Consider the following 41,934-nt stretch of genomic DNA (forward strand, 5'->3'; position numbering starts at 1 on the left):
GATCACGATCGCGCCCTGCGGCGCGGCGCTGTGCGGCACGATCGCAAGGGCGCTGATCATCAAGCCCGGCCATCCCCGAACCGACGTGCACAATCCGGATCCGCATCTTCGCAGCCGAAAGCTGATCGGCATGACGATCCTCAGCGGCTTCTCTCCGGGACGGGATCGGTGGGAGAAAGGACGGATCTACGACCCGGAAAGCGGCAAGACCTATCGTTCGTTGCTGAAGCTCAATCCCGACCATTCGCTGAAGGTGAGCGGCTGCATCGCCTTCTTCTGCCAGTCGCAGCGCTGGATGCGGCGGTAGGGCGCGGGCAGGTTGGTGCCCGCGCCCTCCCAGTCCGAAGCGGTTTAGCTCGCGGCTTCGAAACTGCGGTGCACCGCTTCCCAGCGCTCGCGGCCAGACCGAATGGAATCATAATTGCGGGTGATCACGCTGCGCGTCTCGGGTGACAGCTGATCGTCGCGAAGCGCGGCCTGCCACTTTTCGTCGAGATAGGTTTCGCCGCGGTCGACCTCCGCCAGAACGGCCTTGTCGTCCGAACCGGTGACCCTGTCGCGGATCGTCAGAAACGCGCGGTGCGCCGCCGCAAGCACGCTGCCGTCATCCTCCGGGGTCCCGCCATGGCGGCGGACTTCCTGCTGGAGCTCCTCGACCACGCGCCGGCGCTCCTCGGCGCGAGCCAGGAACTCGGAGGCAAAGCGGCCGCTGGTCGCCTCCTCCGCCGAGCGGCGATAGCCGTCGATGCTGTCGAGCGTCGTTTCGATGAGGCTGTTGAGCACGGCAATGTCATGGCTCTTTTCAAACATAATCACTCCTGTGGATGGGGGGGGTGCGCAGACAACGCACGGCGTCGGGGAAGGGTGCTCGGCTTGCGACGGGACGGCGCGATCGTTGGCCGCTCTGCTCGACAGAGTGCGGCGGGAACGGTGGGAGCACGGCGGACGTTCTCCTTTCGAACAAGGAGCAAGGCATGATCAGCGAAGATGGCCCGGCCGCAGGCGACGACGCAGAGCGCGGCAAGCGAGGATCGTTCGATCCGCAGAGCGGGGAGGTGCACGGGTCCGGGTCCGGCGCGGGCGGCGGCGGAAATCCGGACGAGGATTATGATCAGGATGCGGCGGCCGGTGCGGGCGCCGAGCCGGCCGGCGGTCCACGGCCGTTCGACCAGGCGGTCGACCGGCCGATCGATCGCGACGAGGGCCGCTAGGATGGACGGCAAGCATCGCCATCCGCTTCCCGAAAGCGACGAGGCTCGTCACGGCGAGATACCGGAGACGATCGAGCGCGAGAAAGGCGAAGGCGAGGACGGCAAGGAGGTCGTCCAGCCCGCGCCGACCGCCGTCAATCCCGACGGGGAGCCTTATCCTTACGACGATATCGGGCGCGCTGAACGCCCTTCTCCAGATCGGTGATCAAGGAGCAGAACAATGGCCAATCAATATGAACCCAACGGGGGCCGGCAGGTCGGCGGCGGACCCGAGCGCAGCGATCAGCAGGCCGGCGGCGGCAGCAGCGGCACCGGCGGCTACGGCAAGATCCAGGACCGGATGCAGGGCCGCGAGGAGCAGGGCGACGAGGCGAACGTACGCCGCGACCCGCAGCTCGACCGCGGCGAAGCATTCGACGAAGAGCAGGGCGGCGGCCGCGACGATCAAAGCCTGAGCAGCCCCGGCTGGACCGAGCCGCAGGGCGCAGGCGGCGGGCTCGAATCGCAGATGCACCAGCGCGAGCGCGGCGGCCTCTCCAGCGACGAGACCGAGCACGACGCCGAATCCTGAAAATTTTGCGCAGCGCTCCTGCGTCTGACTGAAACGCAAAACGGAACTGTTCGGCGTGCCGCACGTCTGTTACGGATCAGTTATGAAGGCGTAGGAGACTGCAATGGCAAAATCCGATGATCGGCCGACCGGCAAGCGCGGTTCCAAGATGTCGATGGCTGCGGCAACCGACAAGCTGACGGAGCTCGCGAACAATCCGATGGCGCGAAGCATGCTCGCGGCCGGGCTGGTCGCCGCGGCCGCGGCGCTCACCACCAACCAGAAGGTTCGGCAGAGCGCGAAGAAAGCCGGCCAGGATGCGCTCGACGGCGCGGGAGCCGCGGCCGACAATGCCAGCAAGATCGGCGCCGCCATCGTCACCGCCGCGACCGATGCGGTGCGCCGGCTGCTGGCAAGCGATGACGAGCCGGCGGCAACGCGCAAAGGTTCGACCGCCGGGCGCAAGAGCGCTGCCTCCGCTAAAGGCAAGACGGCCAGCGCCAGGACCGCCAAGATCGGTGGGCGCGGCCAAGCGAAGAGCGCCGGCGCAGGCAAGGCTGCAGCCGCAAGCAGCGCAGCCAAGCCTGCCGGAAAATCGGCTGCGAAGCGCACAAAGACTGCGAGTGCGGCGAGCGGCCGTGGCGCGAACGGCGCGGGCGCGAAGGGCTCCGCTGCGAAAGCCGGTGGCAAGAAGTCGGCGGGCGGCGCAAAGCGCGGGCGGAAAAGCGCGGCAAAGCCGGCCGACGGCGCGAGCGGCACCAGCTAGCATTATTCCTGCCGCAGCGTTCGTCGTGCCTTTCGCGCGAGCGTAAGCGTCAGAGCGGGTTACCGGCGGCGCAGCGCTCGAACTCGACCGGATCATGCGCGCAGACCAGCTGCACGCCCGCCGCAGCGTCGACCGAGAGCCGGCGCAGGCGCTCCTGGTTCGACAGGCGCAGCGCGCGATCGACCTCCATCATCGTCTGGTAGGCGCGCAGGCCCGGCGTGCACCGCCGCTTCGCTTCACGCATCTCGCTGCGGTAGAAATAAGCGTCTCCGGCATGGAGCAGCCAGCCCTGCGGCCCCTCGATCGCCACTCCCGCATGACCCCAGGTGTGCCCCGGCAGCGGGACCATCAATATTTCCGGCGGCAACCCTTCCAGGTCACGGACTGCGTCGAAGCCGAACCACCGCTCGCCGTGTGCGCCATAGCGCCGCCAGTCGCGGACTTCGTCGAACTGGCTGGGCCGGTAGCGGTTGCGCGGCACGAAACCGCGGCGCGGACCAGTGGCGGAATCATATTCCTTGGCCATCACATGAACCGTCGCACCGGGAAAATCCTCCAGCCCGCCGGCATGATCGAAATCGAGATGGGTCAGCACGATGTGCCGGACGTCGCCTGGATTGTGGCCGAGCGCCTCGATCTGGCGGATCGCGGTTTCGGATTCGCGCAGCTTGATGTTGAGCAGAGTGCGCATCGTCCGGGTGACGCGGGGATGCGGCGGACGGTGGTGGTCGACATCGTTGAGGCCGTAGCCGGCGTCGATCAGGACCAGCCCGTTGCGATCGGTCTCGATCAGCAGGCAATGGCAAACGAGGAGGCCGGTCAGGCCCTTGCTCCGCCCGTCGAACAACGCGCCGCCGAACGGACAGTCGGTGCCGCAATTGAGATGGTGGATTCGCATCGTGCCTCCGTTCGTGACCGGCCCTTGCCCAAAGGATTGGGCAGGCGATGCGTCGCTGTCGGAAACACAAAAACGGACGGCGGGGTGCCTTGTTCAGCACCCCGCCGCAAAAATCATTTAGTGGTCAGAGCTTAGCGGCATTTATAGCGGCTGCCGCTGCTGCGTTCGATCTCGCGGCCGAGCAATGCGCCCGCTGCTGCGCCGAGCACGGTGCCGGTGGTGCGCGAGCCGTTGCTGTCGATCGCACGGCCAACGAGCGCGCCGCCTGCGGCACCGACGATCAGGCCGGTCGTGCCGTTCTTCTTCTTGCAGCGGAGGCGGCCGCGCGAATCGCGCCACGTCCTGCCGGTATAATAGCCATCGCTCTGGTAGGCGAAGGCCGGCGCCGACATCACGAAGGTCGGCACAGTCGGAACCGCCATGGTCGCAGCGGCGACGGCAAGAGACAATTTACGCATGATCATACTCCTCAATGAACCTGTAAGCGGAACAACGCGCCCATCGTTGCATCAGTTTCATTAACCCGAAACAACGATCTGTTCATCGGGGGGCTTCCCGCGGGGATGCCGCGGCAGGAACCGAGACATTTTCCGTTCTTCTTTCGCTGCCGCCCAGCCTCCCCTATGACCGTTCAACACCGCATTGCTTCTTGCGAAAAGCCGGTACCCACCTTTTCGCTCCATGCTCAGCGCTTCTCGAGAACCGGCTTTTCGGCGGAATCATGAACTCGCACCATCTTTCCCTGCGCGATTTCCTGCTGGCGCTCGCGGTTGTCGCCGTGTGGGGCACCAACTTCGTCGTGATCCGGCTCGCGCTCGACGAATTGCCGGCGCTACTGCTGGCGGCGCTGCGCTTCGCCTTCGCCTTCCTGCCGGTCGCCTTTTTCCTGCCGCGCCCGCGCGTGCGCTGGGCCTATCTCGCGACCTATGGGCTGCTGATCGGCGTCGGCCAGTTCGGCATCTTGTTCATAGCGATGGAGCAGGACATCACGCCCGGCCTCGCCTCGGTGATCGTCCAGATGCAGGTCTTTTTCACGATCGCTTTGTTCGGCTGGCGTTCGGGCGAGCGGCTGCGCGGGCTCCAGTGGATCGCCCTGCTGCTTGGCGTCGGCGGGATCGGCGTGATCATCGCCAATGCGGGCGGGGCGACCACGCCGCTGGGCGTCGCGCTGACCCTGGCCGCGGCGCTCGCCTGGACCGGCGGCAACCTCGCCGCCAAGGAAGCCGATCCTGCCAACATGCTCGCCTTCGTGGTCTGGTCGAGCCTGTTCGCCGTGCCCCCGCTGTTCCTGCTTTCGCTGGTGTTCGACGGCCCGCAGGCGATCGCCGCCGGCCTCAGCCAAGCCAGCGCCGGAGCCTGGGCCGCCGTGTTGTGGCAGTCGATCGGCAACAGCCTGTTCGGCTATGCGGCCTGGGGCTGGCTGCTCCAGCGCCACCAGGCAGCGACCGTCACGCCGATGGCATTGCTCGTCCCCGTCTTCGGCATGGGGGCCTCGATCATGCTGCTCGGCGAGGATTTTCCGTCGTGGAAGGCGCTCGCCGCCGCGCTGATCATCGGAGGCCTCGCCATCATCGTCCTCACGCCGCGGTGGATCGCAAGAAAGGCCGCCGGGTGACGGCGCCACGCCGGGATCAGCTCCGGCTTTCCGCGATCCTGCCTCTATCCTGCCACGGTCCGCAGCGATAAAGCGCGCGGCAGTGGCGGACGTCCCGCCGAGTATTCGAGGAATAGAGTTGCTCTCTCGCCCGCTGGAAGTCGTGCTTGTCGGGGAAAATCCCACGCGCCTCTGGGGCATCAGCGTCGACGAGCGCGTCGCCCGCATCGCCGCGGCGCACAAGCTCGCGATCGGTGAGCAGCCGATCGGCGAAGGTGCGGCACTGCTCGTCGACCGCTCGTTCGTGTTCGATCCGGCCTGGCTGCGCGAGATCGCGGCGCATCCCGGGGACGCGCTGACGCAGGGCGGCAGGATCGCGCTGGCGCATTGCCGCAACGAGCAGGAGCGACGTGAGGCTGCGTCGGCGATGGCGGCTGGTGCGGCACCGAGCGCAGCGACGACTTTGAAGTTGCGCCGGCACGAGCAGGGCGGGACCCAACTCAACGCCGAGCTGCGCAAGCGCGAGCAGCCCTTCCTGATGATTCTCGAGCCGGCTTCGGTTCGGACCGCCGAGCGCGCGAGCTATTTCGGCGCCTATAAGGGCGTCACCGACCTACTGACGAAATATCTGTGGCCCGAATGGGCGCTGGTGCTCACGCGGCTCGCCGCGCGTCTCGGCATCAGCCCCAACGCGGTGACGGCGATCGGCGCGTTGCTGTGCGTCGTCACGACCATCCTGTTCTGGCGCGGCGATTATTGGATCGGGATGGCGACCGCGCTCGGCTTCATGGTGCTCGACACCGTCGACGGCAAGCTTGCCCGCTGCACGATCACCTCATCGAAATGGGGCAATATCTTCGATCACGGCATCGACCTGATTCATCCGCCCTTCTGGTGGTACGCGTGGGGAGTCGGGCTCTTTGCCTATGGCCGGCCGCTCGACACGCAGACGTTCGCGACGGTCATCGCGGTGATCGTCCTCGGCTATGTCGTGCAGCGGGTGATCGAGGGTGCGTTCATGCGGCTCTACGGGATGCACATCCATGTCTGGCAAAAGGTCGATTCCGATTTCCGGCTGATCACCGCGCGGCGCAATCCGAACATGGTCATCCTGCTCGTCAGCCTGTTGCTCGGGCGGCCCGATCTCGGCCTGATCGCCATCGCCATCTGGACGATTGTGTCGTGCTTGTTCCATCTGGTGCGTCTTGTTCAAGCATTGCGGGTGCGCGCGGGCGGCGGCGAAATAAGGTCATGGCTCGGCTGAACGGCGGCATCGACGCAGCCATGATCGGCGCGGGCACGATCGCCACGGGCACGATCGGCGCAGCGGCGCACGCGGTGCTGACCGCGGCCGAGCCGAGAGACAAGGTTCGCGCGGCGCGCGCCGCAGCGCGGGCATGGCGGCAGGGCAGGCTCGCGCATCGCTTCGAGACCATCATGCCAGCGCGTCCTGCTCGGCCCGACCGGCCGGAGCTGCTTTCCGCCGCGCGCATGCCGAAGCGGGGAAGGGGCGGCTCCGAGCGCGGGCGGATCGCGATGCTGCACGCGCTGGCGCACATCGAGTTCGGTGCGATCGACCTCGCCTTCGACATGATCGGGCGCTTCGGCGGGTCGTTTCCGCCCGCCTTCGTCGACGAATGGGTGTCGGTCGGCGCGGACGAGGCGATGCATTTCGCTTTGCTCGATCGACGCCTGCGTGCGCTCGGATCGGGCTATGGCGCGCTGCCCGCGCACGACGGCCTCTGGGAAGCGGCGGAGCAGACGGTGGGCGACGTCCTCGCGCGGCTAGCGGTCGTCCCGATGGTCCTCGAGGCGCGAGGGTTGGATGTGACGCCGGCCACCGCCGCACGCTTCGAACGTGCCGGCGACACCCGTTCGGCTTCCGTCTTGTGGCGGATCTATCGCGACGAGATCCGGCACGTTGGAATCGGCACGCGGTGGTTCAAAATTGCTGCGCTGGAACATGGATTTGAGCCGATTTCCCACTGGAGATGGTTAATAAAAAATAACTTTTCCGGCGCCTTGAAGGCTCCGTTCAACGACTCGGCCCGCGACGAAGCCGGTTTGTCCCGCGATTTCTATATTGGGCTTGCGGCTCAAGACGATGTTCAACATCCTCAGGCTATCAAGTCAGTGGGTGGGCAACTTCCTGACATTTAGACGGGCCTCGAGCCCTTGTGTGAATCCATGGTCGCGTTTTGTGACCGTGCCGGCCAGTGGGGCCGACCGGGGATTTGAATGACGAATAAGAGTGACGTTCAAGCGCTTGCAGCGACCGGGGGGTATCGTTCGTTCCCGACACGCACTCCGCTCAATGCCGCCGCGGCTCTGGCCGCGCTGGTCTTCCTCTTCTCGTCGACCTTCGCCGCGGCCCAGCCTGCCGGCGTGGCGCCGACCGAACAGCAGGTCACAGGCTTCCAAGGCCAGGGCGGACCGTTCGAAGTGGTCGCGCCGCTCAAGGCCGGCGATCCCAAGTTCAAGCAAATGTTCATGAGCTGGAAGAAGCTCGACCGGGTCGAGCAGGGCTCGATCGCCATTCCCTCGTCGATGCCCGTCAGCGGGACCAACTTCACCAGCGGCTACGGTGTCCGTTCGGACCCGTTCCGCGGCCGCGCCGCCATGCACACCGGGATCGACCTTGCCGGCCCGATCGGCACCCAGATCCGCGCCACCGCCGATGGCTATGTCCAGCGCTCCGAATGGGTGAGCGGCTACGGCAACCTCGTCGAGCTCAGCCACGGCCGCGGCATCCAGACCCGCTACGGCCATCTCTCGAAGTCGTTGGTCAGGCCCGGACAGCGCGTCAAGCGCGGCGACCTGATCGCGCTGATGGGATCGACCGGACGCTCGACCGGCAGCCACCTCCATTACGAGGTCCGCATCGACGGCAAAGCGGTCAATCCGACCCCGTTCATGCAGACCAACGATTATCTGCTCGCGCTCCAGCGCCGCGTCGCCGCCGGCTCCTCGCAAGTCGCGATGGGCGGCCCGGCCGGGGGCAGCAAGTAAGAGCAGCCTCTCAGCTTTCGCTAGACCATAAAAAAGCCCGCCGATCCGGCGGGCTTTTTTATGTGCTGGTACTCGCGGGGCGCCGCGGTTGAGCGCTGCTACTTGCCGCGCTTCTTGCGGTGATGCTCCATGTCGAGGACCATATTGGCTTCGCCTTCGGGTAGCAGCCCGAGCCGCCGTGCGACGTCCTGATAGGCCTCCGCCTCGCCGCCGAGGTCGCGGCGGAAGCGATCCTTGTCGAGCTTCTCGTTGGTCGTTGCGTCCCACAGCCGGCAGCCGTCGGGGCTGATCTCGTCGGCGAGGATGATCCGGCTGTACTCATTCTCCCAGATCCGGCCGAATTCCAGCTTGAAGTCGATCAGGCGGATGCCGATCCCGGCGAAAAGGCCGCACATGAAGTCGTTGATGCGCACCGCCATGTCGGCGATGTCGTTCATCTCCTCCTGGCTCGCCCAGCCGAAGCAGGCGATATGCTCGTCGGCCACCATCGGGTCGCCGAGCGCATCGTCCTTGTAATAATATTCGATGATCGTGCGCGGGAGCTGCGTCCCTTCCTCGATGCCGAGCCGCTTCGAGATCGACCCAGCGGCGACGTTGCGCACGACCACCTCGAGCGGGATGATCTCGACCTGCCGGATCAATTGCTCGCGCATGTTGAGGCGGCGGATGAAATGGGTCGGGATGCCGATATGGCCGAGCAGGGTGAAGATATGCTCGGAGATACGGTTGTTGAGCACGCCCTTGCCGGAGATCGTCCCCTTCTTCTGCGCGTTGAAGGCGGTCGCGTCATCCTTGAAATATTGGATGAGCGTGCCCGGCTCGGGACCCTCGTAGAGAATCTTGGCCTTGCCTTCGTAGATTTGGCGGCGGCGGGACATCGGCGTGGATCCCAAAAATTATGCGGAAAACCGCGGATAGAAAGACAAAGGCCCCGGGTGACGCGTGGGAGATACGCGCGCCGAGGCTCTGCTGCGGGCTATAGGGGAGAAGCAGCAGCGGTGCAATCGATTGGCCCTGCAAACCGGCGCGCCGGAGGTGGGCCGTGGCAATGATGAGGCGTGGGAGGATGCGCCGCCATCCTCCCGTCGCCGATCGTCGGCCGCCGGCCAGACGGCAGTGGCAGCTCAACCCTGCTTGCGTTCCGCGTCGTGCAGCCACGGCGCTTCATATTGAATTTCGTGGAGGCGCTTCAGCGACAGTTTGAGCTGATCGAGAAAGCTCGCCACAACATCGCCGAAAGCAGCGCCGTGATCGACCCACAGACGGCCGTCGAGTTCGTCGCGCATCGTTCCGCTCCTCGTCTAATCGCGGCCTCAGCGCCGCATCCGGACAATGGCGAAAGGCGAGGGCCGGCGCCAATCAAACGCTCGACTCGCCGTATAAGCCTAGCTTATGATGAACCTTATGCGCCGCATTCCGCCTTTGAGCGCAGTCAGAGTGTTCGAGGCAGCCGCGCGCCACGAGAATTTCACCAAGGCTGCTGCCGAGCTGGGCATGACCCAAGCCGCGGTCAGCTATCAGATACGCTTGTTGGAAGAACGGCTCGGGCTGCCGTTGTTCGCCCGCGACAAGGGCCGGGTCAGGCTGAGCGGCCAGGGACGCAAGGTCGCGCCTCTCGTCACCGGCGCGTTCGACACGCTCGGCGAGGCCTTCGCCGGCCTGACGCTCGACCATGACATGCTATTGAGCATCAGCACGACGCAGACGTTCGCGTCAAACTGGATCGCGCCGCGCCTCGGCAGCTTCCAGATCGAGCGGCCCGAGCTTGCCGTCCGGCTCAAGACCGACAACCGCCTGACCGACTTCACCGATGAGACCGACGTCGGGATCCGCTCCGGAAAGGAGGGCTGGCGAGGACTGCGCGCGCATTTCCTGTTCCAGTTCCACTCGACACCGATGTGCAGCCCGGCCTTTCTCGAGCGCTATCCCCTCCGCGATGTCGCGGACGTACTGCACGTGCCGCGGATCGGGGCTGGCGATCCCGAAGGCGATGCATGGTGGCGGCGCTGGCTCGACCACGCTGGTGTTTCCGCGCCGGAGGGCACGAGGAGCGGTGGGATCTGGCTCGATTCGCAGGTGATGGAAGGAAATGCGGCGATCGCCGGACATGGCGTCGCGATGCTCTCGCCGATGTTCTGGCGGGACGAACTCGCCGCCGGTCGGCTGGTCCAGCCGTTTCCGATCATCAGCCTCGACGGCTTTTCCTATTGGCTGGTTTATCCCGAGCACAAGCGCAACCAGCCGAAGGTCCGGGCTTTCCGTGACTGGCTGCTCTCGCAAGTCGCACTCGACGCCCGGAACGGTCCAGCGGAGGCCTATTCGCCCCCTATCGGCTCTGGCTGACTCGCTGGTTCCGCCCGGCGATCATTGTCGCGGCGGCGGAGCCAGAGCGACGAGCGCTGCAGCAGCCACCATCCCGCGAGCGCCAGCAGCAGCCAGGGGAGCAAGGTTGCCACGATCACGAACATCCATGCGATCGCGCCGATAAAGTTATTGCCGGCCTGTTCGATCGAATTGCGGATCGGAGAGCGCGTGTCGAAGCCAGGGATCAGATCCCCGGACCCATATTCGAATACCATTGGCGTGGTCGCGAGCGATTCCTGGCTTTCCTCGCGCCTGTCGCGGTTCGCGCGGATTGAGTCGCGGAGCCGCTGCGCCTGGTAAAGGAGGCCGGACCGCTCTTCTGCGGACAATCCCCGCTTGGTTAGCTGGGCTTCGATCCTGGCGAGATCGTCGTTGAGCTGGGCAACCGCGCGGGTGCTTGCCTGGATCGCGGCGCCGGCGTCCACGCCGGAAATTTCGCTATCGACCATCATGCCTTCGGCGCGGGCGACCGCAGCGACACCCGCCTTGCCGAACTCGCGTGCGATTGCAGGATCGAGCTTGAAGGCGAGCATCCCCTCGATGTCCGCCTCGTTCACGAGCCGGTAGCGCATGCCCGTGATTCTGCAGCGGTTGATCCCAAGCTTTTCGCAAGCCTGGGCATGTTGTTCCTGCACATTCGAAATCTGCTGTGCGGGAAGACGGAAAGCGTAACGGTAATTGAAGGCGACACCGGGCGCGGCCGTGGGAGCGATGCCAGGACCGGAAGATGGCGCTTGGTCCGTCGTCGCCTGTTCAGCCACGTCGTAGGAAGCGGATCCCGGGGAGGGTGAGGAATCACCCCGTTCGCTGGTTTCCTGCCCCCCGCAGGAAGCCAGAAGAACCATGGCAGCCAAAGGGACAGAGCAGCGCATCGGCATCCTCCTTTTTTGTTATACTATCACAATGGTAGACAAACACAAGCGGCTCGCTTCGCCCCTGGCGGCTTGCTATCCCCCGGCCATGTCCGACCCTGAAATCTACGATCAAATCGCCGACTCCCCGTTCGACGACGCGCTGTCGCAACGCTATCTGGTCTACGCGCTGTCGACGATCACCGCGCGCTCGCTTCCCGACGTTCGTGATGGCCTGAAGCCGGTCCACCGCCGCCTGTTGTGGGCGATGCGGCTGCTGCGGCTCGATCCCGGTTCGGCCTACAAGAAATGTGCGCGCGTGGTCGGCGACACGATCGGCAAATATCATCCCCACGGCGACCAGTCGGTCTACGACGCGATGGTCCGCCTCGCGCAGAGCTTCTCGCTGCGCTACCCTTTGGTCGACGGCCAGGGCAATTTCGGCAACATCGACGGCGATAACGCCGCGGCCTACCGCTACACCGAAGCGCGCATGACGCCGGCCGCGATCGATCTGATGGCCGGTCTCGACGAAGGCAGCGTCGCCTATCGTCCGACCTACAATGGCGAGGAGGAAGAGCCCGAGGTGTTCCCGGGCCTGTTCCCCAATCTGCTGGCCAATGGCGCGAGCGGGATCGCGGTCGGGATGGCGACGTCGATCCCGTCGCACAATGTTGCCGAGATCATCGATGCCGCGACGCATCTGATCGACAATCCCAAGGCCGAGCCGTCGGCGCTGATGGACTTCGTCGGCGGACCCGATTTTCCGACCGGTGGCGTGATCGTCGACAGCGCGGATGCGATCGCCGCTGCTTATGCCAGCGGGCGCGGTGCATTCCGGGTGCGCGCGAAATGGGAGGTCGAGGATCAGGGCCGCGGCACCTGGAATGCGATCATCACCGAAATCCCTTTCCAGGTCCCCAAGTCGAAGCTGATCGAGCAGATCGCGGCGCTGATCGCCGACAAGAAGCTGCCGATCCTCGCCGACATCCGCGATGAATCGGACGAGGCGATCAGGATCGTGATCGAGCCGCGCAGCCGCACGGTCGATCCGCAGATGCTGATGGATAGCCTGTTCCGGCTGACCGATCTCGAGACGCGGGTGTCGCTCAACCTCAACGTGCTTGACGCCACCCGCACGCCACGCGTGATGAGCCTCAAGGAGGCGATCAGCGCGTGGCTCGAATTCCAGATCGAGGTGCTGGTCAAGCGTACGCAGCACCGCGTCGCCAAGATCGACGACCGGCTCGAGCTTCTCGAAGGCTATCTGATCGCCTTCCTCAACCTCGACCGCGTCATCCAGATCATCCGCGAGGAGGACGAGCCCAAGCCGGTGATGATCGCCGAGTTCAGCCTGACCGACCGCCAGGCCGAGGCGATCCTCAACATGCGTCTGCGCTCGCTGCGCAAGCTCGAGGAGATGCAGCTCCGCACCGAACGTGGCAAGCTCGAGAAGGAGCGCGCCGAGCTCGCCAAGCTGATCGAATCGCCCGCCCGCCAGCGCAATCGCCTGAAGAAGGACCTCGCCGAGCTTCGCGAGCGCTACGGCCCCGACACGCCGCTCGGGCGCCGCCGCACCTTGCTCGAGGAGACCGGGCCGGCGCGCGAGATCCCGCTCGAGGCGATGATCGAGCGCGAGCCGATCACCGTGATCATGTCCAAGCGCGGCTGGATCCGGGCGCTGCGCGGCCATGTCGACCTCGCCCAGCCCGAGACGATGAAGTTCAAGGAAGGCGACGGGCCGGCCTTCGCGTTCCACGCCCAGACCACCGACAAGCTGCTGCTCGCCGCGCCCAACGGCCGCTTCTACACGCTCGCCGCCGATCGCCTGCCGGGCGGCCGCGGCTTCGGCGAGCCGGTGCGGCTGATGGTCGACATCGAAGGCGAAGGGAATATCGTCGCGCTGATGCCGGCGGTGTCGGGCGCGAAGCTGCTGCTCGCATCGTCCGACGGGCGGGGCTTTGTCACCTCGGCCACGGCGGCGATCGCCGAGACCCGCAAGGGCAAGCAGGTCGTCAACCTGCGCGCCGGCGCGACGCTCGCGCTGGTCCGCCAGATCAAGGACGGCGACGATTATGTCGCGGCGATCGGCGACAACCGCAAGATGGTCGTCTTCCCGCTGAGCGAGCTTCCCGAGCTCGGACGCGGCCAGGGCGTTGCGCTGCAGCGCTATCGCGACGGCGGCCTCGCCGACGCCAAGACCTTTCGCTTCAGCGACGGGCTGAGCTGGGAGATGGGCGGGGCAGGCGGCCGCACGCGAACCGAAAGCGACCTCAATCCATGGCGCGCGGCGCGCGGAGCCGCCGGACGGATGCCGCCGGTGGGCTTTCCGCGCGACAATAAATTCTAGGGGCGGGTAACAGGCTCGACGACCATGTGCCGCCGCGGCTTGCGCCTGCTTATAGGCCGCCGCGCAACAGCTGATCGACGTAACGGCGCGCGAGCCGCGTCACGCTCTCCCGGTCGGCGGGAAAGCCGCTGCGCACCCATTCGTGCTCGATCGCGCGCAGCGCCCGCGACACCAAGGGACCGGGTTTCAACCCCATCGCGATCAATTCGCCCCCGCCGAGCGGCAGGCGCGGCTTCTCCCAGCCGGAAAGCGGGGCGAGGCGCTCGCCGAGCCCGTCTTCATCGCCGCGCAGAAGCAGCCGGTCGATCGCTTCGGTGGTTCCGATCTCGTAGGCGAGCACCTGCGGATCACTCTCGGGGAGCTCGGCGTCCGCAGCGGCCGCCAGCCTTTTGCCGTCCTTCTTCGACAGCTTGAGGCGATTGGCGATCGCGGCAGCCACGGCCGGATCGGGAGGCAGGAGTGCCGCGAGGCGGCGGATCGGATCGCCGGGGAGGCCATGAAGCGCCTCGCGTGCGGTCAGCGCGGCAAGCCGCGTGACGCCATCGCTGTCGATCTCGGGCAGCACGGGACGCAATATGCCATTGTCGACCATCAGCCCCAAGGTCGGCGCCGGCTGCGGCAGCGCGAGCAGCTTGAGCAGCTCGTCGGCGATGCGCTCGCGCGAAAGCGCCATCAGGTCGTTGGCGCGGAAGCTGCAGGCGGCGAGCGCGGCGGCGTCCGGAGCGCCTTTTCCGAAGCGGGCGTGGAAGCGAAAGAAGCGCAGGATGCGCAGATGATCCTCGGCGATGCGCTGCAGCGGTTCGCCGATGAAGCGCACTCGTCCAGAGTCGAGATCGTCCAGGCCGCCGAAATAGTCGAACACCGCGCCGCTCGCCGGATCGGCGGAGAGGGCGTTGATCGTGAAGTCGCGCCTGGCGGCGTCCTCGCGCCATTCCTCGGTGAAGGCGACGGTCGCGTGGCGGCCGTCGGTCGCGACGTCGCGGCGCAAGGTCGTGACCTCGACCAGCGCATCGCGCAGCACCGCCGTCACCGTGCCATGAGCGATGCCAGTCGGTATCGCCTTGGTCTTCGCCCGGCGAAGCCGATCGATCACTTCGTCGGGTTGGAGACGGGTGGCGAGATCGACATCGCTGGCGCTCATCCCGAGCAAGGTGTCGCGCACGCACCCGCCGACGTAGCGGGTCTCTCCCTGTTCCGCTCCCAGCGCGGAGAGCAGCCGTTGCAGTCCCTCCTTGTGCCGCCAGGGCGCGTCGGGCAGCGTGACCGGCGGGGCCGTCATGGCAGGAACGCGAGGCGGCGGCTGAGGTTGACGATCATCCCGGCGGTGGCGCCCCAGATGCGGCGATCCTCCCACTCGATCTCATAATAGAAATGCTCCTGGCCGTTGCGCTCCATCGTGCGCATCACCTGGTGCTCCGGCGCGATCAGATGACGCAGCGGCACCTCGAAGATGGCGGCCACCTCGTCGGGCTGCGGGGTGAGCGGCAGATCGGGCGGGACGATGCCGATCACCGGCGTCACCTCATAGCCGGTGATGGTGCGATAAAGGTCGGCGATGCCGACGATCTCGACCTGGTCGCGGGGCAGGCCGATCTCCTCCTCGGCTTCGCGCAGCGCGGCGGCGATTACGTCCTCGTCCTCGGGATCGACCCGTCCACCAGGAAACGCGACCTGGCCGGGATGGCGCCGGATGGTGTCGGTCCGCATTGTCAGGATCACGGTGGGGTCGGGGCGGTCGACGATCGCCACCAGCACCGCTGCGGGGGTCGTCGGGCCGCGCTCGAGCAGCGCGCGGGAATCGGCCTCGATCAGCATCAGCGAGTCGGCCAGGCCTTGATCGAGCGCGCGGCGGAGCCGTTCGGCCAGTGTCATGATTGGGGTGTCATGATGGGGGCGTCATCATATCTGGGTCACGCTGCCGGCTCGAGCGCGAAGAAGATGCCCTCGCTCCACAGGCCGGGCGGGTCGGCCGCCTCGGCGAGCGCCAGCGCCGCCAGCTCGTAATAGACGGAGCGCGTGATCAACGCTTCGAGCCCGTTCCTGACCTCGATCGACGGGCGCGGACCATGCTCGCCCTCGCCGACGCGGATTGGCTGATCGGCGCCCGCGACGACGAGATCGCCGGTGTTGAGCCGAAAGGCGACGCTCCTCGCGCGTCCTTCGCCCTCGCTCTTCATCTCGACAGCGAGAAACGGCGCGTCCTCGACATCGATGTCGAGCTTTTCGGCCGGAGTCACCAGCACGTAGCGGCCATCAGCCTCCCGGCGCAGGATGGTCGAAAAAAGCCGCACCAGCGCCGGACGCCGGATCGGGCTGCCTTCGTGGAACCAGGTTCCGTCGCGGGCGATGCGCATCGCGCTGTGGCCGCAATGCTCGGGATTCCAGGTCTCGACGGGCGGCAGCTTGTTCTCCTCCGCGAGGCGCGCGATCTCCGCCAGGCTGAGACCGGAAAGATCGGCAGGAGGCGCGGTTGCGGGCATGAGATCGAATTAGGCGATTGCGTCGCCTGCGCAAGGCCAAGCTGCGATCTCGCCACGCCGGCGGAGCCTGGCGAGGGCCGCCGATCGGGGGAACTTGCCGCTTGTGCGCGCGGGACCTAGACCGTGATCGTTTCAGGCTGAGCCTGAAACGGAAGCGCGAAGCGCCTCCACCTCAAACGATCAAATTCTGGGTGTCGGCCGATGGCGAATGGAAATGAGGGGCCGCGCACCGCGATCGTCACTGGCGGCGCAAGGAGGATCGGCGCCGCGCTGTGCCGTGCGCTTGCCGCCGACGGCTGGCATCTGCTGATCCACTGCAGCGCCTCGGAGCGCGAAGCGGCGGCGCTCGCCGCCGAGCTGGGGAACAGCAAAATGGTGTCGGCCGACCTCGCCGATCCCGGTGCCGCCGCGACGATCATCGCCGCGCTGGACGGGCTCCCGCCGCCGCGGCTGCTGGTCAACAATGCGGCGCGCTTCGCCTATGACGCCGCAGACAATTTCACGGCCGCCCAGTGGGATGAGCATCAGGCGGTCAACGTCCGCGCGCCCGCCTTGCTGTCTCAGGCGTTTGCAAAGGCGGTCGGCCTCGCCACCGCCGGCGCCGAGCCCGCAGCAGGGCACGGCCTGATCGTCAACCTGCTCGATGCCAAGCTGCTCCAGCCCAATGCCGACTTCTTCAGCTACACCGTCTCGAAGATGGCGCTTGCCGGCTTGACCGAGCTTCTTGCGCGCGCCTACGGGCCGCGAGGGATGCGCGTGTGCGGCATCGCACCCGCGGTGACGTTGCGCTCGGGTGCGCAGACCGCCGCCAATTTCGAGGCGGTGCACACGCTCAATCCGATCGGACGCGGCGTTATGACGGAGGATATCGTCGAGGCGCTCCGGTTCATCGTCCGGTCGCCGACCCTGACCGGACAGATCATCACGCTCGATGGGGGCCAGCGTTTCCTCGGCCTCGCTCGCGACGTGCAGTTCCTGGAGCAACAATGATGAGCTTTGTCGCCAAGCTGGACGGGCTGGTTCCCGAGAGTCTCGCTCCAAAGACGCGCAAGATCGTGCTGGAAGATTATTGCATCAACGTCGACATCGGCTTCCACGAATTCGAGGTCGGGCAGCCGCAGCGCCTGTTCGTCACGGTCGAGGTCTGGATCGACGAGGCTTCGTTCGCCGCTGAGGACGACCCCTCGGCCGCCTGGAACTATGACTTCCTGCGGCGCGAGATCGCGGAGTTGACGGCAAACCGCCGCTTCAACCTGCAGGAGATACTGGTGCGCGAGATTTACGAGCTGGTCGCAGCGCGGCGCGGCGTCACCGCGCTCCGCATTTCGACCCGCAAGCCCGACGTCTATCCCGACTGCGCCGGGGTCGGAGTCGATCTGGCGTCTTTCTAGGCCCCAGCTCCGAACCCAGTTTCCGCCCAACTCTCTCGAATCACGGCGCGCGTGTGCGGACGCACGGCCCAAGCCGGTCGAGCACCAGCCGGTAGTCGACCCGAATCGCCTCGACATTGCCGGCGTCCGCATCGGCGAAGCTCGCCGGGGGCAGGGCGTGCGGCAGGCCGCACGCCAGGCGATACCACAGGAGCGTGTCCGGAGCCGGGGGCGCCGCCGCTTCGTCGACGATCTCGCCGAGCGCCACCGCCCAACGTGGCTGCTCGCCCGGACGGCGCAGCACGCTGAGCGATATCGGACGCCCACCGGCGGCGAGCAGGAACAGCTGCGTCTCGCTTTCGCCGGGCAGCGAGCCCGGCACATGGAAGGCCTTGCCGACCCCGATGATTCGCGGCGGCGCATCGGCTGCGCTGGCTTCGCGGAGAATCGTACGAATACGGTCTGCGAGCGCGGGCGACCAGGCGAGCTGAGCGTCGGGGGCGACAAGCTGGAGCTCGCCCGGCCGTCCGGGGACCGGTGCGGCGAGGATCAGGAACTCGCTTTTCTTGCGCAGCTTCGGGCTCTTTCCCGCCGAATCGCGTGGCATGTCGGCGAGATAGCGAATCGATGCCGGCAAGCCCTGGCCGCGGATCAGCGACACGATGTTCGCCTCGACGTAGAAGCGGCTCTTTCCGGGCGGCACGGCGGCGGCTCTTTCCTCTTTCAATCCAATAGCTTGAGAGATTTTGATATGGGCCGCGACCGGAGCCTCCACGGCAAGATCGGCAAGATCCGCATAGGTGGGCGCGGAACGCGCCGGCACCGCGGGTGATTCGGCGGATGACGCCATCGGCAGCAGCAGCGCGAGCAGCGCGATCCCGAGTTTGGACAAATTCATCGATGCTGCCCCATTGAGCTGGATCCCCTTAACGCTTCATTTCTCTTGAGCTTAGCGGCATTAACCACGTATGTCCGTTCCGCGGTGAGGCCGAACGGATTCCGGTCGGTAAGGATTGCGTCCCCAATTTTGTCGCGATAGAGACGTCTCCCGATCAATGATATATAGAGACATGGTCGACCCGTAAGGACCACTGCGAGGTCGATTCCGCAGATTGCCTTAGCAAGAAGAGAGGAAGTCGCTGATCAATGGCATATGCTGATCAAAGGATGAGCTCGAACAGAATAATGGCGATCGTGATCGTCGCCATTCTGCATGCCATTCTCGGCTACGCATTCGTTTCCGGTTTGGCGTTCAACGTGATCAAGAAGGCGGCCGAGGATCTCAAGACCTTCGACGTCAGCGAGGAGCCGCCGCCCCCGGAGGAGAAGCCGCCGCCCCCGAAGCAGGTCGAGACTCCGCCCCCGGTCGTGTCGCCACCGCCGATGGTCCGGGTTTCGGCTCCGCCGCCGCCGGTGATGGTCGCGCCGCCGCCGCCGGTGGTCATCACGCCTGCGGCTCCGCCGGCACCGCCGCCGCCGCCGCCTCCGAAAATCGAGCCTGCGAAGGCGAGAGCCAATCTCGCGTCCTACGTCTCGGACGACGACTATCCATCGTCGGCGATCCGCGCGGAGGAGCAGGGCACAACCGGCTTCACCCTCGACGTCGGACCCAATGGCCGCGTGGTCAATTGCACCGTCACCCAATCGAGCGGCTCGACCGCCCTCGACACGGCGACCTGCAGGATCATGAAGAGCCGCGCCCGTTTCACGCCCGCCACCGACAGCAGTGGCAAGCCGACCAATGACAGGGCGAGTGGCCGGATCAGGTGGGTCCTTCCGGCGGACTGAAGTTTAGTCTCGAAACAGGCATTCATTTTTTCGGATATGAGAGGAAAGTTTACATCATGACGACCCCCGCAGCAGCCCATGCAGAAAATCCCTATGGCCTTATGGCAGCCCTCGAGCAGGGCGGCGTATTGGCCTGGGCCGTGTTCATCATCCTCGTGGTGATGTCCGCCGCCTCTTGGTACATCCTCTTCACCAAGCTGTTCGAACAGCAGAAGATCTTCAACCAGGGGCGACGAGCGCGAACAACCTTCTGGCAGTCGGCCAACCTGCGCGAAGGCGCGAGCAAGCTCGACAAGAACAGCGCTTATCGCCAGCTCGTCGATGACGGCATCCTTGCCCAGGAGCAGCACACCAAGCTGACCGATCCGATCGACCAGCATGACTGGATGCTCGGCTCGCTGGCCCGCAGCCAGGGCGCGATCGCCTCGCGTCTCAGCAGCGGCCTCGCGCTGCTCGCCACCGTCGGCTCGACCTCGCCGTTCGTCGGCCTGTTCGGCACCGTCGTCGGCATCATCCGCGCGCTGGTGAAGATCGGCGCCTCCGGCCAGGCCTCGATCGACGTCGTCGCCGGTCCGGTCGGCGAAGCGCTGATCATGACCGCGCTCGGTCTCGCCGTCGCGGTTCCGGCGGTCATGGGCTACAACTGGCTGATGCGCCGCAACAAGGCGGTGCTCGAAGAGCTCGCCCGCTTCTCCAACGACCTGCACGGCTACATGATGTCGGGCGGGACGGTGAAGCCGGTCACTGCCGGCGCAGCTGCGGCCGCGGCCGCTCGTCCCGGTGCTGCGAGCCCCGGCGGCACCACCGCCAGCGGCACCGCCACCGGCATGACCAACCCCGGCCCGAAGAAGATCTAAGTCGGCAAAAGGGGAGCCGCACGTCGCGGCTCCCCCCGCTGCCCAGCCAGCGCGACCGATAACGAATTAGATAGGAATAATTTTATGTCCATGAGTGTCGGACCGGGCGACGGCGACGAAGAGACACCGATGTCGGAGATCAACACGACGCCTCTCGTGGACGTCATGCTGGTTCTCCTGATCATCTTCCTGATCACCATTCCTGTCGTGATCCAGGCCGTGGAGGTCACGCTGCCCAAGGTGCAGTTCGAGCCAACGCAGACCAAGCCCGAGAACGTCCTGCTCTCCGTTCGCGGGAACAGCAGGGGCGAATGCGAAATCTATTGGCAGCTGAAAAGGGTCAATTCCGCGCAGCTGCTCGACCTTGCGGTCAAGAAGCTCGAGGATGAGATCAAGCGCCAAGGCGGCGCGCAGAACGTCACCCAGGAGACGATGCCGGAGGCGCATATCCGCGGCGACGTCGACACGCCCTACCGCTGCATCGGCGGCGCGATCTTCACCATGCAGCGCGCCGGCTTCGCACGGGTCGGCTTCATTTCCGAGCCACCCCCGGGCAGCGTCGCGGTACAGCGTCTTTGAACGTAATCCAGGAGTAGATTTCAATGGCAATGACCTCTGGCGGACTGGCTGAAGGCGAGCCGATGCTGGACATCAACACGACGCCGCTCATCGACGTCATGCTGGTGCTCCTCATCATGCTCATCATCACCATTCCCATTCAGACCCACGCGGTGAAGCTCGACCTTCCCGTCGATCAGCAGGACCAGCCGAAGCCGCCGGTCGATCCGGTCAAGAACAAGGTGATCATCAGCAAATCGGGCCACGTCTATTGGAACGCCGAGCCGGTGAACCTGGTGAGGCTGCGTCAGTATCTGAACATCACCACGACGATGAACCCGGTTCCGGAACTCCATCTCCAGCCGGAGCCGGACGCCCGCTACGAACTGGTCGATGAAGTGCTCGCGGTGACCAAGCGCGCCAACATCACCAAGATGGGCTTCGTCGGCAACGAGGCTTATTCGGAATTCTGACCGGCCTTTAAGCTGACAGACAAAGAAAAGGGCGGTCCTCGGGCCGCCCTTTTTTTGTGGCATCTGCCCGCACATCGGGCCTTTGCGCTCCGGCGCGCTGACGGCTCCGTGGCATCGTGCGAGGTGTGCGCGCCGTTCCGCTCCAGCCCCGAGTGCCTCCCATGGACGCAGTGTTTCCGCTCAAGCCGCGGGGATCATTCCGGCCGCCGGAGCACGGCATGGGTCCTGATCTCCGCACTTCGGCGGCGGCCCGTCGGCCGCTGTCAATCCGCTCGTGCCGATCGCGCGGGCTTCAGGCGGCGAGCCCTTCGAACTGGAGGCGTGCCAGCCGTGCGTAGAGACCGCCGCTGGCGTTGAGGCTGTCGTGCGTGCCTTCCTCGACGATCCTGCCGTGGTCGAGGACGATGATCCTGTCGGCCGACCTGACCGTCGCCAGGCGATGTGCGATGACGATCGTCGTCCGGCCGCGCATCAAGGTCTCGAGCGAGCTTTGCACCAGCCGCTCCGATTCCGCGTCGAGCGCCGATGTCGCCTCGTCGAGCAGCAGCAACGGCGAGTCGCGCAGCAATGCGCGCGCGATGGCGATGCGCTGGCGCTGGCCGCCGGACAGCCGCGCTCCGCCTTCGCCAAGGAAAGTGTCGAGGCCCTCAGGCAGGCGGCGGAGGAATTCGGCCGCGTTGGCCGCTTCGGCGGCTTGCCACAGCGCCTCGTCGTCCGCCTCCCAGCGGCCGTAGCGCAGATTGTCGCGCGCGCTGGCGGCAAAGATGATCGTCTCCTGCGGCACCATCGCGATGCGCGCGCGGACGTCCCTGGGATCGGCCGTTCTAAGGTCGACGCCGTCGATCTCGATCGTGCCTTCGTCCGGATCGTAGAAACGCTGCGCCAATTGGAACAATGTCGTCTTGCCGGCGCCGGATGGCCCGACCAAGGCGAGCCGCTCCCCCCGGCCGACAGCGAGGCTGAAATCGTCGAGCGCCTTGACCTCCTTGCGGGTCGGATAATGGAAGGTGACGTGGTCGAAGCGGATCGTTCCCTGCGGCGGCGTGGGCAAAGCGACCGGATGCGGCGGCGCCTTGATCCGCGGCACCTGCGCGAGCAGCTCGGCGAGCCTGCCGGCGGCACCGGCGCCGCGCAGCAGCTCGCCATAGACTTCGGTCAGGGCGCCAAATGCACCCGCGACGAGCGCCCCGGTCACGACGAAAGCGGCAACCGTCCCTCCGCTGAGCTTGCCCGAGGCGACGTCCAGCGCCGCCTGCCACATCACCAGGGTGATCGAGCCGAACATCAGCCCGATCACCGAGGCGGTCATGATCGCCCGCAGGAAGACGCGCTTACGGGCGGTCGCGAAAGCGGTCTCGGCAGCTTGCCGGAAGCGGGCGGCTTCGCGCCGCTCCTGGCCGAATGCCTGGACGATCTTCATCGCGCCCAAGGTCTCGGCCACCATCGCGCCGATGTCGGCGATGCGATCCTGGCTGGCACGCGACGCCGCGTGCACTTTGCGCCCCATCAGGACGATCGGGAGGATGATCACCGGAATGCCGACCAGCAAGGCCGCGGTGAGAAGCGGCGCGAGCGTGAACAGATAGACGATGCCGCCAATACCCATCACCAGGTTGCGCAGCGCGACCGAGACTGTGGAGCCGACAACGATCTCCACGACCGATGTGTCGGACGTCATTCGCGATGCGATCTCCGATGGTCGGTTTTCCTCGAAGAAAGCGGGCTCGAGCCGCACCAGATTGTCCTGCACCGCGTTGCGGAGGTCCGCGACCACCCGTTCGCCAAGCCAGGATACGAAATAATAGCGGACCGCGCTTGCGAGCGCGAGGATGACGACGATCCCGAGCAGAAAATAGAAATGAGCGCTGATGTCGCTGCCCTGCGCGACGAAGCCTTTGTCGATGACCTGCCGCAGCCCCATGGGGATGGCGAGCGTGGCACCCGCGGCGGTGAGGAGCGCGGCGGCCGCGGCCGCGATGCGGAACGGATAGCGGACCGCGTGCCGCCACACCATCGACAGGTTGCCGAGCCTTTTGCTGGGCGGCAGTTCGGCGCTCACGTCACTCATGGCTGCGCCCTAGATGCTTTTCGAGCCGCAGGGAATCTCGTGCAGCGCGCAATCGTTGATCATCGTGGAGCGCTTTCCCGTCGCAAAGGAGCGGACATGTCCCCCACATGTCGTGCGTCCAGCGCTCCTGCCCGACCGCCGAGAAAAGCTCTAGCAGCGAGTGGTAACGGGCTCAATGGGGCGCCACCCGTCGTTCGATTGACTGTCCGATCAGGAAACACTGGCGCATCGAGCAAGGTTGACCCTATTGCAGTGCAGCACCATCTGGAGGTCCGATGCTCTACGACGCGTATGAAATGCAGCGCTCGATGCTTGCCGGGGCGAGCGCGCTCGCCAATATCGGTGCCGGCTGGATGCAGAACCCGGCCAATCCCTTCGCCTATAGCGGCATGGGGCCGATCGTCGCGTCGGCACTCGATGTTTTCGCCCATGCCTCGGCGGCGCGCGGCAAGCCCGAATTCGGCATCGCGACGACGATCGTCGATGGCCGCGAGGTCGAGGTCCGCGAGGAAGTGGTGCTGAGCAAGCCGTTCGGCGACCTCAAGCATTTCGCGCGCGAGGGCGTCGAAGGCTCGCCACGCCTTCTGATCGTTGCACCGATGTCCGGCCATTATGCGACATTGCTGCGCGGCACGGTCGAACGGATGCTGCCCAAGCACGATGTCTTCATCACCGACTGGGCCGACGCCAAGCTGGTGCCGGTCTCGGAGGGGAGCTTCGACCTCGACGACTATATCGACTATCTGATCGCATTCCTCGACCACATCGGCCCCGGAGCGCACATGCTCGCGGTCTGCCAGCCGTCGGTGCCGAGCTATGCCGCCGCGGCGATCATGTCGGAGGACGATCATCCGGCACGGCCGCGCACGCTGACGATGATGGGAGGGCCGATCGACACGCGCGAGGCGCCGACCGCCGTCAACGATGTCGCGATCGACCGGCCGCATGCCTGGTTCCAGCGCAACGTCATCGCCACGATCCCCTACGGCTATCTCGGCGCGGGCCGTGCGGTCTACCCAGGGTTCCTCCAGCTCGCCGGCTTCATGACGATGAACCTGGGCAGCCACCTCACCAGCCACTGGGAGATGTTCAAGCATCTCGTCGCCGGGGACGGGGAGAGCGCCGATTCGACCAAGCGCTTCTATGACGAATATCGCTCGGTCTGCGACATGACCGCCGAATTCTACCTGCAGACGATAGACGTCGTCTTCCAGCGCCACCTTCTCCCGAAGGGCGAGCTGATGCATCGCGGCCGTCGGGTGGATCCGGCCGCGATCAAGGATATCGCGCTGCTCGCGATCGAAGGCGAGCGCGACGATATCTCAGGCATGGGACAGACCAAGGCGGCACTGGCGATCTCGACCGGCCTCGACGACCGTCTCAAACATTATCATCTCGCGCGAGGCGTCGGCCATTACGGCATCTTCAACGGCAGCAAATGGCGCGACACGATCGCGCCGGTGGTCGAGCAGTGGATCGCCGCGCACGAGTCTCATATTTCTTTGTTTTCCGTGATTTCCGAGCCGTCAGGCGATTCCCCTGACTTGAAATCACTCGAGGCGTGAAGGTCGTGCGACCGGTGGCCGGCGGCGCCGACGGTCAATTATAGGCGGATGCCAGGAGCCGGTAGAGCAACGCTGCGGCGACCAGCCACAGGCAGACGATGATCAGCGCGCCCACCCACGACCGCGGCTCCTGCGAGACGCGCTCGGCCTCGGCGCGGCATTCGTCGAACAGGCCGGGTGGCAGCATCCTGGTGAACAGCCACAGGCCGAGCGGGATCAGCAGCGCATCGTCGAGCAGCCCGAGCACCGGGATGAAATCGGGAATGAGGTCGAGCGGCGAAAGCGCATAAGCGGTGATGAACAGCCCGAAGGCACGCGCGTACCAGGGCGTCCTGCGGTCGCGCGCCGCGAGCCACGCGGCATGGACGTCGATGCGCAGTCTGTGGAGCAGCGACGTATCTCTGTTTCCCACCGGCACATCGCGTCTCCTCGCCGGCGGACACACATCGCACGTCCCGCCGCCAGCGCAAAGGCTCAATCCGGTCCGGCGGCGGAGCCGCTCGAGAGCATAGCCGATGTTGCAAGGTGTGCAGGAGAATCGAGCCTAGCCGCGTGCCGTCGGCGCCTTTTCTCCGGTCTCGTTATCGGCTTCATCGAGATCGTCGGTCGCGAGCAATTTCACGTCTGGATAGGGCATGATCAACGTTCCGTCGGGCGCGGCGGTGAAGCTTGTCTGCGACGGATAGGCGAGCTGGATGTCGGCTTCGTTGAACGTCTTGAGGATCGCGATGCAGATCGCGCTGCGGGTGTCGAAGACGACATCATAATCGGTGCTGTGGACGTCGAACACCAGTTCGAAGTCGAGCGTCGAGGCGCCGAAGCCGACCATTCCGGCGCGCACCATCGAGGTGTTGTCGTGCGCCTCGACGATGCGGCGCAGGATGTCCGGCAGGCGCGCGCACACCTCGGGCGGAGTCTGGCAGATCAGCCCCAGCATGAGGGTCATCCGGCGGCGCTCGAGATTGGCGAAATTGTGGAGCTGCTTGTTGAGCAGATTGGTGTTCGAGACGATGATCTGCTCGCCGGTCAATGCCCGGACGCGCGTCGTCTTGAGGCCGATGCGCTCGACGTTGCCGTTGATATTCTCGAACCGGATGTTGTCGCCTTTGCGGAACGGCTTGTCGAAAATGATCGCCAGCGCGGCGAACAGATCCGAGAATATTCCCTGCGCCGCCAGGCCGATCGCGATGCCGCCGATGCCGAGGCCGGCGACGAGGCCGGTGACGTTGACGCCGAGATTGTCGAGGATGAGGATGATCGCGATCGCGAACAAGGCGACGCTCACCAGCAAGCGGATGATCCCGGTCGCCGAGCCCAAGGTGGTGCGATCCGCCTCCGGGCCGACGCGGTGCTCGACGAAGCCGAGGATCAGCTCGCGCGCCCATATCGCCGCCTGCAGCGACGCGGCGATCACGAACAGGAACTGGATGAGCTGCCGCAACGCGGTCGGCGTATTGGCATGTTCGGCGACCAGCTGCGCCGAACAGAGGATGATGAACAGGAGGTGCGTCTTCGCCAGCGCTCGGGCGAAGATCAGGCGCCAATGAAGGTTGTCCGCGCCCTGCCGGATGATCCGGCAGCCGATCCCACGCAGGCCAAGCAGAACCAGCGCGATGAACGTCCCGATCGCGGCAGCGATCAGGATTCCGATCGCGTTGCCCGCGATCCAGACCGATATTTCATGGACAAGCCCGACAACACGCTGCGAGATATCCTGCGCGGCAGCGCCAGGCCGGGGAACAGTAGTTTGATTGATCATCAGGCGGCTTTCGCTTCCGTCTCTGTTTCTGCCGCGCCGGCTTCAAGGAAGAGGATGAGCCCGCGTTCGGCGCTGCTCAGATACTTCGTCGGACGTGGACACTGCAACTGCCCGAGCGGGTCGCGAGAATTGGTCTTGACCGCTTCGATCAGCGCGGGGTGGACATAGGACTTGCGGCTGATGGCAGGCGTGTTGCCGAGCGCGGCGGCAACCGGCTCGAGCATCTGCTTCATCGTAATGCCGCGATCCCCCGCTGCGCAGAGCTGCTCGAACGCAATCACGCTCGCGCCCCAGGTGCGGAAATGCTTCGCGGTGAACTCCTCGCCCATCGCCTCCTTGATATAGGCGTTGACGTCCGAAGAAGTGACCGGCTGCGCCACGCCGGCATCGTCGACATATTGGAAGAGGTGTTGGCCGGGGAGATCGTGGCAACGGCGGACGAGGCGAGTGAGGTTGCGATCGGTGATGGTGAGCTCGCGCACGATACCGTGCTTGCCGGTGAAACGCATCTTGACGCTCCGGCCGAGCACCTTCGCGTGGCGCGCGCGCAATGTGGTGGCGCCGAAGCTCTTATTCTCCTGCGCGTAAGCCTCGTTGCCGACCCGCAAATACTCGGTATCGAGCAGGCGGACGATAGCGGCGGCCACCGCGTCGCGGCTGAGGCTGCGCTTCGCGAGATCCTGGTCGACCCGTTCGCGCAGCTTTGGAAGCGCTCGCCCGAAGCTTGCGCAGCGATCGTATTTCGCCGCGTCCTGCTGGGCGCGGAACTCCTCGTGATAGCGATATTGCTTCCGGCCCTTGGCGTCATAGCCGACCGCCTGGATGTGGCCGTGCGGCGAGGGGCAGAGCCACGCATCGCGATAGGCCGGCGGCAGGCCGATGCGGTTCAGCCGGTCGATCTCTTCACGGTCGCTGATGCGATTGCCCTCGGAATCGAAATACATCCAATATCGGCCGCGACGCTTGCGTGTGATCCCGGGCATTGCGTCATCGACAAAACACAGCATCCAGTTTCCTTTCCTGACAGCCCGATAAAGCGTCACGCCGCCGCTTCGTTCCGGAACCTCGCCGATGCGGCGGAGGTTGTTGAACTTGGTCCGTTTTTCGCAATTCCGGCGCGGTGCAGCGCAGCTGAGGCGATCGGAATGGCGCGATAGCCTGCGGTTTGTCGCGGATCGCCGGATGCGAGGCGCCGCGAAACTGTCTAAGGATCAACCAGGAGGAGTCACATGCCCAACATCGCCGACGCCAAGATCCTGATCATCGCCACCGACGGCTTCGAGGAATCGGAGCTGTTCGAACCGCGCCAGACTTTGCTCGATCGCGGCGCCTCCGTGACCCTCGCGTCGCTCGAGACCAAGGAGATCCAGGGGGAGAAGGGCGACCAGCCCGGCAGGAAGATCAAGCCCGACCTGCTGATGGAGGAGGTCGACAGCCAGGATTATGACGCCCTGCTGCTGCCCGGCGGCACGCGCAATCCGGACCGGCTGAGGATGGAGGAGCTGGTCGTCTACACCGTCAAGAAGTTCGCCGATGCCGGCAAGCCGGTCGGCGCGATCTGCCATGGCCCGTGGCTGCTGGTCGAGGCCGACGTCGTGCGCGGCCGGACGGTGACGAGCTGGCCCTCGATCCGCACCGACCTGCGCAACGCGGGCGGCAACGTCGTCGACAAGGAGGCGGTGGTCGACGGCAATATCGTCACCAGCCGCAACCCCGGCGACATCCCCGCCTTCACCGAGGCGTTCATCAAGCTGGTCGAAAGCGTCGAAGCGCCGCTCGAAGCGGTTTAGACCCAACCCCGGTTTGATTGAACCGGGGCTGAGTCTAATTCTCTTTGTTTGCCGTGATTTCCGAGTCGTCAGGTGATCCCACCCGACTTGAAATCATTCTAAGCCGCGCGGCGTCCGATGAGGTCAAGCCTCGGCGGGCGCCCGCGTGGCGCGCGCTGGCGCGAAAGGATTTGGGCGCCGGGCGCGATCGCGCCGCGTGACATAGGCATCGAAGCCGATCTGCACCGCGAGCAGCATGTAGACGAACGGCTGGAAAGCGATGCCGACGAACACCGACCCGACGAGATAGATGATCTGCGCGTGCTGCAGCGCCGAGGCGAGCGGCGCGATCCACGCATCACTCTCGTCGGCGGACCGGTATCGCCGGCGGAGCACCTCCATCCGCACCAGCCCGGTGATGTGGATGATCAGGAAGAGCAGCAGCCCGGGATAACCCTGTTCGCCGAGCATCTCGAAATAGCTCGAATGATAGGCGCGGCCCTTGTCCTCGGTGAGCTGCTGGTCGATCACCTGGGTCGCCGATCCTGCTCCGCTCACCATCTTCACGCGCAATGTGTTCTGGCGGTAGGCGTCGAAGCCGCCGCCGAACGGATGATCGGCCACATAGTCGAGGGTCCAGCCCCAGACGGCGAGGCGCGTGCTTGCCGATTGATCGGCCTGGTAGCTCTGGATCGTCTCCATCCGGCCGGTGAAGCTTTGCGGAAGCAGGGGCAGCGCCGCCAAGCCGACAAAGCCGATCACCCCCACATAGACGAGGCGCCGCTTCACATCGCGCAAGGTGAGCAGCACGAGCATCGCGATGCAGACCAGTCCGGTACGCGCTTCGGTGCCGACCGGGATCAAGAGGCACGCGAAGACCAGGCAGTAGGCGAAGGTCCGCACCCGCCAGTCGCGCGGATAGATGGTGCCGAACCGCGCCAGCCAGAGGATGATCGGGACAAGCGCGATCGCCACGGTCGAGATCGTGCTGCCCTCGTAGAGGCCACTGTTGTTGTCGACCATCAGGTTGAGCGCGCCGTAGCCGCCGCCCGACGCGACCGTCTTGAGCCCGCCGACGATGATGATCGCCCCGGCCGAAAGCGTCATGAACAAAAGATAGGCTTCGATCCTCAGCTTGGTGCGCAAGGTGAACGGAAGGAAGATGGCGAATGCCATCGCCTTCCACACCCAATCCCACTTCGTCAGCGCGTCCACCGGGAAATCGGCATAGATCGTCGTCACGCCGGCATAGATTAGCAGCAGGATCATCAGCCACTGGCGCGGCATGACCCGGAAATCGCGCTTGTCGTCGGCGACCAGCCAGCCGCCGATCGCCAGCGCCGCGACGATCAGCGAGATCGGGATGCTGTTGAGAAGATAATAGGACAGGCGCTGCGGCGCGACGATGTCGACGTAAGCGTAAGCGAGGACGAACAGGAACGGACGCTTGAGGCCGAGCGCCAGCAGTGCGGCCAGGAAGCCGACGAAGAAAAGATCACGCACCGGCGCGGTCTCCCCGCGTGGCTTTCGGCTTACGGAACGGCGTCTTCAGCAACGGGCGCCACCCGCCGGGATCTGCGGCCTGCGCGCCATCATCGTCGAGATCGGGACGCGACAGTAGCCGCCACGCGGCCAGGATCAGCAATCCGTGGCTCAGCGCGAGCGCGAAATTGTCGATCATCGAAGGAACCCCGACCGCGTCATGGGCCGTCCTTAAGGGCACTCGGTTGACGGGCCGTTAAGGTTGTCGTGCGAGAGCAAGCGCATGCGCATTTTGCACATTCTCGATCATAGTCTGCCGCTGCACAGCGGCTATTCGTTCCGCACGCGCGCCATCGTCAAGGCGCAGATGGCACGGGGCTGGGAGGTCGCGTGCCTCACCGGGCCGCGGCATTTCAAGCCGGGACCCGACCCAGAGACGTGCGAAGGCATCACCTTTCATCGCACTCCGGCCATCACGGGCGGAAAGTCGCCGCTGCGCGAATGGCGCGAGATACAAGCGCTGGCGGCGCGGCTCGAGCGCTTCATCGGCGAGTGGCGGCCCGATCAGCTCCACGTCCATTCGCCGGTGCTCAATGCGCTTGCCGCGCTGCGGATCGCGAAGAGGAGCGGGCTGCCCTTGCTCTACGAGATTCGCGCTTTCTGGGAGGATGCGGCGGTCGGCAACGGCACCGGCAAGGAAAATTCGCTCCGCTACCGCGCCACGCGGATGCTCGAGACCCATGCCGCGCGCCACGCCGATGCGGTGGCCGTGATCTGCGAGGGGCTGCGCAGGGATCTCGTCAGCCGCGGGATCGTGCCGGAGAAAATCATCGTCGCGCCAAACGGCGTCGACATGAGCATGTTCGGAAATCCGCTTGCGCCCGATCCGGCCTTTGCGCACCGCCACGGGCTCACCGGCGCCGACGTCGTCGGCTTCATCGGCTCTTTCTACGATTATGAGGGATTGGACGACCTGATCGCGGCCATGCCGCTGCTGCTCGCCAAGCGCCCGCAGGCCCATCTCCTGCTCGTCGGCGGCGGCCCGATGGAAGAAAAGCTCAAAGCGCAGGCATTGGCATCGCCCGCCGCGGCGCGAATTCACTTCATCGGCCGCGTGCCGCACGAGCAGGTCGAGCTCTACTACAGCCTGATCGACGTGCTCGCTTACCCACGCAAGGCGATGCGCCTCACCGAACTGGTGACACCGCTCAAGCCGCTCGAGGCCATGGCCCAACGCAAGCTGGTCGCCGCCTCCGACGTCGGCGGCCACCGCGAGCTGATCGAGGACGGCGTGACCGGGACCTTGTTTCCGGCCGGCGATCCCGCCGCGCTTGCCGCCGCGCTCGACACTTTGTTCGCCAACCGCTCGGGCTGGGAGCAGCGCCGCGAAGACGCGCACGCCTTTGTCGAACGCGATCGTAACTGGTCGTCAAATATTTCGCGTTATATTCCTGCTTACCAAAGATTGACCGGCAAGGCGCTGTGATCGTGATGAAAAGAATTCCAAGAGGCGGTGCAAGTGCATTGAACGCCGCAATTGCCGCTTTCGCGGCCTGTTCTGTGGCTTTCGCGGTTTTTGCGATGCCGACCGATCTTTTTGCCTCGCTGATAGACGGTGCGGGCCTTCCGCTGATCCTGTCGGCCGCGCAGCCGCCGCTCGGCAGCACCGCGCGCCTGGCGGTCATGGCGGTCGGGGCAGCGGTCAGCTTCATCTCGGTCTGGCTGCTGCTCAATGGGCTCGACGGGGTAGGAAGACGCCGGACGGAAATCGTGCCGGAGCCGGAGTGGCTGGCGCCGCGCGTGCGTCGTGCCGATGCCCATCCCGATGCTCCGCTGCGCCGGCCGATCTTCGCCGGCTCCGATCTTGGCGAGCCTGGCGAAGACAATCTCGTCCCCGATTCGAGCTGGCTCGATATGGCAGCCACGGTGCCCGGGCATCGAGCAGAAGACATCGGGATGCCGACGCCCTGGTCATCGGCTCAAGCGAATGCCGCAGCGGACGAGCCCATCGCGATCGACGCGGCGGATGAGATCGAGCGAAGCGAAGCGCCCGCACCGGCGCACGACGAGGAAGCTGACGACCAAGCTGACGGGGCGATGCTCGAACTGCGCGACGACCAGATGGCGGACGAAGAAGATCAGGACATCAGCACCGAAGCGCTGATGGCCCGGCTGCCGTTGCCCGACGGGCGCGGTGAAAGCGTCTCGAACCTGATCGAGCGGCTGGATGCCGGGCTTGCGGCTTGCGAATGGCCACTTGCCGCCGCGGCGCCGGGAACTCCGGCGGAACCTGCCGACAACCGGCTTCAGGCGGCGCTCGACGAGCTGCAGCGGATGGCCGGCCGCCGCTGACGGCACGCGGCGAAGTCTCTCACTCCGAAGTCGATCGAGGCGCGGCATCCCGCGCTTCCCAAGTTGCGAGAAAGGCGGTGAGGCGCTCCGCCGTCCGCGCCCTCAGCTCGCGCCCATTGCGCAAGTCACGCATCAGGTTGGGATCGCCGACCGCATCGCGGCCGAACCTCGCCGGCGCGGTGCCGCTCTGCTTCAGATAAAGCTCGATACGCCGCAGCAGGCTCATCTTCTCTCAGCGAGTCGTTGTTTCCTTTCTGTTCCTTGATCATGCATTTCCTACTTGTCTAGGGAAATTCCTACCGATATGGAAGGATCATGGCGGATCCACGCGCAGCATTGCAGCGCCTGATCGACGAGCGCGGGGAGGACTATGCCAGCCTGTCGCGGCTGATCGGGCGCAACGCCGCTTACGTGCAGCAATATATCAAACGCGGGGTGCCGAAGCGGTTGGCGGAGGAGGACCGGCGGCTGCTGGCGCGCTATTTCAGCGTGCCGGATGAGCTGCTAGGCGGGCCGCCCGCCGACGCCGCGCGGACCGAAGCAGATCTGATCGTCGTTCCGCGGCTCGACATCGAAGCGGCCGCCGGGGCCGGCGCGATCGGCGGCGACGAGCGCCCACGGGCGCACTTCGCTTTCGACCAGAAATGGCTGCGCGGCCTCGTCCAGGGCGATACGCAGCGGCTGTCGATCATCCGTGTCGAAGGCGATTCGATGGTTCCGACCCTTGCGGACGGCGACGAGATCCTGGTCGACTGCGCGGGCATCGGGGAACGACTGCGCGACGGCATCTACGTGCTGCGGATCGACGAGGCGTTGATCGTCAAACGACTGGCGCTCAACCCGTCGAGCCGCCGCGTCTCGATCAAAAGCGACAATGCGGCCTATCCGACCTGGCCGGAGTGCGAGCTGGATTCAATCGACGTGATCGGAAGGGTGGTGTGGGCGGGGCGTCGGATCACCTGATCGCCCGCCGGAAGGGATAGGCGCTGGACGCGGAACCCAGTTTAGCGCCGGTCGCTGAGCCACATGAGCCCGAGCAGCAGCAAGCCGAGCCCGGCTCCGGCAAGGAAGCCGAGGCTCGTCTGGCGGACGACCGCGCCGACCAGCGTGCCGAGAACGATCGCGATCGCGAGGAGAGCTCCGCCTGCACGCGGCCGCTTGCTGCCTGTCCCTTTCATGATCCGCGCCATGGCAGTTCGTTGGCATGATCGCCAGAGCCTGATTCAATGTGTTGAGACTTTGCTTCACGTTTCAGGCTGCTTCAGCCGGAAACGATCAAAGTCTTGGGCAAAGTCTCGGGCCGGCTTTGGTAAATTGCGCGTTCACGACGCTGGCGCGCCACTTTTTTAGGGAAACACAGGTTAGAGCGACGATCCAGACAGACAAGCCAGGGTCGGAAATTGCACAACCAAGTCCATCCCATCGATCGCGCCGCACTCACCGACGCGAATGAGCTGATCGCGCGCTTTGGCGAGCATGCGCGGATCGAAGCGGCGTCGCGCGCGGACAAGAGCCGGATCGTGGGAAACGTCATCCATTTCTGCCGCTGGCGGCAGGTCGAGCGCACGATCGAAATGCTCGGCGTCAAGGACCCGCCGGGAACGATCCACTAGCCGATCTTAACGGCCGTCGGCGCCGCTGGGACAGGACGAGCAAGGGCGGCCCTGCTCCTCATTCGCCAAAGCGGCGCGATCTCCATTCAGCGCCGGCATTCTGCGCTGGCGGAGGATGGTTGCCGCCGCTAGATTCCCCCGATGTTGCAAGTCGCTATGCGGCGGTGTGTGACGGCCGCATTGGCCGCTGCTGCGCTTTTCTCGGCCCTCGATCGGGCGGCTGCGCAAGGCGTGGAAGGGGGAGGCGATCTCAACGCGCCGCTCGATCCTTCCGCGCCGCTCGATCCGATGCCGGGGCTCGGCGTCGACTGGCCGACGCTGGGCGACGAGCCGGCCAGGGACCAGCCGGGCCAGGACCAGCCTCGCGGGGATCAGCCGGCCGGGGAAAAGCCGGACGCGACGATCTCCCAAACACCGGACACGTCGATCGCCGAGGAAGCGCTGGTGCGCTCGTACCGCTTTCGGCTCGAGGGGCTGGAGGAAATCGATCGCGAAGCGCTGACCGATCAGTTCAACCAATTGTCGACGCTCGAGGCGAACCGCGACGATCCCGCCAATGCCGCGCAGATCGATCGCCGCGCGCGCGAGGATGCCGAGCTGCTCGCCGAGCTGCTGCGTGCCCGCGGCTATTATGACGCCGGCGTCGACACCAAGGTCGAAGCCGAGGAGAGGGGGGAGCGGGTGCTCGTGACGCTCACCGCCAATCCCGGCCCGCTCTATCATTTCTCCGAGGTCCGTCTGCCAGGGCTCGACCAGGCCGGCGAGGATGCGGCCGCGCTGCGCGAGGCGTTCGCGATCAAGCCCAAGGATGCCGTCGAAGCGGGGCGTGTGATCACCGGCGAGGCAGCGCTCAACCTCGCGCTCGGCGAACGCGGCTATCCATTTGCGGAGGTCGGCCCGCGCGACATCGTCGTCGACCATGAGAGCCGCACCGCCGTGCTCGAGCTCCCGGTCCGCCCCAACGGCCGGCGGCAGTTCGGCCGGATCGTCGTCGAGGGAAAGAGGCTGTTCGGCGCCCGCCACGTCCAGACGATCGCGCGCTTCCGCCCGGGCGACCGCTACGAGGCCTCCCGCGTCGATGATCTGCGGCGCGCGCTGATCGCCACTGGGCTGGTCTCGTCGGCGACGATACGGCCGGTGGCGCGGGCGGGGAGCGACGTCGTCGACATTGCGGTGACGCTCGAGCGGGCGCCGCCGCGCACGGTCGCCGGCGAGGTCGGTTACGGGACCGGCGAGGGTCTGCGCGTCGAAGCAAGCTGGCAGCACCGCAATCTGATCAAGCCCGAAGGCGCGGTGACGATCCGCGGCATCGCCGGCACGCGCGAGCAGCTGGTCGGTGCGACGCTTCGCCAGAACAACTTCCGGAGGCGCGACCAGGTGCTGACCGCGCAGGCGGCGGTGAGCAACGTCGACCAGGATGCCTATGAGGCGCACACCGTGCAGATCGGCGCCGGCATCGAACGCCAGACCAACATCGTCTGGCAGAAGAAATGGACCTGGTCGCTCGGCACCGAGCTGATCGCCAGCGACGAGAAGGACGTCGACGTCGACACTGCGACGACGCGCCGCCGCACCTTCCTGATCGCCGCCTTGCCGGCGACGCTCAGCTATGACGGATCGAACGATCTGCTCGATCCCACCGCGGGCTTCCGGCTGTCGGGCCGGCTTTCGCCCGAGCTGTCGCTGCAAGATGGCGCATTCGGCTATGCCCGCGCGCAGATCGACGGCAGCTTCTATCAGCCGGTCTCGACCCGGGTCGTCATCGCCGCACGCGCGCGCCTGGGCACGATCGTCGGATCGAGCCGTGATCGGATTGCGCCCTCCCGCCGTTTCTACGCGGGCGGCGGCGGCTCGGTGCGCGGTTTTGGCTATCAGGACCTCGGGCCGCGCGATCCCGTGTTCAACGATCCGATCGGCGGCCGCAGCCTTGCCGAATTTGCGCTCGAGGCAAGAATCCGCTTCGGCAATTTCGGCATCGTCCCGTTCGTCGATGCCGGCAACATCTACACCTCGCCGTTGCCGCATCTCGACAATCTTCGCTTCGGCACGGGCCTGGGCGTGCGCTACCACAGCAATTTCGGGCCGATCCGCCTCGATGTCGGAACGCCGATCGCACGTCGATCCGGCGAGCCGCGCATCGCCGTCTACGTCTCGCTGGGCCAGGCCTTCTGATGGAAGAGGAGCAGGGCCCGATCCGCGCTTCCCGCCGCTGGCGCAGGCGCATCACTCGGATCGCGCTCGGATTGCTCGCCGGCCTCGTCCTCGCCGTCGGTGCCCTGGTCGCCTTCCTCGACACCGCGCCCGGTCATCGCTTCCTGGTCGATCGCATCGCCGAGATCAGCCCCGTGTCGGGGCTCAAGATCCGCATCGGCCGTATCGAAGGCTCGATCTGGGGTTCGACCCGACTCCGCGACGTGCGAGTCTATGATCCGCGCGGCTTGTTTGCCGAAGCATCTTTGATCGAAGTGGATTGGCACCCGACGGCCTGGGTGGCGAACCGGCTGGCGATCGACGAGCTGACCTCCGAGCTGGTGATCATCCACCGCCTGCCCAAGCTCCGGCCGAGCAAGACGCCGGGCCCGATCCTGCCGGGCTTCGACATCAGGATCGGGCGGCTCGAGATCGAACAGCTACGGTTCGAGAAGAGCATTACTGGCGAGCGCAGGGTCGCGCGGCTGGTCGGCGACGCCGACATCCGTTCAGGCCGCGCAATCATCCATCTCGCAGCCTCGGTGCGCGGCGGCGAGCGGCTCGCGGTCGCGCTCGACGCCGAACCCGATCGCAAGAAGTTTGACCTCGACGTGCGCCTCGACGCGCCGGCGAGCAGCGTTACCGGCGCGATCGTCGGCACCAAGCGGCCGATCCGGCTGGTGGTGCAGGGCGACGGCGATTGGGCCGCCTGGGCCGGCCGCGCGGCGCTCGATCTCTCCGGACGGCCGACGGCACGGCTCGCGCTGCGGGCGCGCCAAGGACGCTACAGCCTCGCGGGGCAGCTCGCGCCCGGCCAGTTCCTCACCGGCAAGGGTGCCCGCCTGACCAGCCCGCGCATCGATCTTGCGGCCGACGCGACGCTCGAGGATCGGCGGCTCGACACCCGCCTGTCGCTGCGTTCGCAGGCGTTGAAGATCGCGGGCGCAGGCGTGATCGATCTCGCCACGAGCAGCTTCGATGGCGTTCGCATCGGCGTCGACTTGCTTCGCCCGCCGGCCTTGTTCACCAACATGACCGGCCGTGGCGTACGGCTGACATTGCTGCTCAACGGGCCGTTCGGCCAGGCGAATTTCGCCTATCGGCTGACCGCACCGCGCGTCGCCTTCGATGCGACCGGGTTCGACGATCTGCGCGCCGAAGGCCGCGGGCGCCTGTCGCGCGCTCCACTGAGGGTACCGATCCGGCTCAGCGCACGCCGCGTCACCGGGGTCGGGGCGGTGGCCGGCGGGATCCTTGCCAATCTCGGCATGCGCGGCGTGCTGCAGGTCACGGCCCAGAGGCTGACCGGCGAAGGGCTCGCGCTGACCTCGGACAAGCTCAAGGGCAAGGTCAGCCTGCTCGTCGACCTGCGGACCGGTCGCTATGATATCGTGCTGTCGGGCGGCCTGACCCGCTATCTGATCCCCGGCCTCGGCATCGTCGACGTGACCACCGAGCTCAAGGTGGTGCCTGCCCCGGGGCGCGGGACTTTGATCACCGGCCGGGGACGCGCCTGGGTGCGCCGCTTCGACAACAAGTTTCTGGCCGGGCTCGCCGGCGGCTTGCCGCAGATCGAGACCGACCTCGTGCGCGGCGCCGATGGCGTCATCCATTTCCGTAACCTGAGGCTGACCGGGCCGGCGATCAGGATCGCCGGCAACGGCTATCGGCGGCGTGACGGCACCTTCCATTTCGAGGGAGCGGGCACGCAACGGCAATATGGTCCGCTGGCGCTGACGCTCGACGGGCGGATCGACCGGCCCAAGCTGATGATCCGGCTCAAGCGGCCGATGGACAGCCTCGGCCTTGCCGACGTGTTGCTCAGCCTCGATCCGAATGCGCAGGGTTTCGCCTACCGGGCGTCGGGCCGGTCCACCTTGGGACCGTTCACCTCGCGCGGCGCGATCCTGCTCCCGGCGGGCCGTGCCGCAACGATCCAGATCGCGGCGCTGAACGTCTCCGGCACCACTGCGAGCGGGAGCCTTCGTTCGGACCCCGGCGGCTTTTTCGGAACTCTCGACGTGGCGGGTGGCGGCCTCGATGGCCGTCTCTCGTTCAGTCCGTTGCGCGGCCTCCAGCGTATCGAGGCGCATTTGACGGCGCAGGACGCAAAATTTGCGGGACCGCCGCCGCTGTCGATCCGCCGCGGCCAGCTCGATGCCGTCGCGCTGCTCGATCCGAACGGCACGTCGATCGACGCAACGATCGGTGTGCGCGGGCTCAGCCGCGGCACCCTCTCCCTCGCCAATCTCGACGCGACCGTTCGACTGCGCGGCGGCAGCGGCCAGATCCGGGCAACGTTGGCCGGCGCCCGGGGGCGCAACTTCAGCTTCACGACAGCCGCGGAAGTAACGCCGGGCAGCATCCGGCTGAGCGGCAGCGGGATGGTGGACGGCCGCCCGATCGTGCTTTCGCAACCGGCGCAATTCACGCGCGAAGGCGGCGGCTGGCGGCTTGCCCCGACGTCGCTGCGCTTCGCCGGCGGCACGGCGAACGTCGCCGGTCTGTTCGGATCGAGCCGTATGGAGATCGGCGCGCGCCTCGAGGCGATGCCGCTGACCGTGCTGGACATCGCCTACCCGCGGCTCGGCCTCGGCGGAATCGCGTCGGGAACGCTCAATTACCGAGCGGGGGGTGATGGCGGGGGGCCGCCGGTGGGCGACGTCAATCTGCGCATCCGCGGCCTGACGCGCGCCGGGCTCGTGCTCGCCTCGAAACCGGTCGATGTCGGCCTCACCGCCAGGCTCGACGGCGCCAATGCGGCGATGCGCGCGGTGGCGGTGAGCGAGGGCAAGACGATCGGGCGCGCACAGGCGCGGATTTCGCCGATCGCCGGCGCCGGCGGCCTGGTCGACCGTTTGGCGCGCGCACCGCTGTTCGCGCAGCTCCGCTACAACGGCCCGGCCGATACATTGTGGCGCCTGACCGGGATCGAGCTGATCGACATCAGCGGCCCGGTCGCGGTCGGTGCCGATGCGCGCGGGACGCTCCAGGACCCGGCCATCCGCGGGTCGCTGCGGACCGAGCGTGCGCGGCTCGAGAGCCCGGTGATCGGCACCGTCATCGAGAATTTCAAGTCGAGCGGCCGCTTCGGCGGATCGCGGCTGGTGCTCGACAGCTTCAGCGGCACGACCAAGCATGGCGGAACGGTGGCAGGCCGCGGCAGCTTCGATCTGGCCTCCGCGCGCGGCTTCGGCATCGATCTCGCGATCGAGGCCGAAGCAGCGCAGCTGATCGACCGCGACGATCTGAAGGCGCAGGTCACCGGGCCGATCAGGATCAAATCGGACGGCTCGGGCGGGGTGATCTCGGGCGAGGTGCGGATGGTCACCGGCAGCTTCAGGCTCGGCGCCGCGACCGCCGCCGCGCAGGTGCCGCGCCTCGACGTCCGCGAGATCAACCGGCCGGACGACGAGCCGCCTCCGCCGCAGCCTGGCGCGCCGTGGCGGCTCGACCTCAGCGTCAATGCGCGCAACCGGCTGCGAGTCACCGGGCTCGGCATCAACAGCGAGTGGGGCGCGGCGCTTAAGATCGGCGGCACGGTCGCCGAGCCGCGGATCACCGGCTCGGCGACATTGGTGCGCGGAACCTATGATTTCGCCGGCCGCAGGTTCGATCTCGAGCGCGGCACGATCCGTTTCGTCGGCGAAAGCCCGCCGAACCCGATCCTCGACATCATCGCCGAAGGCGGGATCCAGGGGATCAATGCCACGATCCACGTCACCGGCCGCGGGCAAAAGCCGGAGATCAGCTTCACCAGCACTCCGGCGATGCCGCAGGACGAGCTGCTCAGCCGGCTTTTGTTCGGAACGTCGATCACCAACCTCTCCGCGCCTGAGGCGCTGCAGCTCGCCTCGGCCGTCGCGGCGCTGAACAACAGCGGGGGAGGGCTCGACCCGATCAACGCGGTCCGCGGCGCGATCGGGCTCGACCGGCTGCGCATCCTCCCCGCCGACATCGCGACCGGCCAGGGCACGTCGATCGCGGCGGGCAAATATATCGGCCGCCGGGTCTATGTGGAGGTGATCACCGACACCCGCGGCTATTCGGCGACGCGGCTCGAATATCAGATCACGCGCTGGCTCTCGCTCCTCTCGACGATCTCGACGATGGGCCGGCAGAGCGTCAACGCGCGTATCTCCAAGGATTATTAGAGCATCGCGGAAAGGCGGCGCCGGCTTTTTCTCAAAGGCAATGCAGCGACTAAGATAGCTCGAACGATCATCAGCAGGCGCAAAAAGGGAATAAGATGGCGCGCTGGAATGCCCGGAAGCCCAATCTCGATAGTGGGGATCTGCATCCCGACCACCGGCTGCGGCGAAGCCTCGGGTGGCCGCACCTCGTCGCGCTTGGGGTCGGCGCGATCGTCGGCACCGGCATCCTGACATTGATCGGGGTCGGCGCCGACCGCGCCGGCCCGGCGGTGATCGTCTCGTTCGCGGTCGCCGGGCTGATCTGCGCCTGCGCCGCGCTCGCTTATGCCGAGATGGCAACGATGATCCCCGCCTCGGGCAGTGCCTACACTTATTCGTATGTCGTGATCGGCGAGCTCGTCGCCTGGATCATCGGCTGGAGCCTGATCCTCGAATATTCGCTGGTGGTGAGCGCGGTCGCGGTCGGCTGGTCCGGCTATGCGACGCCACTGCTCGAGGGCGCGCTATCATTCCCGCTGCAATGGGCGCGCGGGCCGGAGCTTGGCGGCATCGCCAATTTCCCAGCGATGTTCATCATCTTCGTGGTGGCGGGCCTGCTGATCCTCGGCACGCGTGAAAGCGCGACGCTCAATGCCTTGCTCGTGATCGTCAAGATCGTGGCTCTGGTGGTGTTCGTGACGGTGGCCTTGCCCTATTTCGATCCCGCCAATCTCAAGCCGTTCATGCCTTATGGTTTCGCCAAGTCGATGAGCGGCGACGGCGTCGAGCGCGGGGTGATGGCGGCGGCGGCGATCATCTTCTTCGCCTTCTACGGCTTCGACGCGATCGCGACAGCCGCGGAGGAAGCCAAGAACCCCGGCCGCGATCTTGCCGTCGGCATCGTCGGCTCGATGGTCGCCTGCGTCATCATCTACATGGCGGTTGCGGTCGCTGCGGTGGGCGCGCTCCATTTCACGCGCTTTGCGAACACGCCGGAGCCGCTGGCGCTGATCCTGCGCGCGCTCGGCCAAAGCGGCGCCGCGACCTATCTTGCCGCTTCGGCGGTGATCGCGCTTCCAACGGTGCTGCTCGCCTTCCTCTACGGCCAGAGCCGGATCTTCTTCGTGATGGCGCGCGACGGATTATTGCCGATCGCGCTCGCCAAGGTCTCGCGCCGCGGCACGCCGGTGCGGATCACGTTGATCACCGCGCTGCTGGTTGCGGTGATCGCCGGGCTGCTGCCGATCGATGAGATTGCCGCGCTCGCCAATGCCGGAACGCTGGCCGCGTTCATCGCCGTCGCCTTGTGCATGCTGATCATGAGGGTGCGCGCGCCGGGTCAAGCTCGGCTGTTCCGCACCCCCGCCGCCTGGCCGGTCGGCATCATCGCGATCCTCGGCTGCCTCTATCTGTTCGCAAGCCTGCCGCAGAAGACGCAGCTCTATTTCCTGGCCTGGAACGCGATCGGCCTCGGGGTTTACGGCCTCTATGGCAGCCGGCGGAGCCGGCTGGACCGCTGATAGAAAAAGGCCGGGGAGAGACTGCTCCCCCCGGCCTGTTCGATCCGAGCTTGGTCAGCCCGAATAGTACATGTCATATTCGACCGGGCTGGGGGTGGTTTCCCACCGCATCTGCTCGGCCCATTTGAGCTCGACATAGGCGTCGATCTGATCGTCGGAGAAGACGTCGCCCTTGGTCAGGAACGCGCGATCCGCCTCGAGCGATTCGAGCGCCTCGCGCAAGCTGCCGCACACCGTGGGCACGGTGGCAAGCTCGGCCGGCGGCAGATCGTAGAGGTTCTTGTCCATCGCCTCGCCCGGGTGGAGCCGGTTCTGGATGCCGTCCAGACCCGCCATCATGATCGCGGCATAAGCCAGATACGGG

44 protein-coding genes and 1 pseudogene are annotated in these 41,934 nt (G+C 66.1%); 26 read left to right on the plus strand and 19 right to left on the minus strand.

Annotated elements, in window-relative coordinates:
* A partial coding sequence (locus V6M48_RS04125; protein ID WP_332811257.1) for a DUF2147 domain-containing protein occupies window positions 1-307 on the plus strand: 307 nt, incomplete at its 5' end.
* 44 nt (window positions 308-351) lie between these two features.
* Here V6M48_RS04125 and V6M48_RS04130 read toward each other — a convergent pair.
* Window positions 352-810 (minus strand): ferritin-like domain-containing protein, encoded by a 459-nt coding sequence (locus V6M48_RS04130; RefSeq protein ID WP_332811258.1) that lies wholly within the window; start codon window positions 808-810, stop codon window positions 352-354.
* 164 nt (window positions 811-974) lie between these two features.
* On the opposite strand from V6M48_RS04130, the gene V6M48_RS04135 reads away from it, so the two are divergent.
* From V6M48_RS04135 to V6M48_RS04150, 4 genes are all read left to right on the plus strand, one after another.
* Window positions 975-1,211, plus strand: a complete 237-nt coding sequence (locus V6M48_RS04135; RefSeq protein ID WP_332811259.1) for a hypothetical protein — start codon at window positions 975-977, stop codon at window positions 1,209-1,211.
* 1 nt (window position 1,212) lies between these two features.
* Window positions 1,213-1,416 (plus strand): hypothetical protein, encoded by a 204-nt coding sequence (locus tag V6M48_RS04140; RefSeq protein WP_332811260.1) that lies wholly within the window; start codon window positions 1,213-1,215, stop codon window positions 1,414-1,416.
* Window positions 1,417-1,431: 15 nt separating this feature from the next.
* Window positions 1,432-1,782 (plus strand): hypothetical protein, encoded by a 351-nt coding sequence (locus V6M48_RS04145; protein WP_332811261.1) that lies wholly within the window; start codon window positions 1,432-1,434, stop codon window positions 1,780-1,782.
* Window positions 1,783-1,993: 211 nt separating this feature from the next.
* Window positions 1,994-2,527, plus strand: a complete 534-nt coding sequence (locus V6M48_RS04150) for a hypothetical protein (RefSeq protein ID WP_332811262.1) — start codon at window positions 1,994-1,996, stop codon at window positions 2,525-2,527.
* Between the two features lie 49 nt (window positions 2,528-2,576).
* Here the strand turns inward: V6M48_RS04150 and V6M48_RS04155 are convergent, their stop codons facing one another.
* Together V6M48_RS04155 and V6M48_RS04160 are read right to left on the minus strand one after the other, a co-directional pair.
* Complete coding sequence (locus V6M48_RS04155) at window positions 2,577-3,425, minus strand: MBL fold metallo-hydrolase (RefSeq protein WP_332811263.1); 849 nt, start codon at window positions 3,423-3,425, stop codon at window positions 2,577-2,579.
* A gap of 131 nt (window positions 3,426-3,556) precedes the next feature.
* Window positions 3,557-3,883, minus strand: coding sequence for a glycine zipper 2TM domain-containing protein (locus V6M48_RS04160; protein ID WP_332811264.1), 327 nt, complete (start codon window positions 3,881-3,883; stop codon window positions 3,557-3,559).
* A gap of 263 nt (window positions 3,884-4,146) precedes the next feature.
* Between V6M48_RS04160 and V6M48_RS04165 the strand changes: the two genes are divergently transcribed.
* The 4 genes from V6M48_RS04165 to V6M48_RS04180 all read left to right on the plus strand — a co-directional run bounded on the left by V6M48_RS04165 (window position 4,147) and on the right by V6M48_RS04180 (window position 8,028).
* Complete coding sequence (locus V6M48_RS04165; protein WP_332811265.1) at window positions 4,147-5,040, plus strand: EamA family transporter; 894 nt, start codon at window positions 4,147-4,149, stop codon at window positions 5,038-5,040.
* Between the two features lie 112 nt (window positions 5,041-5,152).
* Window positions 5,153-6,283 (plus strand): CDP-alcohol phosphatidyltransferase family protein, encoded by a 1,131-nt coding sequence (locus V6M48_RS04170; RefSeq protein ID WP_332811299.1) that lies wholly within the window; start codon window positions 5,153-5,155, stop codon window positions 6,281-6,283.
* A 20-nt stretch (window positions 6,284-6,303) separates the two neighbouring features.
* The gene (locus V6M48_RS04175) at window positions 6,304-7,179 is read left to right on the plus strand and encodes a ferritin-like domain-containing protein (RefSeq protein WP_332811300.1); all 876 of its coding nucleotides are present in this window, start codon (window positions 6,304-6,306) and stop codon (window positions 7,177-7,179) included.
* A 78-nt stretch (window positions 7,180-7,257) separates the two neighbouring features.
* Window positions 7,258-8,028, plus strand: coding sequence for a M23 family metallopeptidase (locus V6M48_RS04180; protein ID WP_332811266.1), 771 nt, complete (start codon window positions 7,258-7,260; stop codon window positions 8,026-8,028).
* A 98-nt stretch (window positions 8,029-8,126) separates the two neighbouring features.
* Here V6M48_RS04180 and purC read toward each other — a convergent pair whose 3' ends face one another.
* Together purC and V6M48_RS04190 are read right to left on the minus strand one after the other, a co-directional pair.
* Window positions 8,127-8,906 (minus strand): phosphoribosylaminoimidazolesuccinocarboxamide synthase, encoded by a 780-nt coding sequence (gene purC / locus V6M48_RS04185; protein WP_332811267.1) that lies wholly within the window; start codon window positions 8,904-8,906, stop codon window positions 8,127-8,129.
* A gap of 246 nt (window positions 8,907-9,152) precedes the next feature.
* Complete coding sequence (locus V6M48_RS04190) at window positions 9,153-9,314, minus strand: hypothetical protein (RefSeq protein WP_332811268.1); 162 nt, start codon at window positions 9,312-9,314, stop codon at window positions 9,153-9,155.
* Between the two features lie 136 nt (window positions 9,315-9,450).
* Between V6M48_RS04190 and V6M48_RS04195 the strand changes: the two genes are divergently transcribed.
* On the plus strand, window positions 9,451-10,371 hold the full coding sequence (locus V6M48_RS04195) for a LysR substrate-binding domain-containing protein (RefSeq protein WP_332811269.1): 921 nt from the start codon (window positions 9,451-9,453) through the stop codon (window positions 10,369-10,371).
* Here V6M48_RS04195 and V6M48_RS04200 read toward each other — a convergent pair.
* Complete coding sequence (locus tag V6M48_RS04200) at window positions 10,344-11,264, minus strand: hypothetical protein (RefSeq protein ID WP_332811270.1); 921 nt, start codon at window positions 11,262-11,264, stop codon at window positions 10,344-10,346. The two genes, V6M48_RS04195 and V6M48_RS04200, sit on opposite strands and share 28 nt — an antisense overlap.
* Window positions 11,265-11,352: 88 nt before the next feature.
* On the opposite strand from V6M48_RS04200, the gene parC reads away from it, so the two are divergent.
* The gene (gene parC / locus V6M48_RS04205) at window positions 11,353-13,593 is read left to right on the plus strand and encodes a DNA topoisomerase IV subunit A (RefSeq protein WP_332811271.1); all 2,241 of its coding nucleotides are present in this window, start codon (window positions 11,353-11,355) and stop codon (window positions 13,591-13,593) included.
* A 49-nt stretch (window positions 13,594-13,642) separates the two neighbouring features.
* Here the strand turns inward: parC and V6M48_RS04210 are convergent, their stop codons facing one another.
* The 3 genes from V6M48_RS04210 to V6M48_RS04220 are packed head-to-tail and all read right to left on the minus strand — an operon-like array spanning window position 13,643 to window position 16,073.
* Window positions 13,643-14,872 carry a CCA tRNA nucleotidyltransferase gene (locus V6M48_RS04210; RefSeq protein ID WP_332811272.1) on the minus strand — a complete coding sequence of 410 codons (1,230 nt, stop codon included), beginning with the start codon at window positions 14,870-14,872 and terminating at the stop codon, window positions 13,643-13,645.
* A complete protein-coding gene (locus tag V6M48_RS04215) occupies window positions 14,869-15,465 on the minus strand; it encodes a CoA pyrophosphatase (RefSeq protein WP_332811273.1) in 597 nt (198 codons plus the stop codon). The genes V6M48_RS04210 and V6M48_RS04215 overlap by 4 nt, the downstream gene beginning before the upstream one ends.
* Before the next feature lie 38 nt (window positions 15,466-15,503).
* Complete coding sequence (locus tag V6M48_RS04220; protein WP_332811274.1) at window positions 15,504-16,073, minus strand: DUF1285 domain-containing protein; 570 nt, start codon at window positions 16,071-16,073, stop codon at window positions 15,504-15,506.
* A gap of 201 nt (window positions 16,074-16,274) precedes the next feature.
* On the opposite strand from V6M48_RS04220, the gene V6M48_RS04225 reads away from it, so the two are divergent.
* Window positions 16,275-17,063 carry an SDR family NAD(P)-dependent oxidoreductase gene (locus V6M48_RS04225; protein ID WP_332811275.1) on the plus strand — a complete coding sequence of 263 codons (789 nt, stop codon included), beginning with the start codon at window positions 16,275-16,277 and terminating at the stop codon, window positions 17,061-17,063.
* Window positions 17,063-17,464 (plus strand): dihydroneopterin aldolase, encoded by a 402-nt coding sequence (locus tag V6M48_RS04230; RefSeq protein ID WP_332811276.1) that lies wholly within the window; start codon window positions 17,063-17,065, stop codon window positions 17,462-17,464. Before V6M48_RS04225 ends, V6M48_RS04230 begins: the two co-directional genes overlap by 1 nt.
* Before the next feature lie 40 nt (window positions 17,465-17,504).
* Here V6M48_RS04230 and V6M48_RS04235 read toward each other — a convergent pair whose 3' ends face one another.
* Entirely contained in the window at window positions 17,505-18,341 is an 837-nt protein-coding gene (locus V6M48_RS04235; RefSeq protein WP_332811277.1) for a hypothetical protein, read from the minus strand.
* Window positions 18,342-18,589: 248 nt separating this feature from the next.
* Between V6M48_RS04235 and V6M48_RS04240 the strand changes: the two genes are divergently transcribed.
* The 4 genes from V6M48_RS04240 (at window position 18,590) to V6M48_RS04255 (ending at window position 21,119) form a co-directional block, all read left to right on the plus strand.
* Window positions 18,590-19,231, plus strand: coding sequence for an energy transducer TonB (locus V6M48_RS04240; RefSeq protein ID WP_332811278.1), 642 nt, complete (start codon window positions 18,590-18,592; stop codon window positions 19,229-19,231).
* Between the two features lie 56 nt (window positions 19,232-19,287).
* The gene (locus tag V6M48_RS04245) at window positions 19,288-20,088 is read left to right on the plus strand and encodes a MotA/TolQ/ExbB proton channel family protein (RefSeq protein ID WP_332811279.1); all 801 of its coding nucleotides are present in this window, start codon (window positions 19,288-19,290) and stop codon (window positions 20,086-20,088) included.
* An 84-nt stretch (window positions 20,089-20,172) separates the two neighbouring features.
* Entirely contained in the window at window positions 20,173-20,667 is a 495-nt protein-coding gene (locus tag V6M48_RS04250) for an ExbD/TolR family protein (protein ID WP_332811280.1), read from the plus strand.
* Between the two features lie 23 nt (window positions 20,668-20,690).
* A complete protein-coding gene (locus V6M48_RS04255) occupies window positions 20,691-21,119 on the plus strand; it encodes an ExbD/TolR family protein (protein ID WP_332811281.1) in 429 nt (142 codons plus the stop codon).
* A gap of 292 nt (window positions 21,120-21,411) precedes the next feature.
* On the opposite strand, the gene V6M48_RS04260 is transcribed toward V6M48_RS04255, so the two are convergent.
* Complete coding sequence (locus V6M48_RS04260) at window positions 21,412-23,187, minus strand: ABC transporter transmembrane domain-containing protein (RefSeq protein ID WP_332811282.1); 1,776 nt, start codon at window positions 23,185-23,187, stop codon at window positions 21,412-21,414.
* Window positions 23,188-23,462: 275 nt separating this feature from the next.
* Here V6M48_RS04260 and V6M48_RS04265 point away from each other — a divergent pair, with 275 nt between their 5' ends.
* Entirely contained in the window at window positions 23,463-24,752 is a 1,290-nt protein-coding gene (locus V6M48_RS04265) for a polyhydroxyalkanoate depolymerase (RefSeq protein WP_332811283.1), read from the plus strand.
* A 34-nt stretch (window positions 24,753-24,786) separates the two neighbouring features.
* Here V6M48_RS04265 and V6M48_RS04270 read toward each other — a convergent pair whose 3' ends face one another.
* The 3 genes from V6M48_RS04270 to V6M48_RS04280 all read right to left on the minus strand — a co-directional run bounded on the left by V6M48_RS04270 (window position 24,787) and on the right by V6M48_RS04280 (window position 27,518).
* A complete protein-coding gene (locus V6M48_RS04270) occupies window positions 24,787-25,164 on the minus strand; it encodes a YkvA family protein (RefSeq protein ID WP_332811284.1) in 378 nt (125 codons plus the stop codon).
* 132 nt (window positions 25,165-25,296) lie between these two features.
* Window positions 25,297-26,511 (minus strand): mechanosensitive ion channel family protein, encoded by a 1,215-nt coding sequence (locus tag V6M48_RS04275; RefSeq protein WP_332811285.1) that lies wholly within the window; start codon window positions 26,509-26,511, stop codon window positions 25,297-25,299.
* Window positions 26,511-27,518 carry a DNA topoisomerase IB gene (locus V6M48_RS04280; protein WP_332811286.1) on the minus strand — a complete coding sequence of 336 codons (1,008 nt, stop codon included), beginning with the start codon at window positions 27,516-27,518 and terminating at the stop codon, window positions 26,511-26,513. Before V6M48_RS04280 ends, V6M48_RS04275 begins: the two co-directional genes overlap by 1 nt.
* 222 nt (window positions 27,519-27,740) lie before the next feature.
* Here V6M48_RS04280 and V6M48_RS04285 point away from each other — a divergent pair, with 222 nt between their 5' ends.
* Window positions 27,741-28,301 carry a type 1 glutamine amidotransferase domain-containing protein gene (locus V6M48_RS04285; RefSeq protein ID WP_332811287.1) on the plus strand — a complete coding sequence of 187 codons (561 nt, stop codon included), beginning with the start codon at window positions 27,741-27,743 and terminating at the stop codon, window positions 28,299-28,301.
* A 123-nt stretch (window positions 28,302-28,424) separates the two neighbouring features.
* Here the strand turns inward: V6M48_RS04285 and V6M48_RS04290 are convergent, their stop codons facing one another.
* Together V6M48_RS04290 and V6M48_RS04295 are read right to left on the minus strand one after the other, a co-directional pair.
* A complete protein-coding gene (locus tag V6M48_RS04290) occupies window positions 28,425-29,783 on the minus strand; it encodes a putative O-glycosylation ligase, exosortase A system-associated (RefSeq protein WP_332811288.1) in 1,359 nt (452 codons plus the stop codon).
* Window positions 29,776-29,961, minus strand: a complete 186-nt coding sequence (locus V6M48_RS04295) for a hypothetical protein (RefSeq protein ID WP_332811289.1) — start codon at window positions 29,959-29,961, stop codon at window positions 29,776-29,778. The genes V6M48_RS04290 and V6M48_RS04295 overlap by 8 nt, the downstream gene beginning before the upstream one ends.
* A gap of 84 nt (window positions 29,962-30,045) precedes the next feature.
* On the opposite strand from V6M48_RS04295, the gene V6M48_RS04300 reads away from it, so the two are divergent.
* Window positions 30,046-31,248, plus strand: coding sequence for a TIGR04063 family PEP-CTERM/XrtA system glycosyltransferase (locus V6M48_RS04300; protein WP_332811290.1), 1,203 nt, complete (start codon window positions 30,046-30,048; stop codon window positions 31,246-31,248).
* A 95-nt stretch (window positions 31,249-31,343) separates the two neighbouring features.
* Window positions 31,344-32,114, plus strand: a complete 771-nt coding sequence (locus tag V6M48_RS04305; RefSeq protein ID WP_332811291.1) for a hypothetical protein — start codon at window positions 31,344-31,346, stop codon at window positions 32,112-32,114.
* A gap of 19 nt (window positions 32,115-32,133) precedes the next feature.
* Here V6M48_RS04305 and V6M48_RS04310 read toward each other — a convergent pair whose 3' ends face one another.
* Window positions 32,134-32,340, minus strand: a complete 207-nt coding sequence (locus V6M48_RS04310; RefSeq protein WP_332811292.1) for a hypothetical protein — start codon at window positions 32,338-32,340, stop codon at window positions 32,134-32,136.
* Window positions 32,341-32,429: 89 nt separating this feature from the next.
* Between V6M48_RS04310 and V6M48_RS04315 the strand changes: the two genes are divergently transcribed.
* Window positions 32,430-33,077 carry a S24 family peptidase gene (locus V6M48_RS04315; RefSeq protein WP_332811293.1) on the plus strand — a complete coding sequence of 216 codons (648 nt, stop codon included), beginning with the start codon at window positions 32,430-32,432 and terminating at the stop codon, window positions 33,075-33,077.
* Window positions 33,078-33,118: 41 nt separating this feature from the next.
* On the opposite strand, the gene V6M48_RS04320 is transcribed toward V6M48_RS04315, so the two are convergent.
* Window positions 33,119-33,292, minus strand: a complete 174-nt coding sequence (locus tag V6M48_RS04320; protein ID WP_332811294.1) for a hypothetical protein — start codon at window positions 33,290-33,292, stop codon at window positions 33,119-33,121.
* 222 nt (window positions 33,293-33,514) lie between these two features.
* Between V6M48_RS04320 and V6M48_RS04325 the strand changes: the two genes are divergently transcribed.
* The 4 genes from V6M48_RS04325 (at window position 33,515) to V6M48_RS04340 (ending at window position 41,570) form a co-directional block, all read left to right on the plus strand.
* Window positions 33,515-33,727: a hypothetical protein gene (locus V6M48_RS04325; protein ID WP_332811295.1), complete on the plus strand. Its 213-nt coding sequence runs from the start codon at window positions 33,515-33,517 to the stop codon at window positions 33,725-33,727.
* Between the two features lie 141 nt (window positions 33,728-33,868).
* On the plus strand, window positions 33,869-35,899 hold the full coding sequence (locus V6M48_RS04330; protein ID WP_332811296.1) for an autotransporter assembly complex protein TamA: 2,031 nt from the start codon (window positions 33,869-33,871) through the stop codon (window positions 35,897-35,899).
* Window positions 35,899-40,071: a translocation/assembly module TamB domain-containing protein gene (locus V6M48_RS04335; RefSeq protein WP_332811297.1), complete on the plus strand. Its 4,173-nt coding sequence runs from the start codon at window positions 35,899-35,901 to the stop codon at window positions 40,069-40,071. Before V6M48_RS04330 ends, V6M48_RS04335 begins: the two co-directional genes overlap by 1 nt.
* Window positions 40,072-40,166: 95 nt before the next feature.
* Window positions 40,167-41,570: an amino acid permease gene (locus V6M48_RS04340; RefSeq protein WP_332811298.1), complete on the plus strand. Its 1,404-nt coding sequence runs from the start codon at window positions 40,167-40,169 to the stop codon at window positions 41,568-41,570.
* 54 nt (window positions 41,571-41,624) lie between these two features.
* Here V6M48_RS04340 and glnA read toward each other — a convergent pair.
* Window positions 41,625-41,934 (minus strand): annotated as a pseudogene (gene glnA, locus V6M48_RS04345) (glutamine synthetase); the annotation flags it as partial.

The organism is Sphingomonas sp. (assembly GCF_036677245.1).
GTDB lineage: Bacteria > Pseudomonadota > Alphaproteobacteria > Sphingomonadales > Sphingomonadaceae > Allosphingosinicella.

Coding starts and splice junctions, on each gene's coding strand:
- V6M48_RS04130 (WP_332811258.1), bottom strand. CDS start 810: ATGTTTGAAAAGAGCCATGACATTGCCGTGCTCAACAGCCTCATCGAA.
- V6M48_RS04135 (WP_332811259.1), top strand. CDS start 975: ATGATCAGCGAAGATGGCCCGGCCGCAGGCGACGACGCAGAGCGCGGC.
- V6M48_RS04140 (WP_332811260.1), top strand. CDS start 1,213: ATGGACGGCAAGCATCGCCATCCGCTTCCCGAAAGCGACGAGGCTCGT.
- V6M48_RS04145 (WP_332811261.1), top strand. CDS start 1,432: ATGGCCAATCAATATGAACCCAACGGGGGCCGGCAGGTCGGCGGCGGA.
- V6M48_RS04150 (WP_332811262.1), top strand. CDS start 1,994: ATGCTCGCGGCCGGGCTGGTCGCCGCGGCCGCGGCGCTCACCACCAAC.
- V6M48_RS04155 (WP_332811263.1), bottom strand. CDS start 3,425: ATGCGAATCCACCATCTCAATTGCGGCACCGACTGTCCGTTCGGCGGC.
- V6M48_RS04160 (WP_332811264.1), bottom strand. CDS start 3,883: ATGCGTAAATTGTCTCTTGCCGTCGCCGCTGCGACCATGGCGGTTCCG.
- V6M48_RS04165 (WP_332811265.1), top strand. CDS start 4,147: ATGAACTCGCACCATCTTTCCCTGCGCGATTTCCTGCTGGCGCTCGCG.
- V6M48_RS04175 (WP_332811300.1), top strand. CDS start 6,304: ATGATCGGCGCGGGCACGATCGCCACGGGCACGATCGGCGCAGCGGCG.
- V6M48_RS04180 (WP_332811266.1), top strand. CDS start 7,258: ATGACGAATAAGAGTGACGTTCAAGCGCTTGCAGCGACCGGGGGGTAT.
- purC (WP_332811267.1), bottom strand. CDS start 8,906: ATGTCCCGCCGCCGCCAAATCTACGAAGGCAAGGCCAAGATTCTCTAC.
- V6M48_RS04190 (WP_332811268.1), bottom strand. CDS start 9,314: ATGCGCGACGAACTCGACGGCCGTCTGTGGGTCGATCACGGCGCTGCT.
- V6M48_RS04200 (WP_332811270.1), bottom strand. CDS start 11,264: ATGCGCTGCTCTGTCCCTTTGGCTGCCATGGTTCTTCTGGCTTCCTGC.
- parC (WP_332811271.1), top strand. CDS start 11,353: ATGTCCGACCCTGAAATCTACGATCAAATCGCCGACTCCCCGTTCGAC.
- V6M48_RS04210 (WP_332811272.1), bottom strand. CDS start 14,872: ATGACGGCCCCGCCGGTCACGCTGCCCGACGCGCCCTGGCGGCACAAG.
- V6M48_RS04215 (WP_332811273.1), bottom strand. CDS start 15,465: ATGACACTGGCCGAACGGCTCCGCCGCGCGCTCGATCAAGGCCTGGCC.
- V6M48_RS04220 (WP_332811274.1), bottom strand. CDS start 16,073: ATGCCCGCAACCGCGCCTCCTGCCGATCTTTCCGGTCTCAGCCTGGCG.
- V6M48_RS04225 (WP_332811275.1), top strand. CDS start 16,275: ATGGCGAATGGAAATGAGGGGCCGCGCACCGCGATCGTCACTGGCGGC.
- V6M48_RS04230 (WP_332811276.1), top strand. CDS start 17,063: ATGAGCTTTGTCGCCAAGCTGGACGGGCTGGTTCCCGAGAGTCTCGCT.
- V6M48_RS04235 (WP_332811277.1), bottom strand. CDS start 18,341: ATGAATTTGTCCAAACTCGGGATCGCGCTGCTCGCGCTGCTGCTGCCG.
- V6M48_RS04240 (WP_332811278.1), top strand. CDS start 18,590: ATGGCATATGCTGATCAAAGGATGAGCTCGAACAGAATAATGGCGATC.
- V6M48_RS04245 (WP_332811279.1), top strand. CDS start 19,288: ATGACGACCCCCGCAGCAGCCCATGCAGAAAATCCCTATGGCCTTATG.
- V6M48_RS04250 (WP_332811280.1), top strand. CDS start 20,173: ATGTCCATGAGTGTCGGACCGGGCGACGGCGACGAAGAGACACCGATG.
- V6M48_RS04255 (WP_332811281.1), top strand. CDS start 20,691: ATGGCAATGACCTCTGGCGGACTGGCTGAAGGCGAGCCGATGCTGGAC.
- V6M48_RS04260 (WP_332811282.1), bottom strand. CDS start 23,187: ATGAGTGACGTGAGCGCCGAACTGCCGCCCAGCAAAAGGCTCGGCAAC.
- V6M48_RS04265 (WP_332811283.1), top strand. CDS start 23,463: ATGCTCTACGACGCGTATGAAATGCAGCGCTCGATGCTTGCCGGGGCG.
- V6M48_RS04275 (WP_332811285.1), bottom strand. CDS start 26,511: ATGATCAATCAAACTACTGTTCCCCGGCCTGGCGCTGCCGCGCAGGAT.
- V6M48_RS04280 (WP_332811286.1), bottom strand. CDS start 27,518: ATGCTGTGTTTTGTCGATGACGCAATGCCCGGGATCACACGCAAGCGT.
- V6M48_RS04285 (WP_332811287.1), top strand. CDS start 27,741: ATGCCCAACATCGCCGACGCCAAGATCCTGATCATCGCCACCGACGGC.
- V6M48_RS04295 (WP_332811289.1), bottom strand. CDS start 29,961: ATGATCGACAATTTCGCGCTCGCGCTGAGCCACGGATTGCTGATCCTG.
- V6M48_RS04300 (WP_332811290.1), top strand. CDS start 30,046: ATGCGCATTTTGCACATTCTCGATCATAGTCTGCCGCTGCACAGCGGC.
- V6M48_RS04305 (WP_332811291.1), top strand. CDS start 31,344: ATGCCGACCGATCTTTTTGCCTCGCTGATAGACGGTGCGGGCCTTCCG.
- V6M48_RS04310 (WP_332811292.1), bottom strand. CDS start 32,340: ATGAGCCTGCTGCGGCGTATCGAGCTTTATCTGAAGCAGAGCGGCACC.
- V6M48_RS04315 (WP_332811293.1), top strand. CDS start 32,430: ATGGCGGATCCACGCGCAGCATTGCAGCGCCTGATCGACGAGCGCGGG.
- V6M48_RS04320 (WP_332811294.1), bottom strand. CDS start 33,292: ATGAAAGGGACAGGCAGCAAGCGGCCGCGTGCAGGCGGAGCTCTCCTC.
- V6M48_RS04330 (WP_332811296.1), top strand. CDS start 33,869: ATGTTGCAAGTCGCTATGCGGCGGTGTGTGACGGCCGCATTGGCCGCT.
- V6M48_RS04335 (WP_332811297.1), top strand. CDS start 35,899: ATGGAAGAGGAGCAGGGCCCGATCCGCGCTTCCCGCCGCTGGCGCAGG.
- V6M48_RS04340 (WP_332811298.1), top strand. CDS start 40,167: ATGGCGCGCTGGAATGCCCGGAAGCCCAATCTCGATAGTGGGGATCTG.